Below are 41,054 nucleotides of genomic sequence, written 5' to 3' on the forward strand. Positions count from 1 at the left end.
CTCACTGTGCGCCAGTACGACGAGCACACCCGTCCGCCGCGAACGGATACGCAGACGGGTTCACACCGATGGCCCCGGGTGCCAGTCTTGGCAGCATGGATGATCTTCAGAAACTCTGGAATCTGCTGAGCGACGGTCTCCCGGACGAAGCTCTCCTCACCGACCCCGACGTCATGGCCTCGTACGCCCACGACATGGCCAGTTTCTGTACGGCCGGGGCGCCCGCCGCCGTCGTCCTGCCCCGCACCGTCGAGCAGGTCCAGCACGTCATGCGCACCGCCACCGCCTGCCGCGTCCCCGTCGTCCCGCAGGGCGCCAGGACCGGACTGTCCGGCGCGGCCAACGCCTCCGACGGCTGCATCGTGCTGTCCCTCGTCAAGATGGACCGCATCCTGGAGATCAGCCCCGTCGACCGGATCGCCGTCGTCGAACCGGGCGTCATCAACGCCGTCCTGTCCCGCGAGGTCGCCGCCCAGGGCCTCTACTACCCGCCGGATCCGTCCAGTTGGGAAATGTGCACCATCGGCGGCAACATCGGCACCGCCTCCGGTGGGCTGTGCTGCGTCAAGTACGGAGTGACGGCGGAGTACGTGCTCGGCCTCGACGTCGTCCTCGCGGACGGCCGGCTGCTCACGACCGGGCGCCGCACGGCGAAGGGTGTCGCCGGATACGACCTCACCCGGCTCTTCGTCGGCTCCGAGGGCAGCCTCGGCATCGTCGTCCGCGCCGTACTGGCCCTCAAGCCCGCGCCGCCCCAACAGCTCGCGCTGGCCGCCGAGTTCCCGTCCGCGGCCGCCGCCTGCGAGGCCGTCTGCGAGATCATGGCGCGCGGCCACGCCCCGTCGCTGCTCGAACTCATGGACCGTACGACCCTGCGCGCCGTCAACGCGATGGCCCACATGGGTCTCCCGGAGTCGACCGAAGCCCTGCTGCTGGCCGCCTTCGACACCCCCGACCCGGCCGTCGACCTCGCCGCCGTGGGGGAGATCTGCACCGCCTTCGGTGCCACCGGCGTCGTCCCCGCGGAGGACTTCGCCGAGTCCGAACTCCTGCTCCAGGCGCGCCGGTTGTCGCTCACCGCGCTCGAAGCCGTCAAGACCGCCACCATGATCGACGACGTCTGCGTACCCCGCTCGAAGCTCGGCGCGATGATCGACGGCACCGCCGCCATCGCCGAGAAGTACGACCTGACCATCGGCGTCTGCGCGCACGCGGGCGACGGCAACACCCACCCCGTGGTCTGCTTCGACGCCGCCGACGAGGACGAGTCGCGGCGGGCCCGCGAGTCCTTCGACGAGATCATGGCGCTGGGGCTCGAACTGGGCGGGACGATCACCGGGGAGCACGGCGTCGGTGTGCTCAAGAAGGAGTGGCTGGCCCGTGAAATCGGGCCGGTGGGTGTGGAGTTGCAGCGGAGCGTCAAGGCGGCCTTCGACCCGCTCGGGCTTCTTAATCCCGGAAAGTTGTTCTGAGTCCTGGGACGTAGGGCGATGGATGGTGTGGGAATGGGTCCGTTGCCCGATATGGCATGCGCCGTTCCGTCCATACCTTTGGGGTGAAGGCCGGATGAAGTGTCCGTCCCCTGCCCGAGGAGGAATTCTGTCCGCTCGACTCGATCACACCGTCGTCCACAGCCGGGACCGCTTCAGCTCAGCCCGCTTCCTCACGGAGCTCCTGGGCGCCCCGGAACCCACACCCTTCGGCCCGTTCGTCAGCGTGCCGCTGGCGAACGGCGTGACCCTGGACTACGCCGACGCCACGGGCGAGCACTACGGCGACAAGGAGGCGCCCATCGTCTCGCAGCACCTGGCGTTCCTGGTCGACGACGAGGAGTTCGACACCATCCTCGAACGCATCAAGGAGCGTGAGATCCCCTACTGGGCCGACCCGTTCAGCGAGAAGCCCCAGCAGATCAACCACGCCCACCAGGGCCGCGGCTTCTACTTCCGCGACCCGAACGACCACTTCCTCGAGTTCATGACCCACACGCACGTGGTCGACTAGCCCTCGCCGTCCTGCGAGGTGGCCAGCAGCTCGGCCAGTGCGTCGTCCAGGCCGAGCTGCCCGCCCTCGGTCCCCGGCGGGACCATCGTCAGCGTCCGCTCCAGCCACGCCGACACGATCGGTGACGACGCCTCCAGGAGGGCGTCCCCTTCAGGTGAAGTCAGCGCGACACACACGACCGAACGCCCGTCGACCTTGGTCGGCCAGATCCGGACATCTCCGTGCCCACAGGGCCGGAACACCCCGTCGACGAGGAGCTCGCGCGCGAACGTCCAGTTGACCGGGTAGTCCGATCCGACGTGGAAGGTCACGTGCACGGCGTACGGGTCGTTCGTCCGGTACATCAGCCGTGCCGGTACGGGGATGGTGCGCTCGGGGGACAGGACGAGGTTGAGCTCCAGCTCGCGTTCCACGACGGTGTGCTGCATGGGTGCACTTCCTTTCCGGTACGGGGCCCACTGGCGGGCCGTACTGGGTGAGAGCGCGCTCCCCGCCGTTCATTACGCGACTTCGCGCGAAGTTTTTCCGCAGGACCGGCATTGACCGAAAAGTGGTGCATCCGGACGGACGGGCCCGGTGGTGGGCGGCGGTCTGGTAGATGTGGACCCCGGAAATCAAGACAACGAGGCCTCTAGCAGATACGGGACACGGTGATGAGCGCCCCCACACCGGCCAACGGCGGACACGCACCCGGCCACGGCTTCTATCCCGATCCGTCCATCCCCGGCTACGTCCGCTACTGGAACGGCAGTTCCTGGGTGCCCGGGACCAGTCGGCCCGCCCCCGCGGCGGGCGAGCCGATGCCGACCCCGCCGCCCGGGGCCGCGCCCGCTCCCGTCCCCCACTCCGGCCTCCCGAACCTTGCCTCGGTCCCGGCCCCGGCCCCCGCCGTCCCCACTGCCCCCGCCGGGCCCTCGGTGGACGAGACCGGCCCCTTCTTCTTCGACGAGGACGAGGACGGGCCGGACGGCCCCGGCCGGTCGGCCGGTCACAAGGCGACCGGCCACGAGGTGGAGGTACGCCGCTCCGCCGAACCCGCCGTCGCCTGGCAGGCCGACACCGCCCGCCAGAACGGCTTCGGCGGCGAGCGCGACCGCCGCGTCTCGTGGGGCTCCCCGTCCGCTCCCGGAGACGCCGGTGCGGCTCCCGCCGGAGGCACGGCACCGGGGCACCCGGCAGCGTCGACACCGCCCGGTCTGACCCCCGCGCAGGGCCGGGCCCCGGCAGCCGACCCCCGGACCCCCGGCGCCCTCCCCGCCCGCGCCGAGCGCCCTGCCCTGGAATCCTCACCGTCCTCCCCGCAGCCGGGCCGCACGCAGCAGCCGGGCCACGCACAACAGCCGGGCCACGCACAGCAGCCGGGCCACACGCAGCCCCGCGGACGCCACGGCGCCCCCGAGCCCCGTGTCCCACAGGACCGCGCCGAGCCCCGCGCACAGCAGCCCCGCCCCGCCCCTGCTGCCGCCGCTCCGGCCCGCGCGGGCCAGGCGGCCCCGACGCCGCTCCAGGCCTCCGGTGCCCCCACCCCCGACGGCACCATGTCCATCCGTACGGTCACGCCCCGGCAGCAGCCCACGCCCCCCGCCGCAGCCCGCCGGCCCGCTCCGGCGCAGCCCCGCCCCGTACAACCCGTACCCCCACAGCCCTCCGCCGGACAGCCCGCCGCCCCGCAGGGCCGGCTTCCCGCGCAGGGGGCCCAGCCGACACCCCCCGCCGCCTCCTGGGCCCAGCAGGTCAACCAACTGGCCACCACCCCCGCCAGCACCCCTGCCCCCGCCCCCGACGCGGAGGGCCGGCCGGTGGTCCCCTGGAAGCCTCCCGTCGAGGACGTCTTCGCGAAGGCCGCCCGCGAGCAGGCCGCCGCCCGCCCGGCCGGTCTCGGCCGTCGGCTCGGGGCCCGCCTGCTGGACACGGTCGTGCTCGGTGCGGCCGTCGCCGCCGTCGCCGTACCCCTGGTGACGCAGGCCGTCGACCACATCGACGAGAAGATCCGCGCGGCCAAGCTGTCCGGCACGACCGTCACGGTCTACCTGCTGGACGCCACCACGCTCGGCATCCTCGGCGTCATCCTCGGCACGTTCCTGGTGCTGGGCGTCCTCTATGAGGCGGTGCCCACCGCGAAGTGGGGACGCACGCTCGGCAAGAAGGCGTTCGGTCTCCAGGTCCGCGACATCGAGGAGCACGAGCCGCCCCGGTTCGGCGGGGCGCTGCGCCGCTGGCTGGTGTACGGAGTGCTGGGCATCCTCGGCGTCGGCGTGCTGAACGTGCTGTGGTGCCTCGTCGACCGGCCGTGGCGCCAGTGCTGGCACGACAAGGCGGCGCGCACCTTCGTCGCGGGCAGGAGCTGAGCCCGTACCGCACCCGCCCCAGGCCCCACCCACCCCCCGCCCCCGGCCCCACCCTGACCCGGTGTCACCGGCTTGGCCCCCGCCGTCCCCCGAACGGCGTCCGAGCCCTTGCGGGCCCTGTGGGCCGGGGGTCGACTGCCGGTATGAGCACCGACCAGCCGCCGCCCGGCGTGCCGCCTGAGAACGACCCGTTCCAGAAGTACCCGCCGCCCCCGCCCCCGCAGGGCGGCGCCGGCAGCCCCTACGACCAGCCTCCGGGCAGCGCGGGAGGCTCGCTGCCCCCCTACGGCGGGGGCCCGTACGACGGAAACCACGGAAGCGGAGGCGGCGGCTACGGCTACGGCGGGGACGACCCGCTGGCCGGGATGCCGCCGCTGGCACCGCTCGGCAAGCGGTTCCTGGCCCGGCTGGTCGACCTGCTCATCGTGGCGATCCCACTCGCGATCATCGGCATCCCGTTCGGCACGTACGAGCGGATCACGAAGACCACCGACGACTTCGGCGACACCATCACCGAGGTCAGCAGCGGGAAGAGCCTGGTCTTCCAGCTGATCTCGATCGCCGTGTACCTCGCCTACGACACCTACATGACCAAGAAGAACGGCGCGACGGTCGGAAAGCGGCTGCTGGGCCTGCGGGTCGGGATGCTCAACGACGGCAGCGTCCCGCAGACGAACGCGGCCCTGACGCGCGCCGCGGTGCTGCTGCTGCCCGCGCTGATCTGCTGCCCCTGCCTGTGGTGGATCATCATCCTGGTGATGATCGCCGTCGACAAGCCGTACAAGCAGGGCCTGCACGACAAGGCGGCGAAGACCGTGGTGGTCACCGCGGCCCCGTAGCGCTAGCCGCGCAGGGAGTGCTCGCCCACCGAGGACGCTGAGGACGCTGAGGAGCGTGCGCGGGGACCGGGCACCCGGACCCCGTCGTACGCCTCGGCGGTGGCGGCGGGAACGGAGGCGGCCGTGGGACTCGTACGCGTACGGGCCCCGCGAGCCGCCTTCTTCACGAGCGGCATCGGTACGGTCATCGCCACCAGCAGCCCGAGTCCCAGCGCCGCACACGCGATCACCGCGATCCAGGCGCCGGAAGTGGTCTGCGACAGCAGCAGCATGGCGAGGGTGGAGAAGACCGCGGTCATCGCGCCGTACGTGCACTGGGCGACGGTCGGAGTCGGGAGCTGGGTCCGGATCGGAGTCTGGCGCGTCGTCCGCTGCATGGCAGTTCCGTCCTCGGAGCACGGGAGTGGGGTCGCGGGGTCTGAGCTCGACCCTACGACCATCAGGTTCCCGCGCGGAACGGCCGGTAAGCGTGACCTAACACACGGTGCCGATGCATGGGGGGCGCACAGTGTCATGAGGTCGTCCGCCCAGTGAGACGTGAGCGCCTGTACGCGGCGCGCCGACGGGCCTGTGCGAAGGTCCGTGAGGAAGTTGTGACCTGGCGGAAGTCCGGATAGCGGAGTTCGTGAACTGCCTAGCGTGCGTGTGGAGTTGATGTCAAGGTCTGTCTTTTCTCTGATAACTCCGGTCGAATGTCGTCACTTGTGACGCGCGCCGCGAACGGAACCCCTCACCCTTCGGGCCGGCCGGCCCGCGGGGGAGGACACCACCAAGTGACCAGTAACAGACGTGCCCTGAGAGGCACCGCCGTGCTCGTGGCGCTGGCCGCGACCGCTGCCACCGCCTCGGCCTTCGCCACCGCGCAGGCGGCCCCGGCGGCCCAGGCTCCGGCGGCCCAGGCCGCTCCGGCGGCCGTGGGCCACCAGGACCCGGCGCAGCCGGACGGCGGCAAGGGGGGCAAGGGCGACAAGGGCCACGTCATCGACGGCCCGTACAGCGCCCAGCAGGCCCAGCAGCGCAAGACCGCCCTGGAGGAGGTCCTCAAGGGGACCAAGAAGGCGGAGAAGCGCGGCAGTTCGAGCGTCGTGAAGCTCGCCGACAAGAAGTACGTCGAGCTCGGCCGCGAGCGCACCGACCAGATCTTCACGATCCTGGTCGAGTTCGGCGACAAGGTCGACAACACCACGATGTACGACCCGGACGGCAGCGGCCCCAAGCCGCCGATCCCGAAGTACGGCGGCAAGCCCGGCCCGCTCCACAACAAAATAGCCGAGCCCGACCGCAAGAAGGACAACTCCACCGCCTGGAAGAAGGACTACAACCAGGCGCACTTCCAGGACCTGTACTTCGGCAAGGGCAAGGGCCCCGACGGGAAGCCGGTCGAGTCCCTCAAGACGTACTACGAGAAGACCTCGTCGGGCCGCTACTCGGTCGAGGGCAAGGTCTCCGACTGGGTCAAGGTCGACTGGAACGAGGCCCGTTACGGCTCCGACTACTGCGGCAGCAACAACTGCCCCAACGTCGAGGACCTGGTCCGCGACGGCGTCAACGCCTGGGTCGCCAAGGAGAAGGCGGCCGGCCGGACCGACGCCCAGATCAAGGCCGACCTGTCCAAGTACGACGCGTGGGACCGCACCGACCACGACAACGACGGCAACTTCAACGAGCCCGACGGCTACATCGACCACTTCCAGGTCGTGCACGCCGGTGAGGACGGCTCGGCGGGCGGCGGCGAGCAGGGCACGGACGCCGTGTGGGCGCACCGCGGCTACGCGTTCGGCCGCGACGACGGCGAGACGGGCCCGGCGGGCTTCAAGGCCGGCGGCACCCCGATCGGCGACACCGGCATCTGGGTCGGCGACTACACCGCGCAGCCCGAGAACGGCGGCCTGGGCGTCTTCGCCCACGAGTACGCCCACGACCTCGGCCTCCCCGACCTCTACGACACCACGAACACCGCCGAGAACTCGGTCGGCTTCTGGTCCCTGATGTCGGCCGGCTCCTGGCTCGGCACCGGCAAGAACGAGATCGGCGACCTCCCCGGCGACATGACCGCCTGGGACAAGCTGCAGCTCGGCTGGCTCGACTACGAGAAGGCGAAGGCCGCCAAGACCTCCCTCCACAAGCTGGGCGTCGCGGAGTACAACACCAAGAACCCGCAGGCCGTCGTCGTCGAACTGCCCAAGAAGAACGTCACGACCGACGTGGTCAAGCCCGCCGGGGGCGCCAAGCAGTGGTGGTCGGACTACGGGGACGACCTCTCCAACACCCTCACGCGCGACGTCGACCTGACCGGCAAGTCGAAGGCCTCCCTCGAACTCACCGGCTGGTGGGACATCGAGGCCGACTACGACTACCTCTACACCCAGGTCTCCACGGACAACGGCGCCAGCTGGAAGTCCATCGACGGCACCGCCGACGGCGAGCCGATCACCCGTGACGGCGGCGACAAGCCCGCCATCACCGGCGTCTCCAAGACCCACAAGAAGCTCGTCTTCCCGCTCGACGCGTACGCGGGCAAGAAGATCGGCGTCCGCTTCCGCTACAAGACGGACGGCGGCGCGGGCGGCAAGGGCTTCACGTCCGACAACCTCACCGTCCAGGCCGACGGCGCGGCGATCTTCACGGACGACGCCGAGACCGAGGGCGACAACGGCTGGACCGTCCGCGGCTTCTCCCGCGTCGGAGAGTCGATCAACGGCGACTTCGAGCAGTACTACATCGCCGAGAACCGTCAGTACGTCTCGTACGACAAGACCCTCAAGTCCGGCCCGTACAACTTCGGCTTCCAGAAGACCGAGCGCCCCGACTGGGTCGAGCACTACGCCTACCGCCCCGGCCTCATGATCTGGCAGTGGGACACCTCGCAGCGCAACAACAACGTCAGCGAGCACCCGGGCCAGGGTCTCCTCCTCCCCGTCGACGCCCACTCCAAGCCCCTGAAGTGGCAGAACACCGGCAAGCTGATCTCCAACAAGATCCAGCCGTACGACGCCGCCTTCAGCTGGTACCCGAACCCCGGCTTCACCCTCCACAAGGAAGGCGTCGCCACCAAGATCCCCGCCCAGCTCGGGGTCCCGTACTTCGACGACCACAAGAACACCTACTGGTCGAAGGACAACCCCACGGGCAGCGTCAAGACAACTGACACCAACACCCGGATCTCGATCGTCAGCCAGCCGCTGGACGGCCAGACGATGTCGATCCTGGTCAGCAAGGCCGGCCGCTAAAGGTCACTTTCAGGCCATACCCCCAGGTCAGAGCATGATCGGCCGTCGCCCCTCTAGCGGGCGGCGGCCGATCGCGTTTAGATGCCTCTTACGTGCTCACTATTGACGCGACGTCTTACGGGGCGACCCGTGGCGTCCTACGGGGGAGTGATCGGTATGTCCGCAGGAGGTTTCAACAGACTCCCGAACGGGAGCGTGGTGGTCGCCCTGACCCTGCCCCGCCCAGGCCCTTCGGGCGCCAAGGTCCGCATACTCGTCCACGCGGCCAACCGCGCGAGGGCGCTGACGAGGCTCAGGAACCTGGGGTTGCGCGCGGTCTACCTCCGCGGCAACGCCGAACCCCCCACCCTCGACGAGATCACCGCCGTCCTCCACCACCCCGACGGCCTCCTCTGGCGCACGGCCCCCCAGTCCCGCGAAGAACTCTGGCACCCGATACGAGCCCTGCTGCGCCCGGCGACCTGACGAGGCCCGCTTCCTGACGAGGCCCGCGTCCTGATCTCTGGGCCTTTTCCTGGCTCGGCCCGCCTCCTGGGCCCCGTCTGCCCCCTCGCGGCACCGAGGGCCTGCCCAGTTGCCCCACCCACCCCCGCGCGCGGGCCGAGGGCATGTGCGGCCCGGCAGCCGTTTCGAGTCGGGGTGCATGCGGGACAGCCGTAAAGCATGGCTCAGAGGCCGCCACTGGCGCCCTGGGTCCACCGGACCGGCACGGGTGCGGTGGTGGCGCGCTCGCAGCCGATGCAGAGCGCGGCAAGCACCGGCGGGGGTGGCTGGGTGAGTGCGCCCGGGTCCGGTGCGGGTGGTTCCTGATCTCCACGTCGGCATCCGTGACGGCGGAGTAGTCGCCCCGGTTCCGGGCTCCCTGCCGCTGGTCGGCCAGCGCGGCGCAGACTCCGCAGCCGGGCGCGGGTTTCGGCGGGGCCAGGGGCAGGGTCAGGTGGACCGGGGCGTCCATGCCCGTCCTCAGTGTTCTCACGGGAGCCTCCGTGCGGTTGGCGACGGCTCCGATGTTCCCGGTCGCTGTCGGCCGCTGCGACGGCATGCGAGGTGTCGCGAGGGTGTCACTCGAAGGGCGTCAATTCGGTGTCATAGGGCGCCACTTGGGTCTAGCGTGGAGGCATGACGACGACAGCCGTGGTGTCGAACGACGTGCTGCGGGCCGTACGCATCGGCCTGCGGATGAGCCAGGACGACCTTGCCCGCGCGATCAGGCGGGCCGGGGACGAAGCAGGTGATCCCAACGACGCTTCCAAGCGTCTCGTCCAGCGGTGGGAGTCCGGGATCAGCAAGACCCCGCGCCCGGTGTACGCACGTGCGCTGGAGCGCGTGACCGGTCTGTCCGTGGAAGCGCTGGGCTTCAGCCTGGCGGTGCCGAAGGCCCGGGTGCGCGAGGACGGTGCGGGAGGTCACGACATGGAACCGGGTCCCGAAGGGGTGGCCTCCGCCCTGCCTGCGTCATCGCCCCGGCCCACGGCGCAGCAGGCCGGGGAGCCCCAGTACAACGGTGTGTGGCTGTCCCGGTACGAGTTCTACTCGTCGAGCCGCGACGAGACCTTCGTGGGTGCTCACTACGTTGTCCTGATCCAGCACGGCAACCGGCTGACCGGCCGCTCGCTGCCGGGCGGGTCCGCCAACCCGGACAGCCAGCTCGCCCTGGACCTCACCCTCGACCGGAACGTGGTCACCGGCTCCTGGACGGAACAGACCGCGACGGACGGCTACTACCAGGGCGCCCGCTACCACGGTGCCCTGCAGATGCTGGCGGAGCCGACGGGGCGACGGCTCGCGGGCAAGTGGGTCGGGTTCGGGAAGGACTTCGACGTGAACACGGGTCCCTGGGAGCTGGTCAAGAAGGAGACCAGCACCTCGAAGGCGACGTTGGAGCGGTACAGCCGTCCGCCGGAGTGAGCGGGGCGGGTCAGACCACCGGTTTGCCGGTCAACTCCACGCCCGCCGCGCGGAGTTCCTCCAGTGCCGCCTCCGTCGTCGGGGCCGCGACGCCCGCCGTCAGGTCCAGGAGGACCTGGGTGGTGAAGCCTTCGCGGGCCGCGTCCAGGGCGGTGGCCCGGACGCAGTGGTCGGTGGCGATGCCGACTATGTCGACCTCGGTGATGTGGCGGGTGCGGAGCCAGGCGGCGAGGGTCACGTTGTTCTCGTCCGTGCCCTCGAAGCCGCTGTACGCCGCCGAGTGGGCGCCCTTGTCGAAGACCGCGGAGATCGCGCCGGAGGCGACCGCGGGGGCGAAGTTGGGGTGGAAGCCGACGCCCTCGGTACCGGCGACGCAGTGGACGGGCCAGGAGTCGACGTAGTCGGGGGTGGGGGAGAAGTGGTCGCCGGGGTCGATGTGGTGGTCGCGGGTGGCGACGACGTGGCAGTAGCCGGCCTGGGACTCGCCGATCAGGTCGGTGATCGCGGCGGCGACGTCCGCGCCGCCCGCGACCGCGAGGCTGCCGCCCTCGCAGAAGTCGTTCTGCACGTCGACGACGATCAGGGCGCGGTGCATGGCATGTCCTTAGTGGGGGCGGTCATGTCTCTTGAGAGTAGAGACTTCGGCCCCCTGGGGGGAGTGGGCGTCCGGGGTGCCCGGCGCGGGTGGGTCACAGGTACTCGGTCGGGATCACCGGCTCGCCGCGCGAGAGCTGGACCGAGGACATCGGGAGCGCGCCGCGGGCCGCGATGTGCCGGTCGCGGGCCGTGTCCAGGGGCTCGCGGGCGACGACCTCGCCGGACTTGACGAGTTCGACCTGGAGCTGGTGGTCGATGAGGTCGGCGGGGACCGGGCCGGTGCCGATGACTTCGGCCTCGGCGATTCCGTACGAGTCGGGGCGGCGGGCCGCCCACTTGCGGCCGCCGCGCGAGGACTTGGCGCCCATGGACTTCTTGGCCACCGGGAGGAGCGGGGCCTCGGGGTCTGAGGACTCCGCGCGCGCGACGAGCTTGTAGACCATGGAGCAGGTGGGGTGGCCGCTGCCGGTGACCAGCTGGGTGCCCACGCCGTACGCGTCCACCGGGGCCGCGGCGAGGGAGGCGATGGCGTACTCGTCGAGGTCGGAGGTGACGACGATCTTGGTCTTCGTGGCGCCCAGCTCGTCGAGCTGCTGGCGGACGCGGTGGGCCACCAGGAGCAGGTCGCCGGAGTCGATGCGTACGGCGCCCAGCTCGGGGCCCGCGACCTCGACCGCCGTGCGGACGGCCTCGGTCACGTCGTACGTGTCGACGAGGAGGGTGGTGCCGCTGCCGAGCGAGTTCACCTGGGCCTGGAAGGCGTCGCGCTCGTTGTCGTGGAGGAGCGTGAAGGCGTGGGCGGAGGTGCCCACGGTGGGGATGCCGTAGCGGAAGCCCGCCGCCAGGTCGGAGGTGGAGGCGAAGCCGCCGAGGTACGCGGCGCGCGCCGAGGCGACCGCGCTCAGCTCGTGGGTGCGGCGGGCGCCCATCTCGATCAGCGGGCGGTCCCCGGCGGAGGCGGCCATGCGGGAGGCCGCGGCGGCGATCGCCGAGTCGTGGTTGAGGATCGAGAGGATGACGGTTTCGAGGAGCACGCACTCCGCGAAGCTGCCCTCGACGCGGAGGATCGGCGAGCCCGGGAAGTAGACCTCGCCCTCCGGGTAGCCCCAGATGTCGCCGCTGAAGCGGTACGAGGCGAGCCAGGAGAGGGTCGGCTCGTCGACGATCTTCTGTTCGCGGAGGAAGGCGAGGAGGTCCGCGTCGAAGCGGAAGTTCTCGACGGCGTCCAGGACGCGCCCCGTACCCGCGACGACGCCGTAGCGGCGCCCGGAGGGGAGTCTGCGGGTGAAGACCTCGAAGACGGAGCGCCGGTCGGCGGTGCCGGCGCGCAGCGCCGCCTGGAGCATCGTCAGCTCGTACTGGTCGGTGAAGAGCGCTGTCGAGGGAACATCCACCGGCAGGCCGAGATCCGCTGTGTTCATACGACGGATGCTACCCCCGATCTCGTCAGAGTGACGAAATGGGGTCGGCCGAACGGGCGGACGGGTTGGCGCGGGGGCCGGACAAAGGGCGAGCGGGGCCCGTTTGTGCGACGGCTGCCCTCCGGTGGCAGCATGGGAAGGGTGAGTGTCGCCCCCGTAGAGATCGAACGTCCCGAGTCGGCCGAGGAAACGTCCGCCGTCCCCGAGCCGGACACCCCCTGGGTGACCCTGGTCCACAACGACCCGGTCAATCTGATGAGTTATGTGTCGTACGTCTTCCAGACGTACTTCGGGTATTCCAAGGAGAAGGCGAAGAAGCTGATGCTCGACGTCCACCACAAGGGCCGGGCGGTCGTCTCCGCGGGCAGCCGCGAGGAGATGGAGCGCGACGTGCAGGCCATGCACGGGTACGGACTGTGGGCGACCCTCTCCCAGGACCGCAACTGATGCCGGGCTACTTCGAAGCGGTCCCCGGCGACGGCGCGGCCGTCGCCCTGGACGAGGTCGAGACGTCCATCCTGCGCTCCCTCGCCGTGCAGCTGCTCGAACTGATCGGGCCGGGCGACGATCCCGTCGAGGGCGAGGATCCGCTCGCCGCGCTCTTCGCCGAGGGGCCGAGCGAGGCCCCGACGGACCCGGCGCTGGCCCGGCTCTTCCCCGAGGCGTACGCCGATCCGCGGAGCGAGCCGGACAAGGAACAGCGGGCCGCCTCCGCCGAGTTCAGGCGCTTCACCGAGAACGACCTGCGTACCCGCAAGCGCGAGGACGCACTGTCCGTCGTACGGAACCTGGACGCGCTGGCCTCGGCGACCGACGAGGGCGGCAGCGGCCTCGTACTGAAGCTGACCCCCGACGAGTCCCGGCGCTGGCTCGGCACGCTCAACGACCTGCGCCTGACCATCGCGTCCCGGCTGGAGATCACCGAGGAGGACGAGAGCGACATGCTCTTCCACCTCCCGGACGAGGACCCGCGCAAGCCGATGGTGATGGCGTACCTGTGGCTGGGTGGACTGCAGGAGACCCTGGTCGAGACCCTGATGCCGTGAGCCGCGTACCAGCCCTCGAAACGTACGTACCAACCCTCGAAACGTAAGCGTTCGCTCAGCGGACGCTCAAATTCGAATAACGATCGGGTTACCTCCCCTGTGTGCTTTGCCGCCGCAGGGGAGTTTTGTCTGCTTTTTTCTGTGCAATAGGGCACAAAGTGCTAGTCGATCACTGCGCCGGGCGTGATAAATCTGCACGACCACCCACGGACGCCACCCCTGTCCCGTGGGGGCGCTGACGCCGGAGGAACCCGGCGATGCACTCCATCCACATCCGGGGGCACACGCCCCGAGCAAGGATCGTCACAGTCGGTCCGAGCCGCGCACTTTGAGCGAATACGGCCGGATCGCATGGAGAAAGGCGCACCACCATGACCTCAGTGCAGGTCGACAACAAGCCGGGCGACGGCAGTGAGGCCGAGGACGCGCAGGGCGAGTCCGGCGAGGGCTATCAGCGAGGACTCGGCGCCCGCCAGATCCAGATGATCGCCATCGGCGGCGCCATCGGCACCGGCCTCTTCCTCGGCGCGGGCAAGGGCATCTCCAAGGCGGGCCCCAGCCTGATCCTCGCGTACGCCATCGCGGGCCTGGTCATCTTCTTCATCATGCGGGCGCTCGGCGAGCTGCTGATGTACCGCCCGGTGTCCGGCTCCTTCTCGGAGTACGCACGTGAGTTCCTCGGCCCGTTCTTCGGGTTTGTGACCGGCTGGACGTACTGGCTCTTCTGGGTCGTCACCGGCATCACCGAGGTCACCGCCGCCTCCGAGTACATGCAGTACTGGACGAAGGACGCGAGCGGCTGGATCAATCAGCCGCAGTGGGTCTTCGCACTGATCTTCACGGTCGTCCTCTTCGGCGCCAACCTGATCTCGGTGAAGCTCTTCGGCGAGCTGGAGTTCTGGTTCTCGATGGTCAAGGTGACGGCCATCATCGGCATGATCCTGATCTGCGCCGGCATCCTCACCATCGGCTTCAGCGACGCCGGTGACACCGCTTCCGTGTCCCTGCTGTGGTCCGAGGGCGGGTTCTTCCCCAAGGGCATCGGCTCGACGCTGATGACGCTCCAGATGGTCATGTTCGCCTTCCTCGCCGTCGAGCTGGTCGGTGTGACCGCGGGCGAGTCCAAGGACCCCAAGACCGTGCTGCCGAAGGCGATCAACACCGTCCCGTGGCGCATCGCCGTCTTCTACGTCGGCGCGCTGATCATGATCCTGTCGGTCGTGCCGTGGACGCACTTCCAGCCGGGCATCTCCCCGTTCGTCGCGGCCTTCGAGAAGATGGGCCTCGGCGTCGGCGCCGCGATCGTGAACTTCGTGGTCCTGACGGCGGCGCTCTCCTCCTGCAACTCCGGCATGTACTCCACCGGGCGCATGCTGCGCGACCTCGCCCTCAACGGGCAGGCGCCGAAGTTCTTCACCAAGCTGACGGCGCGCGGGCTGCCGCTGGCCGGTACGTCCTTCTCCGCCGCCCTGATGCTGGTCGGCGTGTGGATCAACTACCAGTGGCCGGGCGAGGCGTTCAACTACGTCGTCTCCTTCGCGACCATCTCCGGCATGTGGGCCTGGATCATGATCCTCTGCTCGCAGATCCGCTACCGGAAGCTGTCGGACGCGGGCGTGCTCCCGAAGTCCTCGTTCCGCGCCCCGGGCGCCCCGTGGACCAGCTGGTTCGCGCTGCTCTTCATCGGCATGGTCATCGTGCTGATGGGCATCGACAAGGACGCCAGGATCTCGCTGTACTGCGCGCCGGTGTGGGCGCTGCTGCTGGGGGTCTCGTACCTGGTCATGAAGGCCAGGAGCCCGGAGAAGTTCGCCGCCAAGAAGTAGTTTCCCGGCGAGCGTCTCGGCATTCGGTCCCGTCCGTACCATCCCTCGGTACGGGCGGGACCCTTTGCATATCCTGGCCCGCATGCTGACCATTTCCCGGACCCTGCACGACCAGATCGTCGCCCATGCCCGAGCCGACCACCCCGACGAGGCCTGCGGCGTGGTCGCGGGCCCGGAGGGCACCGGCCGCCCCGAGCGGTTCGTCCCGATGCTGAACGCGGCGCGCTCGCCCACGTTCTACGAGTTCGACTCGGGCGACCTGCTGAAGCTGTACCGCGAGATGGACGACCGGGACGAGGAGCCGGTGATCGTCTACCACTCGCACACGGCGACCGAGGCCTACCCGTCCCGTACGGACGTCACGTACGCCAACGAGCCCGGCGCGCACTACGTCCTGGTCTCCACCGCCGACACCGACGGCGCGGGGCCCTTCCAGTTCCGCTCGTACCGGATCGTGGACGGGGTCATCACGGAGGAAGACGTGCAGGTCACCGACTGACGGCGAGACGCCGGGTGAGAGACTGTGCGCGACTTGGGCGGCAGGACCCAGGAAGCCGGTGCGAATCCGGCACGGTCCCGCCACTGTGACCGGACGCGGCCCCGCAGCCCCGTCCGGAAGCCAGGAACTGACCTGCCGCCTCCCACGCACCACCAGGGGACGAGGTGATCCCCGGAGGAGGCCCACCGCCATGCCCGTGCCCCGTCGCGCCCGTACCGCGCTCGTCATATCCGCCGCCCTGCTGCCGCTCACCGCCTGCGGCTCCGCCGACGGGAAGCAGGACGACACCAAGCCCGCCGCGAAGGCCGCCGGCTTCCCGTACACCGTCGAGAACTGCGGTGTGAAGACCACCTACACCAAGGCCCCCGAGCGTGCGCTGCCCATGAACCAGCACGCCACCGAGGTCCTCCTGGAGCTGGGCCTGGCGAAGTCCGTCACCGGCAGCGCCTACCTCGACGACAAGGTCCTCCCGAAGTACGCGGCCGACTACGCGAAGATCCCGGTCGTCGCCAAGGAGTACCCCTCCCAGGAGAAGCTCCTCGCCGCCAACCCCGACTTCGTGTACGGCGGTTACGCCACCGCCTTCGACCCCAAGCAGGGCCGCAGCCGCGCGGACCTGAAGAAGTCCGGCATCGAGTCCCGCCTCAACATCGAGTACTGCACCGAGGGCTCCAGCGCCGTCGACGACATCTACCGGGAGATCTCCGAGGTCGGCCGGACCTTCGGGGTCGGCGCCCGCGCCGACAAGTGGGTCGCCGCGGCGAAGAAGACCATCGACGGCACCGCCGCGCAGCTCAAGGGCGTGCAGCCGGTCAGCGTCTTCGCGTACGACAGCGGCGACAAGACCGCCCAGACCTCGGGCGGCAAGGGCATGGCCAACGAGATGATCACCCGCGCGGGCGGCAGGAACGTCATGGCGGACATCCCGAAGTCCTTCACCGACGCCTCCTGGGAGCAGGTCGTCACCCGCAAGCCCGACGTCATCATGATCATCGACTACGGGTCGACGACGGTCGAGCAGAAGAAGAAGCGGCTGCTCGAAGACCCCGCGCTGAAGGACGTCCCCGCGATCAAGAACAAGCGGTTCGCGGTGATGCCGCTGTCCGAGATCCTCGTCGGCGTCCGTGCTCCCGCCGCCATCGAACGCCTCGCCCTCCAGCTCCACCCCGAGCTCAAGAAGTAGCCGGCCGTGGGCTGCAAGACCCCGCCCGCCCGCGGGCCGCTCCGCTACACCCTCGTCCTGACGGTCCTCGCCGCCGCCCTCGCGGCGGCGATGGTCGCCGGGCTCGCACTCGGACAGGTCCGGATCCCGGCCGGCCAGGTGCTCGACATCGTCACGGGCGGCGCCGAGCCGAGCCCCTTCCGCACGATCGTCCTCGACGTACGGATGCCGCGCGTGCTGCTCGGGGCGATCGTCGGGGCCGGGCTCGCGGTGGTGGGCACCGTGCTCCAGGCGCTCGTGCGCAACCCGCTCGCCGACCCGTATCTGCTGGGCATCTCGTCGGGGGCTTCGGCGGGCGTCGTGCTCGTCATCGTCTTCGGGCTCGGCAGCGGGCTGGGCATCGCGACCACCGTCACCATGCCCGCCGGGGCCTTCGCCGGGTCGCTGCTCGCGCTCGTCCTGGTGTACTCGCTGGCCAGGCGCGGCGGGCAGATGACCGGCTCCCGGCTGGTGCTCGCCGGGGTCGCCGTCGCGTACATCCTGTCCGCGCTGACCAGCCTCATCATGGTCACCTCCGCCAAGCGCGAGCACTTCCAGGAGGCCATGTACTGGTCGCTCGGCGGGCTCGGCAGCGCCCGCTGGGACATGCTGCTGCTGCCCGCCGTCGTCCTCGCCGCCGGCACCGCACTGCTCATCACGCTCGCCAGGCCGCTGGACCTGATGCTGGTGGGGGAGGAGGGCGCGACCGTGCTCGGGCTCGACACCTCGCGCTTCCGGGCGGCGGTCTTCGTACTGACGTCGCTGGTCACGGGCGTGCTGGTGTCGGTCTCCGGGGCGATCGGCTTCATCGGACTGCTCGTCCCGCACGCGGCCCGGATGCTCGTCGGGGCTTCGCACCGGACGCTGCTGCCGGTGGTCGCGCTGGCCGGGGCGGCGTTCCTGGTGCTTGCCGATCTCGGGGCGCGGGTCATCGCCGAGCCGCAGGACATCCCCGTCGGGATCCTCACGGCTCTCATCGGCGGGCCGTTCTTCCTGTGGTTGCTGAGGCGGAGGCCGGAGGGGGCGCCGTCGTGAGGGCATGCGGGCTTCATCCCCTCCCCGCCCCTTCCCCAAAGCGCTCGCCGCGCGGCTTGGACGTTGAGTACGTGCGGGTGCGTCGTGGCTGGGCGCGCAGTTCCCCGCGCCCCTAAAGAAAGTGGAGTCCCGGTATGAGCCATCTGTGTACGGAAGGACTCTCGTACGGCGTCGACGGGCGGCATCTCGTCGACTCCGTCGACATCGAGGCCCGGCCCGGTGAGACCGTCGGGCTCGTCGGGCCCAACGGGAGTGGGAAGACCACCCTGCTGCGCTGCGTGTACGGCACCCTCACCCCCACCCACGGCCGCGCCCTCCTCGACGGCGAGGACCTGCACACCATGGGTGCCAAGCGGCGTGCGCAGCGGCTCGCCACCGTCCCGCAGGACGGCCAGGCCGTCTTCGAGCTGTCCGTGCGCGAGGTCGTCGCCATGGGCCGCTCCCCGCACAAGAAGTTCTGGGAGGCCGACACCGCCGCCGACGCCGTGCTCGTACGGGACGCACTGGAGCGGGTCGGGATCGCCGACCTGGAGGGCCGCTCCTTCCTCTCCCTCTCCGGCGGTGAACGCCAACGTGCCCTCGTCGCACGGGCCTTGGTCCAGGAACCCGCCCTCGTCGTCCTCGACGAGCCCACCAACCACCTCGACATCCGCTATCAGCTCGAAGTCCTGTCCCTGGTAAGGGACTTGGGCACCACCAACCTCCTCGCCCTGCACGACCTCAACCTCGCCGCGTACTACTGCGACCGCCTCTACGTCCTGGACACCGGCCGCATCGTCGCCGACGGCACCCCCGAAGAGGTCCTCACCCCCGACCTCCTCAAGCAGGTGTACGGGGTGAACGCCGAGGTCAGCGTGCATCCGGCAACCGGCGCACCGACGGTGGTCTACCTACCACCGTCCACCCACTGAGCAGGTATCGCTCACCATGTGAGATCACATGCCGGGAATCGGGGCGGGAATCTATACGATGACCGCATGGTTGCCCACGACGTGACAGCGAAGAGGACGCCGAGCAGCACCGTGCTGCTCGTTGCGCGCCTGCACGTCGACCTGTGCAGGCTCGACAGCGCCATCTGTACGGCCTGACGCGCGCACCGCCGCCCGCCAGCACGCACGCCCCTCGCGCGGGGGAGCACAGCCGCGCGCCCTTCCCACGCACGCTCTCCCTGACTGGAGCCCACGCCATGGCCATCGAGGTCCGCATCCCCACCATCCTCCGCACCCACACCGACGGCGCGAAGGCCGTCCAGGGCAACGGAGCCACGCTCGCCGACCTCTTCGCCGACCTGGAGACCCGTCACACGGGCATCCAGGAGCGCATCGTCGAGAAGGACAAGGGCGAGCTGCGCCGCTTCGTCAACGTCTACCTCAACGACGAGGACGTCCGCTTCCTCAACGGCATCGCCACCGAGCTGGCCGACGGCGACAGCGTGACGATCCTGCCCGCCGTCGCGGGCGGCTCCCGCTGACATGCGGTACGACTCCCCGCTCGCCGCCGTCGGCAACACCCCGCTCGTACGCCTGCCCAGGCTCTCGCCCTCGGCGGACGTCCGCATCTGGGCCAAGCTGGAGGACCGCAACCCGACCGGCTCGATCAAGGACCGCCCCGCGCTCCACATGGTCGAGCAGGCCGAGAAGGACGGCCGGCTCACCCCCGGCTGCACCATCCTGGAGCCCACCAGCGGCAACACCGGCATCTCCCTCGCGATGGCCGCCAGGCTCAAGGGCTACCGCATCGTCTGCGTCATGCCCGAGAACACCTCGCAGGAGCGCCGCGACCTGCTCGCCATGTGGGGCGCCGAGATCATCTCCTCACCGGCGGCGGGCGGCTCCAACACGGCCGTGCGCGTCGCCAAGGAGCTGGCCGCCGAGCACCCGGACTGGGTGATGCTCTACCAGTACGGCAACCCCGACAACGCGGGCGCCCACTACGCGACCACGGGCCCCGAGGTCCTCACCGACCTCCCCTCGATCACCCACTTCGTCGCGGGCCTCGGCACCACCGGCACCCTCATGGGCGTCGGCCGCTACCTCCGCGAGCACAAGCCGGACGTGAAGATCGTCGCCGCCGAGCCGCGCTACGACGACCTCGTCTACGGCCTGCGCAACCTCGACGAGGGCTTCGTACCCGAGCTGTACGACGCCTCCGTCCTCACCACCCGCTTCTCCGTGGGCTCCGCCGACGCGGTCACCCGCACCCGCGAACTCCTCCAGCAGGAGGGCATCTTCGCGGGCGTCTCCACGGGCGCCGCCCTGCACGCGGCGATCGGCGTGGGCAGGAAGGCGGTCAAAGCGGGGGAGTCCGCCGACATCGTCTTCGTCGTCGCCGACGGCGGCTGGAAGTACCTCTCGACGGGCGTCTACACGGCCCCGACGACGGAAGCCGCCATCGAGACGCTGCACGGCCAGCTCTGGGCGTGACGCCTCACCACTGATGTGCGAGGGGCCCCGGTGAACACCACCGGGGCCCCTCGCACATACCAGTGGAACTACCGCTCCAGGAAGGCGAAAAGGTCTTCCCAACGAGCCGTGATCTTGTCCGTGGAGAAGCGCTGGATGTTCGTCCGGCCCGCCTCGCCCATGCTGTCGCGCAGCTCCTTGTCGGACATCAGCGCGTCCAACTGCTCAGCGAAGACAGTGGTGTTGCCGGGCTTCACGACGAAGCCGTCCACGCCGTCGGTGATGATCTCCCGGATGCCGGGGGCCATGTCGAAGGACACGCACGGCACGGCGGTCGCCATCGCCTCCATCGGCGCCAGCGGGAACCCCTCGGCGCGCGACGTCAGCGTGAAGACCGAGCTGTCGCGCAGCGCGCCGGGAACGTCGTCGGTGCGCCCCATCCACTCCACCGACGACGTGACACCCAGCTCGGCGGCCAGCTTGTGCAGCTTCCGCTCGTCCTGCCCGGCGCCGAAGATCCGCAGCTTCCAGTCCGGGTGGCGGGGGACGACCTGCGCCCAGACGTCGAGGAGGAGGTCGATGCCCTTCTCGTGCGACAGCCGGCCGATGCTGACCACGGTCTTCGCCTCGCGCCGCGAGGGCTCGTCGGGGAAGAAGGGCAGCGGGTTGGGCATGAAGCCCACGTTGTCCATGCGCTGGCGCGATATCCACAGGTCCGAGTCCTCGCGGGTGAGGACGAGCAGACGGTCCACGTCCTTGTAGAACTGCTTGACCCGGCGGAACCGCGAGGACTTCCGCGAGGCCTCGAAGGACTCGTGACTCATGCCGATCACGGTCACCCCGGCCGTCTCCGCGAGGGCCACCCACTCCATCGCCCACACCTGAGTGACGATGACGACGCTGCCCGGCCGCGCCGACCCGAACAGCAGCGACAGCTTCGCGGCCTGCTCCACCATGCCCGCCTGGCGCGCCGCCTGCCTGCGCTGCTCCGCCACGTTGAGCCGGCCCTTGACGCCCTTGAGGGTCCGGGCGCTCGGCGGGTGGGCGTCGTACAGCGTCGTCGTCCCGTACGGAAGGGCGTCGCCCAGCTCCGCCCTGCGGTCCTCCGGCGCCGGGGTGATGCCGATGACATGCACGCCGTGACCGCGGGCGCTGAAGAGCCGCGCCATGTGGTGCGACCAGCTGGTGACGCCTCCGAGTTCGTCCACGCTGTTGTTGACGAAGAAAATGTCCCTCGGAGTGTCGGTCCGAGCGGATATTCGGTCCTTCGTGGGGGCGGGCAGGAGAGCCATGTGCAAGTCCTCAAGCATGGGGGGACCGCTCGTGGAAAGCACGGGTGCGGGGGCCGTGCAGAGCGGACATGTCAAGGTCAGGCTAGCGCGAGCAGGTGGAGATGCGCCTGTTGCCCGCGCGTGAGCCCTGCACCCCCAATCCTTTCAAGCCATTCAATCCTTGACGCCCTTTACGCCTTATGTTCTTACGCCTTATCCCCTTACGGCTCTATGTCCTCGCTTCTATGTCCTTGCTGTCCGCCACCGCTTCGGCACCCGCCGGTTCAGCCACCGCGCCGCCGGGTCCTCCACGTACCGGTAGACGACCCACGACAGCGTGAGCGAGATGACGGCCACCCCCAGCAGGTCGATCAGCACGCTGTTGTCGTCGTCGCCGCGCCCCCACCGGTCGATCAGCACCCGGTTCACCGCGTGGTGGACGAGGTAGAAGGAGTACGACCACACCCCGAGCAGCACCATCGCCCGCGACTGCAGCACCCCGCGGTGCCCCGCCGCCTCCCGCTGCGCGAACGCCACCACGATCAGCACGGCCAGCACCGCCAGCACCGGCCGCACCGCCGCGTCGAGGTACGCCACGACCTCCGGCGCGCAGCGCGCCTTGCCCTGGTAGTAGCCGTACGTCACCAGTGCCAGCGCCAGCAGGGGGACGGCCGGCCGCACCGGCACCCGCCAGCCGCGCCGCAGCGCCAGCGCGAAGGTCAGCCCCAGCACGAACTGCGGGAAGAAATAGACCGGATGCCGCTGGACCCAGCTCGCCGTCGGCCCGTCGAGGTAGGCGTCCGAGACCAGACCGGCCGCGAACATGGCCACCAGACCTAGCCCGCTCACCGTCAGCAGCGTCCCCGTCCTGGTCCGCCGCGCCCACCGGATGACCAGCGGGAACAGGGCGTAGAAGAACAGCTCGGCGCCCAGCGTCCAGGTGGGCCCGTTGCCCGGCAGGTTCGGGGTGACGCCCGGGAACCACGACTGCACCAGGAACACCGAGGCGAGCAGGCTGCTCCAGTCGATGTCCTTGCCCGGCAGGACGTAGAACGCGTACACCGCGAGCGGTACGACGGCCAGCGTGGCCGGCCAGATCCGGGCCACCCGCCGCCAGTAGAACGCCCCGATGTGCTGCCCCGGCCGGTGGCCCCAGGAGAGCAGGAACCCGGACAGCACGAAGAAGAAGGTGACCCCGTGCCCGCCGATCAGCGAGTACGGGAAGACCAGTGGCGCGGTGCCGTAACCGGTGTGGTTGCCGAGCCCCGTGAAGTGGTGCGTGAACACGGCGAACGCGGCGAAGAAGCGCAGGCTGGTGAGACAGTCCAGCCGGTCGGGCAGGGAAGGGCGCAGGGGACGCAGGACGGGGCGGGGGAGGAGGGCCGGGCGCGAACGGGGAGCGGGGATCGTGGTCGCGGAAGCGGAGACAGGCACAGGCATCTCTTCGGCTCTTCGGGAAGGGCCGGCGGCCGCAGTACGACGAACAGACCCAGGACGAGGTGCCTAACCTTCCACACCGGGGGCCGGACACGGTCTCGGTCACTGTTCGCCCACCGGACACCCGCACTCCGCTCACCAGCCGCACACGGCGCACTCCGCTCACCAGCCGCACATGGCGCACTCCGCTCACCAGCCGCACATGGCGCACTCCGCCCGCGCGCTGCACACGGCTCGCGCGACGCACGCCGCACATCCGGCCCACACCACTCACCCGCCGCACACGGCGCGCGGTGCACTCCACCTGCCGCACACGGCTTACCCGCCGCACACGGCTTACACGGCTCGCATGGTGCATTCCGCTCGTGCGCCGCACACCGCTCGCCCGCTGCACGCCTCCGTACCCGTTGCATGCCTGCACCCGTTGCATGCCTGCACCCGCTGTGCGCCTGCACCCACCGCGCACCGCTCGCCCGGCGCATACGGCTCGCGGGGTGCATTCCGGCTGCCTGCCGCACTCTGCTCGCTCGTTGCATGCCTGTACCCGCTGTGCGCCTGCGCTCGCCGCGTACCGCTTGTCTGGCGCATGTGGCTCGCGGGGTGCATTCCGGCTGCCTGCCGCACTCTGCTCGCCCGTTGCAGGCCTGTACCCGCTGTGCGCCTGCACCCACCGCGCACCGCTCGCCCGGCGCATACGGCTCGCGGGGTGCACTCGGGCTGCCTGCCGCACTCTGCTCGCCCGTTGCAGGCCCGTACCCGGTGCGCGCCTGCGCTCGCCGCGTACCGCTTGTCCGGCGCATACGGCTCGCGGGGTGCACTCCGGCTGCCTGCCGCACTTCGCTCGCCCGCTGCACGCCTGAACCCGCCGCACCCGTTGCACGCCTGCACCCGCCGTGCGCCTGCACCCGGCGTACGCCTCGCTCCGTCCGCCAGGCCCGCCCCGCCCCGTCCGTTCAGCGTGCGAGGTGGCGGACCTGGTCCCACACCGTCGGGTCCGCGACGCCTACGCGACGGCGGAACTCCCACACCGCCACGTCCCGCAGCTCGTCCGTCTCCAGGAAGCTCGGGCGCCCCTCGGCGTCCCCGACCGACCCGGGCGGCAGCGCGATCACGCCCGACCTGTCGTGGTGCCACTTGCTCGTGATCTTCGCGACGAGGGCGTTCTCGCCCTGTACGGACAGCACCAGGCACGGCCGGTCCTTCGACCCCGGCCCGTCCTCGAACGGCACCTCCGCCCACCAGATCTCCCCGGCCTGCGGCATCCGCTTGGGCAGCCTGCCGGGTTTCCGCCGGGGACCGGTGGGCCGTCCGGGCGGCCGGGTCCGCCCACCGGGCCGCTGCCGCTTGGCCCGCTGGCCGCGCCCCCACCCGTCGGTCAGCGCAGCGATCAACGCGAGCACCACCACACCGAGCAGCGCCAGCCACCACGAGGTATCCATGCGCCCGACGGTACCGGCGCCCCCACCACCCCACCATCGCTGGCCCCCTTGGGCAGCGGGGCCGCCCCCGGGGGGCGGAACAAGTGGGCAAAGGGAGCGGCCCCGCCCCTCGCCCCGGCCCGCGCTCGCTCCCGCCCTCCAACCCCCTGCCCCGCGCCCCCAGTTCATCCCGCCCGCGCCCCCACCCCCCTCTCCTCCCACGCGCCCCCACGCACTCCCCCCGAACCGGTGACAGCACAGGTGAGTTCCCCCACAACGGCACACCACCGAGGAGCGGGCGCCCCCACCGCGACTTACGCTCGATCCATCCGCGCGCTCCCCGTCCCGCGCCGCGCGCAGTCAGCCCCTCCCCGCACCCCTCCCTGCCCGAATCCCCTCCCCGCCCGAATCCCCTCCCCGCCCGAATCCCCGCACCCGGATCCCGCACTCGCACCCGCACCCGGAGGTTCCCGCTCCATGAAGCTCACCGTCGTCGGCTGCTCGGGGTCGTTCCCGTCCGTGGAATCGCCTTGTTCGAGCTACCTCGTAGAGGCCGACGGCTTCCGGCTGCTCCTCGACATGGGCAACGGCGCCCTCGGCGAGCTGCAGCGCCACACCGGTCTGTACGACCTGGACGCGATCTTCCTCAGCCATCTGCACGCCGACCACTGCATCGACATGACGGCCTACTTCGTCACCCGCTACTACCGCCACGACGGCGGCATGGCCCCCTCGATCCCCGTCTACGGCCCCGACGGCACCGAGGAGCGCCTGACCACGGCGCACGGCACCACCCCGACCTCCGACTCGATGAGCAAGGTCTTCGACTTCCACACCCTGAAGCCCGGCGCCTTCGAGATCGGCCCCTTCAGCGTCCGTACGGAGAAGATGCGCCACCCCGTCGAGACGTACGGCATCCGCCTGGAACACGGCGGGCGCACGCTCACGTACTCCGGGGACACCGGCCCCTGCGAGGCACTGCACGAGCTCGCCGAGGACGCCGATCTCTTCCTCTGTGAAGCATCGTTCCTCCATGGCAAGGAGGACATCCCGGACCTGCATCTCAACGGCCGCGAAGCGGGCGAGTACGCAGCCCGAGCGGCCGCCCGCCGGCTGGTCCTCACCCACATCCCCCCGTGGACGGACGCCGACCGCAACCTGCGCGACGCGCGCGAGGCGTACCCGGGTCCTGCGGAGGTGGCGGCCAGGGGTGCGGTCTACGAGGTGTAGCCGTAGATGTGAGAACGCGGAAGGGCCCCCGGAACCGATCGGTTCCGGGGGCCCTTCCGCAGTGCGTACCGCGTCGGTGCGTGCCGCGTACTACTTGGCCTCGGCCTTCTGCAGCTCCGCCAGCTCCTCGTCGGACTCGCGGCCCGGCGTCGGAATGTTGAACTTCGTGATCGCGAAGCGGAAGACGAAGTAGTAGACCACCGCGAAGCAGAGGCCGACCAGGATCAGCATCCACGGCTTCGTGGCGATGCCCAGGTTGAGCAGGAAGTCGATCGCGCCGGCCGAGAAGCCGAAGCCGTCCTTCATGCCGAGCGCCCAGGTCAGGGCCATCGAGACACCGGTCAGCACCGCGTGGACGCCGTACAGCACCGGCGCCAGGAACATGAAGGTGAACTCGATGGGCTCGGTCACACCGGTCACGAAGGCGGTGAGCGCCAGCGAGAACATCATGCCGCCGACGATCTTGCGACGCTCGGGGCGGGCGCAGTGGACGATCGCGAGGCAGGCCGCCGGGAGGGCGAACATCATGATCGGGAAGAAGCCGGTCATGAACTGGCCGGCGCTCGGGTCGCCCTCCAGGAAGCGGGCGATGTCGCCGTGCTTGCCGTTGAAGTCACCGGCCTGGAACCACGGGAAGGAGTTCAGCAGGTGGTGCATGCCGACCGGGATCAGCGCACGGTTGGCGACACCGAAGATGCCGGCGCCGACCGCGCCCGAACCGACCAGCCACTCACCGAAGTTGTGCAGACCCGTGCCGAGGACCGGCCAGATGTAGCCGAAGACGACGCCGATGAACAGACCCGCGAAGGCGGAGAGGATCGGGACCAGACGACGGCCGCCGAAGAAGCCCGCCCAGTCGGGCAGCTTGGTCCGGTAGAACTTCTGGTAGAGCAGCGCGACGACGATGCCCATCACGACACCGCCGAGGACGCCGGCGTTCACCGGCGCCTCGTTCATGACGATCTTGCCGTCGACGACCGCGGCGACCTTCGGGAGGTTGCCGTCGGTGAAGGTGGCGAGCACCTTCTGGAAGACCAGGTAGCCGGTGACGGCCGCGAGCGCGGTCGAGCCGTCCGACTTCTTCGCGAAGCCGATCGCGATACCGACGGCGAACAGGATCGCCATGTTGTCGATGATCGCGCTGCCGCCGGCCTGCATGAAGGTGGCGATCTTGTTGACGACCGTGCCGAGGGAGTCGCGGCCGAGCATGTCGTCCTGGCCGAGGCGGATGAGCAGGGCGCCCGCCGGCAGCACGGCGACCGGCAGCATGAGGCTGCGGCCGATGCGCTGCATGACAGACATCACGCCCGCGCCCTTCTTCTTCTTGTCGGCCGCGGGTGCGGCGGCGCTGGCCTTGGACATCAAGATCCTCCATGGGGGCAAGGCGCCGCCATGGACATCGAGAAGTTGGTGACGGCGGCGTCTCCGGGGGGTTCACGCGGACCGATCGGCCGGGCGCGTGGTCTACACCACTCAGTGGTGTAGACCAGTTGTAACACGGTGAGGGCGGGATAAGGAACCCACGATTCCGGTGGTCCGGGACACAACTGAACAGAACGGACAAAGGCCCCCGGACCGTGAGGGTCCGAGGGCCTGCGGGGGAGGGGCGTAAGCCCCCTAACCCATTGCCGCCTACAGGTACTTGCCGGCTGTTCGCCGTCCAAGCGCTACTTCACATTCGCCTGCTCGATCTCCTCCTCCAGCTCCTCGGGCTCACGCCCCGGGGTCTGCAGGTTGAACTTGATGATCGCGAACCGGAACAGCGCGTAGTACACGACCGCGAAGCACAGCCCGATCGGGATGATCATCCAGGGCTTCGTCGCCAGCCCCCAGTTGATGACGTAGTCGATCAGACCGGCCGAGAAGCTGAAGCCGTCCTTGACGCCCAGGCCCCAGGTCACCGCCATCGAGACACCCGTGAGCACCGCGTGGATCGCGTACAGCACCGGCGCGATGAACAGGAACGAGTACTCCAGCGGCTCCGTGATGCCGGTGACGAACGAGGTCAGACCCACCGAGAGCATCAGACCGCCGACCACCTTGCGGCGGTGCGGCTTGGCGCAGTGCGTGATGGCCAGCGCCGCGGCCGGCAGCGCGAACATCATGATCGGGAAGAAGCCGGTGGTGAACTGGCCCGCCGTCGGGTCGCCCGCCAGGAAGCGGTTGATGTCACCGTGCACCACCGTGCCGTCCGGCTTGGTGAAGCTGCCGAACTGGAACCAGATCGGCACGTTCAGGAACTGGTGCAGGCCGATCACGAGCAGCCCGCGGTTGGCGATGCCGAAGATGCCCGCACCCAGCGCGCCCAGACCGATCAGCCAGTCGCTGAAGCTCTCCAGCGCGCTGCCCACCGGCGGCCACACCCACAGGCACAGCGCGGCGAAGACGATCGCCACGAACGACATGATGATCGGCACCAGCCGCCGGCCGTTGAAGAAGCCGAGCCAGTCGACCAGCTTGGTCCGGTGGTACTTCTGCCAGAAGTACGCCGCGAGCAGCCCCATCACGATGCCGCCGAACACGCCGGGATTCTGGTACGAGAAGGCCGTCACGGCCCCGTCCGCCGCCTGGCACCCCGTCGCCGCGGCCTTCGCGCCGCTCGCGCAGTCCTTGGGGAACTGGTGCAGCACGTTGTAGTACACGAGGAAGCCCGCCACCGCGGCGAGCGCCGTCGAACCGTCCGCCTTCTTGGCCATGCCGATCGCGACGCCCACGCAGAACAGCAGCGGCAGCCCGATGTTCGGATCCAGCAGCGCACCGCCGGCCCCCGACATCACCTTGGCGACGTTCTCCCAGCCGAGCCCGTCCTTGCCGAACACGTCCGGCTGGCCCAGCCGGTTGAGGATGCCCGCAGCGGGGAGGACCGCGATCGGCAGCTGGAGGCTGCGCCCCATCTTCTGCAGCCCCTGGAAGAGGCCGTTCCACCATTTCGGCGACGGCGCCGCCGCGCTCTGCACACTCATGGACGTCCTCCCGGAACAAGCCATCCCACGCGGGTGTTGCACACTGGTGTAGACCAGTTGCGATACGGTCCCGGAGTACGGCTGACCAGTACGACCGACCGCGCACCACCGGTGATCGTCATCCTTTGCCACGTACGCCCCATGTGCCCGAGAAGTTGGGCCAACCGTGAGCTAACGTGACAAAGCGGCCAACGCTGGGCCGACGCAGCGTGATGCAGCGACCTTTGACCATTCAGGGAGAAACACATGGCCACCAAGGCTGAGAAGATCGTCGCCGGGCTCGGCGGGCTCGACAACATCGAAGAGGTCGAGGGCTGCATCACGCGCCTGCGCACCGAGGTCGTCAACCCCGACCTCGTCGACGAGGCCGCGCTGAAGGCCGCCGGCGCCCACGGCGTCGTCAAGATGGGCACCGCCATCCAGGTCGTCATCGGCACCGACGCCGACCCGATCGCCGGTGAGATCGAAGACATGATGTGAGCCGCTGAGCTCCCGCGAAGGCCCTGTTCCAGTCACTGGAACAGGGCCTTCGCACATTCCGGAACGGACCCCCCACACCCACCGACTACGCTCGACCCATGTCTCGAATCGACGGCCGCACCCCCGAACAGCTCCGCCCGGTCACCATCGAACGCGGATGGAGCAAGCACGCCGAGGGCTCCGTCCTCGTCTCCTTCGGCGACACGAAGGTCTTCTGCACCGCCTCCTTCACCGAAGGTGTCCCGCGCTGGCGCAAGGGCAGCGGCGAAGGCTGGGTCACCGGCGAGTACTCGATGCTCCCGCGGGCCACCAACACCCGCGGCGACCGCGAGTCGGTCCGCGGCAAGATCGGCGGCCGCACCCACGAGATCAGCCGCCTGATCGGCCGCTCGCTCCGCGCCGTCATCGACTACAAGGCCCTCGGCGAGAACACCATCGTCCTGGACTGCGACGTCCTCCAGGCCGACGGCGGCACCCGCACTGCCGCCATCACCGGTGCGTACGTCGCCCTCGCCGACGCCATCGCCTGGGGCAAGTCCAAGAAGCTCATCAAGGCCAACCGCGAACCCCTCACCGGCACCGTCTCCGCCGTCTCCGTCGGCATCGTCGACGGCGCCCCCCTCCTCGACCTCTGCTACGAGGAGGACGTCCGCGCCGACACCGACATGAACGTCGTCTGCACCGGCGACGGCCGCTTCGTCGAGGTCCAGGGCACCGCCGAGGCCGAGCCCTTCGACCGCAAGGAGCTCAACGCCCTGCTCGACCTGGCCGCCGGCGGCTGCGCGGACCTCGCCGCGCTCCAGGCCCGCGCCCTGGCAACCGTGCAGACCCCCGACGCGTCCTGACGGTTACGGGCGCACGGCTTCAACCCCGTGCGCCCGTCCCATCGTCTCGTTCCTCGGGGGAGGACCCGCTCCATGCAGTCGTACGTACGTCGCCGAACCGCCCTGGCCATAGCCGCCACGGCCCTCGCACTCGCCACCACCGTCGGGTGCGGTGCCCTGGACAAGGTCATGGACTGCGCCAACACCGCCACCACGATCGCCGCGAGCGTCGACAAGCTCACGCAGGCGATCGGCTCGGCGGCGGACAACCCCCTCCAGTCCAAGCAGGCCCTGGACGACATCGACCGGGAGCTCAAGTCCCTCGGCGACAAGACCGACAACGCCGACCTCTCCAAGGCCGTCAAGGACCTCACCGCGGGCGTCTCCAACGTCCGCAAGGCCATCGACTCGGGCGACACCAGCCCCGACCTGAAGCCGGTCACGGACGCGGCGGGCGAAATCGGCAAGGTCTGCACGCCGTAAATTTGGGCGCATGAGCACCCGCCTGATCCTCGCGACCCGCAACGCCGGCAAGATCACCGAACTCCGCACCATCCTGTCCGCTGCCGACCTGCCCTACGAGCTGGTCGGCACGGACGCGTACCCGGAGATCCCCGACGTCAAGGAAACCGGCGTCACCTTCGCCGAGAACGCCCTCCTCAAGGCCCACGCCATGGCACAGGCCACCGGCCTCCCCGCCATCGCCGACGACTCGGGCCTGGCCGTCGACGTCCTGCACGGCGCCCCCGGCATCTTCTCCGCCCGCTGGTCCGGCGCCCACGGCGACGACCACGCCAACCTGGACCTGCTCCTCGCCCAACTCGCCGACATCGGCCCCGAACACCGCGCCGCCCACTTCGCCTGCGCGGCCGCCCTGGCCCTCCCGGACGGTACGGAACGCGTGGTGGAGGGCACCATGCCCGGCACCCTCCGCCACGCCCCGGTCGGCACGAACGGCTTCGGCTACGACCCGATCCTCCAGCCGGACGGCTACGACATCACCTGCGCGGAGCTGTCCCCGGCCGAGAAGAACGCGATCAGCCACCGCGGCAAGGCATTCAGGGCACTGGTGCCGGTGCTGCGGGAGCTGGTGGGCTGAGCGTCGCGTTGCATGTACGCCGAAGGGCCGCCCGTACGAGACGGGCGGCCCTTCGTGCCAAGTGCGGCCGGGGGGACTCGAACCCCCACGGGTTTTACCCCACTGGGACCTAAACCCAGCGTGACTGCCAGTTCCACCACGGCCGCGTGCGCCCCCATCGTAAGGGGCGCGCACGGCCGGGTGGGAGGGCCGTCAGAACTTCGGTTCGCGCGCCTGGGACTCGACCAGTTCCGCCGCCTCTTCCTTGGTCTCGACCGACGGCGGTGAGCCCTCCAGCGGCTGCTGGGCCGTTTCCTTCATGCAGGCCACCGCGATGATGCCGACCAGGGCCGCCGCCATCGAGTAGTAGGCGGGCATGAGGTTGTTGCCGGTCCAGGCGATCAGGCCGGTCACGACCAGCGGCGTCGTCCCGCCGAAGATCGACGCCGAGAGGTTGTAGCCGACGGACAACGACCCGTACCGGACCGACGTCGGGAAGAGGGCGGGGAGGGCGGCGGACATGGTGCCGAGGAGGCAGACCAGGGAGAGGCCCAGCATCAGCAGGCCCGTGACGATCGCCGGGATGCTGCCCTGGCCCAGGAGGAGGAACGCCGGGAGGGAGAGGACGAAGAAGCCGACCATGCCGGTCATCAGGAGGGGCTTGCGGCCGAAGCGGTCGCTCAGGCGGCCCACCTGACTGATGATCACCATCAGGAAGGCCATGACCGCGAGGAGGATCAGGAGGCCGTGGGTCTCCGAGTAGCCCAGCTCCTTGGAGAGGTAGGTGGGCATGTAGGAGAGCAGCATGTAGTCGGTGATGTTGTAGGCGCCGACCAGGCAGATGCAGAGGATCAGAGTGGGCCAGTGGTCGCGGAAGATGCGGCCGAGGTCGCCCTTGGTGGTCTTCTCGACGGCGTCGGCGGCCTCGGACGCGCGGGCGGTCTCCGACTCCAGCTTCTGGAAGGCGGGGGTCTCGTCCAGCTTCATCCGGAGGTAGAGGCCGATCAGGCCGAGGGGGGCGGCGACGAGGAAGGGGATGCGCCAGCCCCATTCGCGCATGACGTCGTTGCCGAGGATCGCGGTGAGGGCGGTGACCAGGCCGGCCGCGCCGACGTAGCCCGCGAGCGTGCCGAACTCCAGGAAGCTGCCGAAGAAGCCGCGGCGCTTGTCGGGGGCGTACTCGGCGATGAAGGTGGACGCGCCGCCGTACTCGCCGCCGGTGGAGAAGCCCTGGACCATCCGGAAGAGGATCAGCAGGATCGGGGCCCAGATGCCGATGGAGTCCCAGGAGGGGATGAGGCCGATGGCGAGGGTGCCGATCGACATCAGGATCATCGTGAGCGCGAGGACCTTCTTGCGGCCGACCCGGTCGCCCATGGGGCCGAAGAACATGCCGCCGAGGGGTCGTACGAGGAAGGCCACGGCGAAGGTCGCGAAGGAGGAGAGGAGCTGCGCGGTGTCGTTCCCGGACGGGAAGAAGACCTGCCCGATCGTGACGGCCAGATAGCTGTAGATGCCGAAGTCGAACCACTCCATGGCATTGCCGAGGGAGGCGGCCTTCGTCGCCCGCTTGACCGCGGCCTCGTCCGTGACGGTGATGTCCGACCGGCGCAGCGGCGGATTCCTGCGGCGCGCCACGGCGCGGAAGAGGCTCCGGTGACGCTTGACCGCCTCGGGATCTTCGGCTCTCTCGGAGACGGTGGGCGCCATGGTGCAGGTTCCTTTCCTCGGACATGTATCCAAGGGTTTCTTCTGCACGATCGCGACGATCGCAAACGGAAGTCCCAGATTTCTGGGACTTCCGTCACAGCTGTCGGATCAGATCTTCAGGTCCTTGATGATCTTCGCTACGTGGCCGGTCGCCTTGACGTTGTAGAAGGCGTGCTCGACCTTGCCGGCCTCGTCGACGACGATCGTGGAGCGGATGACGCCGGTCACGGTCTTGCCGTAGAGCTTCTTCTCGCCGAAGGCGCCGTACGCCTCCAGGACGGTCTTGTCGGGGTCGCCGACCAGGGTCACCTTCAGCGACTCCTTCTCGCGGAACTTCGCGAGCTTCTCCGGCTTGTCGGGGGAGACGCCGATGACGTCGTACCCGGCGGCGGCGAGGACGTCCAGGTTGTCGGTGAAGTCGCAGGCCTGCTTGGTGCAGCCGGGGGTCAGGGCGGCCGGGTAGAAGTACACGATGACCTTGCGGCCCTGGTGGGAGGCGAGGGAGACATCGGCGCCGTCGGCGTCGGGCAGCGTGAACAGGGGGGCGGTGTCGCCGGGGGCGAGGCGCTCGCTCATGGGGACTCCCAGGGGGTAGAGGGCTGGTTCGGAAAGAGGGGACGGCTTGAGCGTAATGGGGGTGCCGATGGGTGCGAGCGGGTGGGAGCTGACAGACTGTTCACGACGGATTACCGGACCGGACCACGGAGGCGGCGCAGTGTCGGAAGCCAGGACCCCTGCGCAGATCGAGGCGGACATCGTCCGCAGGCGCGACCAGCTCGCTGTGACGCTCGACGAGATCGGTGTACGGCTGCACCCGAAGACCATCGTGGGCGACGCCAAGGCCAAGGCGCGGTCGGCGGTGGACGAGACCGCGGGGCGGGCGTTCGTCGCGGTCAACCGCAAGGTCACGGACGTACGGGCCCAGTTCGTGGACGCCGAAGGTGCGCCGCGGATCGACCGCCTGGTGCCGGTCGCCGTGGTCGCGGTCGCCGTCGTGGGACTGCTCGTCGTGTCCTCGCGCCGCCGCAAGGGCTGAACCCCGCTCTGCGGCGGGACCGGTGGGGACAGGTAGGTTGCGTGACGTGAGCGAGAAGACCACTCCCCAGAGCGACCACGACGACAAACTGCCGATCCGGATGCTGCACGACCGTGTGCTGGTCAAGTCGGACTCGCCCGAGGGCGAGCGCCGCTCGGGCGGCGGCATCCTCATTCCGGCCACGGCCGCCGTCGGCAAGCGGCTCGCCTGGGCCGAGGTGGTCGCCGTCGGGCAGAACGTACGGACCGTGGTGCCCGGCGACCGGGTGCTGTACGACCCCGAGGACCGCGCCGAGGTCGAGGTGCGGGGCACCGCCTACGTACTGATGCGGGAGCGGGATCTGCACGCGGTGGCGTCGGAGCGGGTGTCGGAGGATTCGACCGGTCTGTATCTGTAGGGGCGTGCGACCCGCAGGGGTGCGCGACCCGTAGGAGTACGTGCGTGAGGGCCTGGTGACCATCGTCACCGGGCCCTTCTGCTTGCCCTTTGCTACCTTGTAGGGACCCCGACGAGACGCGCCGTACCGGGTTTCGACAAGACGACGCACCCCGTGAGTTCTTGCGTTTCTCGTTTCGGAGGTGCCGTCATGGCATGGGTTCTGTTGATCGTCGCCGGTCTGCTCGAAGTCGGCTGGTCGATCGGGATGAAGTTCACCGAGGGTTTCACCCGGCTGTGGCCCAGTGTGTTCACCGGCGCCGGGATCGTCGTCAGCATGCTGCTGCTCTCGCAGGCCGCCAAGACGCTGCCGATCGGCACCGCGTACGGCGTGTGGGTCGGTATCGGTGCGGCCGGTGCGGCGGTGGTCGGCATGGTCGTGCTGAACGAGCCGGTCACCGCCGCACGGATCTTCTTCGTGTGTCTGCTGCTGGTCGCCGTGGTGGGGCTGAAGGCGACCTCCGGTCACTGACGCTCTGTCGCGCCCGCCGGGCGGCGGGCGCCGCCGCCCGTGTCGCCGCCGTCGTCACCGCCCCCGTTTCCGCCGCCGATCAGGCCGCCGACCGGGTTGGTGGTGCCGCCGGTGTCGTCACCGCCGCCGTCCGCGGCTCCTCCGGTGGCGGCGCCCCCGTCGGCCGCCCCGCCGGTGTCGGTGCCGCCGGTGGCCGTACCTCCGTTGTTGCCGCCGATCAGGCCGCCGTCCGTGGTGCCGCCGGTGGCCGCGCCTCCGGTGCCGGTCTGGCCGCCCTGCTGACCGCCGTCCGCCGCCGCACCGCCGGTGTCGGCGCCGGGGTCCTGGCCCGCGGTGTCGCCCGGCGGGGGCCGGACGGGCTCCTGCTGGGTGGGCGGGGGTACGACCGGGGCCTCGGCGCCCGCCTCCAGCTCCAGCTCGAAGTCCTTGGCCTCCTTGCCCTTCAGCGCGGCCGCCGTGTACTGCGCCCAGGTCTCGGCGGGGGCGCCGCCGCCGTTGACGCGCTCCTGACCCAGCGCCCCGTACAGCGGCTTCTGGACGGCGGTGTCCGGGTCCGCGCCCATCACGGCCACCACGGTCGCCAGGTCCGGGGTGTAGCCCGCGAACCAGGCCGCCTTGTCCTCCTCCGCGGTGCCGGTCTTGCCTGCGGCGGGGCGGCCCGCGGCCCTGGCCGCCGCGCCCGTGCCGCCCTCGACGACGCTCTGCAGGATCGAGGTGGTGGTGTCGGCCGCGGCGCGCGAGACGACCTGCTTGACCTCCTGCTTGGGGAGCGGGAGGTCGGTGCCGTTCTTGGAGATCTTTTCGACGAGTGAGTACGTGCCGTGCTTGCCGTGGTTGGCGAGGGTCGCGTACGCCTCGGTCATGTCGAGGACGCTCGCGGTGGCGACGCCCAGCGCGATCGAGGGGCGCGCGACGAGATCGGGCGTCTCCTCGGGGAGACCCAGCGCGACCGCCGTCTCCTTGACCTTGGCCGGGCCGACGTCGACTGCCATCTGCGCGTACACGGAGTTGACGGACCTGTCGGTGGCGGTCCGGACCGAGATCTGGCCGTAGGACCGGTCGTCCTCGTTCTCCGGGTTGTAGCCGGTGGGGCCGTTCGGGCCCTGCACCATGCGCTTGTTGGTGCCGTCGTACACCGTGTTGGGGGTGATCGGGACGCCGGACTGGGTGACCGAGCCGTTCTCGACGGCGGCGGTGAAGACGAACGGCTTGAAGGTGGAGCCGACCTGGAAGTCGCGGCGGGTCGCGTTGGAGACGTACTGCTTGGTGTAGTCGATGCCGCCGTACATGGCGACGACCTTGCCGGTCGCCGGGTCGATGGAGGCGCCGCCGACCCGGACGTTGCGGTCGGCCTTGCGCTCCTTGGCGTCGACCTTCTTCATGACGTTGTCCTCGACGGACTTCACGAAGGCGTCCTGGCGGGGCTTCTCCAGGGTGGTGGTGATGCGGTAGCCGCCGGTGTTGAGGGTCTCCTCGTCGATGACCTTGTTGTCGGTGAGGTAGTCCTCGACGGCCTGCACGATGTAGCCGCGCTGCCCGGAGAGTCCGGAGGCGGGCCTGGCCTGCTGCGGCTGCGGGAACTTGATCTTCGCCCGGTCCGCCTGCTTGAGCCAGCCCTCCTTGACCATGCCGTCCAGGACGTAGTTCCAGCGGGCGAGCGCCTTGCCGCGGTTCTCCGGGTGGGTGGCGACGTCGTACGCGTTGGGGGCGTTCAGCAGCGAGGCGAGGTAGGCGCCCTCGGGGGCGCCGAGGTCCTCGATGTCCTTGCCGTAGTAGGCCTGGGCGGCGGCCTGGATGCCGTACGCGTTGCGGCCGAAGTAGCTGGTGTTGAGGTAGCCCTCCAGGATCGAGTCCTTGGACTCCTCCCGGTTGAGCTTGATCGCGATGAAGAACTCCTTCACCTTGCGGGTGACGGTCTGCTCCTGCGCCAGGTAGTAGTTCTTCACGTACTGCTGGGTGATCGTCGAGCCCGACTGCTTGCCCTTGCCTGTGGCGGTGTTCCAGGCGGCGCGGAGCATGGCCTGCGGGTCGACGGCGGGCTCGCTGTAGAAGCCGCGGTCCTCGGCGGCGAGCACGGAGTGCTGGACGGCCTTGGGGACCTGGGCGAGCTTGACGTTCTCCCGGTTGACCTCGCCGTCGCGGGCGAGCGGGGTGCCGTCGGCGTACAGGTAGACGTTGGACTGCGCGGTCGCGGTGTCGTTCGCCTTGGGGATCTTGACCATCATGTAGCCGGCCGCGAAAGCGCCGCAGAGCAGGAGCGCGACCAGCAGGAACGTCGCGAGCAGCATGCGCCAGGTGGGGATCAGCCGGCGCCAGCCCTTGCGCTTGGGGCGCTTCGGCTTCTTGCCCTTCTTGCCCGGCTGCCCGCCCTCGCTGTTCTCGCCGCTCTCCGAGGCGGGGTCCGAGGCGGAGTCCGGGCCCGGGGCCGGGACGGAGGGGTCCCGGGGGGCCCAGCCCGGCGGCTGCTGTGGCTCGTCACTCATGCCTGTGAAGACTCCTCGGGCGCGGCCAGAGGTTCACACTCCGGCATAACAGTGTCGTATCGGGCGATTCGCTTGCGCCTCCATAAAACACCGTGCATTACCGCGATTCACATTCGTCCTCGCACTCGGCGAGTAATCGCTCGCGGACGGTGACCCCGTTGGACTAGGGTCGGGCGCTTTGGTGCCGGAAGCGGGCGGCGGGCCAAGTGGCACAACGAGTGAGGGGGTGGGGGAGGTGCGGGTGAGACGGCCGCGGGTGCGTGAGGCGCGGTTACGGAAGGTGCGGTTGCGGAAGGCGCGACTGCGGGACGTGCGGCTGCGCTGGCGGCTGTACGCACTGGTGGCGGCGGGCGGCTTCCGCCGGTACGCGACGTACCGGGCGGCCACGGTGGCGGGCGTGTTCACCAACACCGTCTTCGGATTCATCCTCGCGTACGCCTACACCGCGCTCTGGGACCAGCGTCCGGGCCTCGGCGGGTACGACCTGCCGCAGGCCCTCGCGTACGTCTGGCTGGGCCAGGGCCTCCTGGCCGCCGCCTCGTTGATGGGCGGCGGCTTCGAGGACGAGCTGATGGAACGCATCCGTACGGGCGCGATCGTCACGGACCTCTACCGCCCAGCCGACCTCCAACTCTGGTGGCTGGCAGCGGACGTGGGGCGTGGCGGCTTCCAGCTCCTGGGCCGCGGGGTGGTCCCGATGGTGGCCGGGGCGCTCGCCTTCGAGGTGGCGCTGCCGCCGTCCGCAGGCGTGTGGGTGGCGTTCTTCGGGTCGGTGGCGCTCGCGCTGGTGGTGAGCTTCGCGCTGCGGTACCTGGTGGCGCTGAGCGCGTTCTGGCTGATGGACGGGGCGGGGGCGGTGCAGATCTCCTGGCTGGCCGGAATGTTCTTCTCCGGGATGCTGCTGCCGCTCACCCTCTTCCCAGGGTCGCTCGGCGAGGTGGCGCGGGCACTGCCGTGGTCCTCGCTGCTCCAGGTGCCGGCGGACGTCTACCTGGGCAAGCGGACGGGGTGGGACCTGGTGGGCGCGTACGCCTTCCAAGTGGGCTGGGCGGGTGCGCTGTTGATGTGCGGGAGGCTGTTGCAGGGAGCGGCCACACGGCGGGTGGTGGTGCAGGGTGGCTGAGGCGGGCGAGGCGACTGAGGCGGACAAGGCGACTGAGGCGGCCGACGTGCGTGGCGCGGCCGCGGAACTGGTCGTACCGGCACGGGGCCGGGCGGCGCTCGCGCGGGACGGGCTGCGGGCGTACGGGCTGATCGCGGCGATGTGGATCCGCTCGACGATGGCGTACCGGGCGTCCTTCGTACTGACGACGGTGGGCAACTTCGCGGGGACCGGGCTCGACTTCGTCGCCGTACTGCTGATGTTCCAGCACATCGACACGCTCGGCGGGTTCTCGCTGGGCGAGGTGGCCTTCCTGTACGGGCTGGCGGGTGCGGCGCTCGGATTCGCCGACCTCGCGATGGGCACGATGGGGCGCCTGGGCCAGAAGGTGCGCGACGGCACGATGGATGTGCTCCTGGTGCGGCCCGCGCCGGTGCTCGCGCAGCTCGCGGCGGACCGGTTCGCCCTGCGCAGACTGGGGCGGACGACGCAGGGGCTGGCGGTGCTCACGTACGCGCTCGTACAGCTGAACGCCGCGAACGCCGTGGACTGGACGCCGCTCAAGGTGCTGATGGTGCCGCTGACGGTGCTGAGCGGCGGGGTGATCTTCGCGGCGGTGTTCACGATGGGGGGTGCGTTCCAGTTCTGGGCGCAGGACGCGGCGGAGGTGCAGTCGGCGTTCACCTTCGGGGGGAACGCGCTGCTCCAGTACCCGCCGACGGTGTTCGCGAAGGAGCTCGTGCGCGGTGTCACCTTCCTCGTACCGCTCGGGTTCGTGAACTGGATTCCGGCGATGTACGTGCTGGGGCGGCCGTATCCGCTCGACGTGCCGGAGTGGTTCGCGTTCCTGTCGCCGGTGGTGGCGGTGGGGTTCTGGGTGGTGGCAGGGCTGCTGTGGCGGGCGGGGCTGAGGTCGTACCGGAGTACGGGGAGTTGAGGCGGGCAATGGGTGTGGTGGGAACAGGCGATCTGATCGAGCTGGAGGGCGTTGAGAAGGTCTTCGACGTACGACGTAAGACGGGCTTTATGCGCCGGGAGAAACGCCAGGTCAGGGCGGTCGACGGGATCAGCTTCACGATCCCGCGCGGCGAGATGGTCGGCTACATCGGCCCCAACGGCGCGGGCAAGTCCACCACCATCAAGATGCTGACCGGCATCCTCACCCCGAGCGGCGGCCGGCTGCGCGTCGCGGGCATCGACCCCTCCCGCGAACGCACCCGGCTGGCCCAGCGCATCGGCGTCGTCTTCGGCCAGCGCACGACCCTGTGGTGGGACCTCCCGCTCAAGGACTCGTACCGCCTGATGCACCGCATGTACCGCATCCCCGACGAGCGGTTCGCCGCGAACATGGCCCGCTGCGTCGAACTCCTCGACCTGGCCGAGCTGTTGGACGTCCCCGTACGACAGCTCTCGCTCGGCCAGCGGATGCGCGGCGACATCGCGGCCGCCCTGCTCCACGACCCGGAGGTCCTCTACCTCGACGAGCCGACCATCGGCCTCGACGTCGTATCGAAATCCAAGGTCCGCGAATTCCTCCGCGACCTGAACGCCGAGAACGGCACCACCATCCTCCTCACCACCCACGACCTGACCGACATCGAGCAGCTCTGCAAGCGCGTGATGGTCATCGACCACGGGCGGCTGATGTACGACGGCGCGCTGGCCGGGCTGCACGAGGTGGGGGAGAGCGAACGCACCCTGGTGGTCGACCTGGAACGCGAACTCCCGCCGGTCGAGACCGACTTGGCGCGAGTGGTGAAGGTGGAGGGCCCCCGGCAGTGGCTCGCCTTCCCGGCGTCGGTGTCGGCGGCGCCACTGGTGGCCCAACTGGCAGCCAAGTACCCCCTGTTGGACCTCTCGGTGCGGGAGCCGGACATCGAGGCGGTGATCGCGAAAATGTACGCCGGTGGGGCGGGCGGGGCGACGGGCGCCCGGCTAGGGTGACATGTATGACCAGTGACCTTCCTGAACTCCGGGCATCGGACGCCGACCGCGAGCGGATCGCCGAGGTGCTGCGCGATGCGGTCGCCGAGGGGCGGCTCGACATGGAGGAGTTCGACGAGCGGCTGGGCGCGGCGTACAAGTCGCGCACCCAGGGGGAACTCCAGCTCCTCGTCAGGGACCTGCCGGTGTCGGCGGGGTCTGCGCCGGCCGTGCTTCCCGCTCACGCGGAGGGCGAGGCGGGCGGGGAGGCGGCCAGCTGGGCGGGCCGGGTGGGAGTTCCCGCCACTTCCAAGGGCGCGTTCGCCTTCTGGGGCGGGTTCAAGCGGTGGGGCCAGTGGAGCGTGGCACGCAGCTTCACCGCGTTCGCGATGTGGGGTGGCGGTGAGATCGACCTGCGCGAGGCGAACTTCGAGGACCGCGACGTGACGATCCGCTGCATCGCGATCATGGGCGGAATGGTGGTCAAGGTCCCGCCGGAGCTGACCGTCCAGGTCTCGGGCTTCGGCATCATGGGCGGCTTCGACGACAAGGCCACGGGCCAGGGCACCCCGGGCTCCCCCCGGGTCAAGGTCACGGGCTTCGCACTGATGGGCGGCGTGGGAGTGGAACGCAAACTCCGCAGGTCGGAGAAGCAACGCCTGAGGGCGGAACGCCGCAAGGAACTGGACTGACGGGCGGGGCGGGGGGGGGCGGGGGGAACCAAACCCCCCCCCCCCCCCCCCCCCCCCCCCCCCCCCCCCCCCCCCACCCCACCCGGGCCCCCCCGCGCCCCCCCCCCCCGCGGGGGGGGGCCCCCCCCCCCCCCCCCCCGCCCG

At 70.0% G+C, this 41,054-nt stretch carries 41 protein-coding genes, 1 tRNA gene and 2 riboswitches; of the genes, 29 read left to right on the forward strand and 13 right to left on the reverse strand.

Features of this window, described 5'->3' with window-relative positions; all coding sequences use genetic code 11:
- Positions 1-95 precede the first annotated feature (95 nt).
- Positions 96-1,472, forward strand: coding sequence for an FAD-binding oxidoreductase (locus tag ACH4SP_RS41885; RefSeq protein WP_398423655.1), 1,377 nt, complete (start codon positions 96-98; stop codon positions 1,470-1,472).
- Between the two features lie 94 nt (positions 1,473-1,566).
- Complete coding sequence (locus ACH4SP_RS41890; RefSeq protein ID WP_398423657.1) at positions 1,567-2,004, forward strand: VOC family protein; 438 nt, start codon at positions 1,567-1,569, stop codon at positions 2,002-2,004.
- Here ACH4SP_RS41890 and ACH4SP_RS41895 read toward each other — a convergent pair.
- Positions 2,001-2,432, reverse strand: coding sequence for an SsgA family sporulation/cell division regulator (locus ACH4SP_RS41895; protein ID WP_398423659.1), 432 nt, complete (start codon positions 2,430-2,432; stop codon positions 2,001-2,003). The two genes, ACH4SP_RS41890 and ACH4SP_RS41895, sit on opposite strands and share 4 nt — an antisense overlap.
- 225 nt (positions 2,433-2,657) lie before the next feature.
- On the opposite strand from ACH4SP_RS41895, the gene ACH4SP_RS41900 reads away from it, so the two are divergent.
- Positions 2,658-4,352 (forward strand): RDD family protein, encoded by a 1,695-nt coding sequence (locus ACH4SP_RS41900; protein WP_398423660.1) that lies wholly within the window; start codon positions 2,658-2,660, stop codon positions 4,350-4,352.
- Positions 4,353-4,495: 143 nt separating this feature from the next.
- Complete coding sequence (locus ACH4SP_RS41905) at positions 4,496-5,191, forward strand: RDD family protein (protein ID WP_398423662.1); 696 nt, start codon at positions 4,496-4,498, stop codon at positions 5,189-5,191.
- Between the two features lie 2 nt (positions 5,192-5,193).
- On the opposite strand, the gene ACH4SP_RS41910 is transcribed toward ACH4SP_RS41905, so the two are convergent.
- Positions 5,194-5,568 carry a hypothetical protein gene (locus ACH4SP_RS41910; RefSeq protein ID WP_398423664.1) on the reverse strand — a complete coding sequence of 125 codons (375 nt, stop codon included), beginning with the start codon at positions 5,566-5,568 and terminating at the stop codon, positions 5,194-5,196.
- A gap of 438 nt (positions 5,569-6,006) precedes the next feature.
- Here ACH4SP_RS41910 and ACH4SP_RS41915 point away from each other — a divergent pair, with 438 nt between their 5' ends.
- The 3 genes from ACH4SP_RS41915 (at position 6,007) to ACH4SP_RS41925 (ending at position 10,329) form a co-directional block, all read left to right on the forward strand.
- Positions 6,007-8,421, forward strand: a complete 2,415-nt coding sequence (locus ACH4SP_RS41915) for an immune inhibitor A domain-containing protein (RefSeq protein ID WP_398423734.1) — start codon at positions 6,007-6,009, stop codon at positions 8,419-8,421.
- Positions 8,422-8,577: 156 nt separating this feature from the next.
- Complete coding sequence (locus ACH4SP_RS41920; RefSeq protein WP_398423665.1) at positions 8,578-8,886, forward strand: hypothetical protein; 309 nt, start codon at positions 8,578-8,580, stop codon at positions 8,884-8,886.
- 654 nt (positions 8,887-9,540) lie between these two features.
- The gene (locus tag ACH4SP_RS41925; protein ID WP_398423667.1) at positions 9,541-10,329 is read left to right on the forward strand and encodes an XRE family transcriptional regulator; all 789 of its coding nucleotides are present in this window, start codon (positions 9,541-9,543) and stop codon (positions 10,327-10,329) included.
- A 10-nt stretch (positions 10,330-10,339) separates the two neighbouring features.
- Here the strand turns inward: ACH4SP_RS41925 and ACH4SP_RS41930 are convergent, their stop codons facing one another.
- Positions 10,340-10,924, reverse strand: a complete 585-nt coding sequence (locus ACH4SP_RS41930; protein WP_398423669.1) for an isochorismatase family protein — start codon at positions 10,922-10,924, stop codon at positions 10,340-10,342.
- A 94-nt stretch (positions 10,925-11,018) separates the two neighbouring features.
- Positions 11,019-12,347, reverse strand: coding sequence for a nicotinate phosphoribosyltransferase (locus tag ACH4SP_RS41935; protein WP_398423671.1), 1,329 nt, complete (start codon positions 12,345-12,347; stop codon positions 11,019-11,021).
- Between the two features lie 132 nt (positions 12,348-12,479).
- Between ACH4SP_RS41935 and clpS the strand changes: the two genes are divergently transcribed.
- From clpS to ACH4SP_RS41985, 10 genes are all read left to right on the forward strand, one after another.
- A complete protein-coding gene (gene clpS, locus ACH4SP_RS41940; RefSeq protein WP_398423673.1) occupies positions 12,480-12,794 on the forward strand; it encodes an ATP-dependent Clp protease adapter ClpS in 315 nt (104 codons plus the stop codon).
- Complete coding sequence (locus ACH4SP_RS41945) at positions 12,794-13,393, forward strand: DUF2017 domain-containing protein (protein ID WP_398423675.1); 600 nt, start codon at positions 12,794-12,796, stop codon at positions 13,391-13,393. Before clpS ends, ACH4SP_RS41945 begins: the two co-directional genes overlap by 1 nt.
- A gap of 371 nt (positions 13,394-13,764) precedes the next feature.
- Positions 13,765-15,219, forward strand: coding sequence for an amino acid permease (locus ACH4SP_RS41950; protein ID WP_398423677.1), 1,455 nt, complete (start codon positions 13,765-13,767; stop codon positions 15,217-15,219).
- Between the two features lie 82 nt (positions 15,220-15,301).
- Entirely contained in the window at positions 15,302-15,718 is a 417-nt protein-coding gene (locus tag ACH4SP_RS41955) for a Mov34/MPN/PAD-1 family protein (RefSeq protein ID WP_398423679.1), read from the forward strand.
- Between the two features lie 48 nt (positions 15,719-15,766).
- Positions 15,767-15,848: riboswitch (cobalamin riboswitch) on the forward strand.
- A 60-nt stretch (positions 15,849-15,908) separates the two neighbouring features.
- Positions 15,909-16,901: an ABC transporter substrate-binding protein gene (locus ACH4SP_RS41960; protein ID WP_398423681.1), complete on the forward strand. Its 993-nt coding sequence runs from the start codon at positions 15,909-15,911 to the stop codon at positions 16,899-16,901.
- Between the two features lie 6 nt (positions 16,902-16,907).
- The gene (locus tag ACH4SP_RS41965) at positions 16,908-17,954 is read left to right on the forward strand and encodes a FecCD family ABC transporter permease (RefSeq protein WP_398423683.1); all 1,047 of its coding nucleotides are present in this window, start codon (positions 16,908-16,910) and stop codon (positions 17,952-17,954) included.
- A 134-nt stretch (positions 17,955-18,088) separates the two neighbouring features.
- Positions 18,089-18,865 (forward strand): ABC transporter ATP-binding protein, encoded by a 777-nt coding sequence (locus tag ACH4SP_RS41970; protein WP_398423685.1) that lies wholly within the window; start codon positions 18,089-18,091, stop codon positions 18,863-18,865.
- 66 nt (positions 18,866-18,931) lie between these two features.
- Positions 18,932-19,042 carry a putative leader peptide gene (locus ACH4SP_RS41975; protein WP_398423687.1) on the forward strand — a complete coding sequence of 37 codons (111 nt, stop codon included), beginning with the start codon at positions 18,932-18,934 and terminating at the stop codon, positions 19,040-19,042.
- Between the two features lie 98 nt (positions 19,043-19,140).
- Positions 19,141-19,425, forward strand: a complete 285-nt coding sequence (locus ACH4SP_RS41980) for a MoaD/ThiS family protein (protein ID WP_398423689.1) — start codon at positions 19,141-19,143, stop codon at positions 19,423-19,425.
- Between the two features lies 1 nt (position 19,426).
- Positions 19,427-20,377, forward strand: coding sequence for a PLP-dependent cysteine synthase family protein (locus ACH4SP_RS41985; RefSeq protein ID WP_398423691.1), 951 nt, complete (start codon positions 19,427-19,429; stop codon positions 20,375-20,377).
- A gap of 68 nt (positions 20,378-20,445) precedes the next feature.
- Here the strand turns inward: ACH4SP_RS41985 and ACH4SP_RS41990 are convergent, their stop codons facing one another.
- From ACH4SP_RS41990 to ACH4SP_RS42000, 3 genes are all read right to left on the reverse strand, one after another.
- Positions 20,446-21,648, reverse strand: a complete 1,203-nt coding sequence (locus ACH4SP_RS41990; RefSeq protein WP_398423693.1) for a glycosyltransferase — start codon at positions 21,646-21,648, stop codon at positions 20,446-20,448.
- A gap of 222 nt (positions 21,649-21,870) precedes the next feature.
- The gene (locus tag ACH4SP_RS41995) at positions 21,871-23,067 is read right to left on the reverse strand and encodes an acyltransferase family protein (protein WP_398423695.1); all 1,197 of its coding nucleotides are present in this window, start codon (positions 23,065-23,067) and stop codon (positions 21,871-21,873) included.
- 950 nt (positions 23,068-24,017) lie between these two features.
- On the reverse strand, positions 24,018-24,503 hold the full coding sequence (locus ACH4SP_RS42000) for a type II toxin-antitoxin system PemK/MazF family toxin (RefSeq protein WP_398423697.1): 486 nt from the start codon (positions 24,501-24,503) through the stop codon (positions 24,018-24,020).
- 456 nt (positions 24,504-24,959) lie between these two features.
- Here ACH4SP_RS42000 and ACH4SP_RS42005 point away from each other — a divergent pair, with 456 nt between their 5' ends.
- Positions 24,960-25,712, forward strand: a complete 753-nt coding sequence (locus ACH4SP_RS42005) for an MBL fold metallo-hydrolase (RefSeq protein ID WP_398423699.1) — start codon at positions 24,960-24,962, stop codon at positions 25,710-25,712.
- A 90-nt stretch (positions 25,713-25,802) separates the two neighbouring features.
- On the opposite strand, the gene ACH4SP_RS42010 is transcribed toward ACH4SP_RS42005, so the two are convergent.
- Positions 25,803-27,074: a PTS transporter subunit EIIC gene (locus ACH4SP_RS42010; RefSeq protein WP_398423701.1), complete on the reverse strand. Its 1,272-nt coding sequence runs from the start codon at positions 27,072-27,074 to the stop codon at positions 25,803-25,805.
- Between the two features lie 305 nt (positions 27,075-27,379).
- The gene (locus tag ACH4SP_RS42015; RefSeq protein WP_398423703.1) at positions 27,380-28,675 is read right to left on the reverse strand and encodes a PTS transporter subunit EIIC; all 1,296 of its coding nucleotides are present in this window, start codon (positions 28,673-28,675) and stop codon (positions 27,380-27,382) included.
- Between the two features lie 246 nt (positions 28,676-28,921).
- Here ACH4SP_RS42015 and ACH4SP_RS42020 point away from each other — a divergent pair, with 246 nt between their 5' ends.
- The 4 genes from ACH4SP_RS42020 (at position 28,922) to rdgB (ending at position 31,078) form a co-directional block, all read left to right on the forward strand.
- Complete coding sequence (locus ACH4SP_RS42020) at positions 28,922-29,155, forward strand: glucose PTS transporter subunit EIIB (RefSeq protein ID WP_185031809.1); 234 nt, start codon at positions 28,922-28,924, stop codon at positions 29,153-29,155.
- 98 nt (positions 29,156-29,253) lie between these two features.
- On the forward strand, positions 29,254-30,000 hold the full coding sequence (gene rph / locus ACH4SP_RS42025; protein ID WP_398423706.1) for a ribonuclease PH: 747 nt from the start codon (positions 29,254-29,256) through the stop codon (positions 29,998-30,000).
- Positions 30,001-30,072: 72 nt separating this feature from the next.
- A complete protein-coding gene (locus tag ACH4SP_RS42030) occupies positions 30,073-30,462 on the forward strand; it encodes a hypothetical protein (protein ID WP_398423708.1) in 390 nt (129 codons plus the stop codon).
- Between the two features lie 10 nt (positions 30,463-30,472).
- Positions 30,473-31,078 (forward strand): RdgB/HAM1 family non-canonical purine NTP pyrophosphatase, encoded by a 606-nt coding sequence (gene rdgB / locus ACH4SP_RS42035; protein WP_398423710.1) that lies wholly within the window; start codon positions 30,473-30,475, stop codon positions 31,076-31,078.
- A gap of 62 nt (positions 31,079-31,140) precedes the next feature.
- Here rdgB and ACH4SP_RS42040 read toward each other — a convergent pair.
- The 3 genes from ACH4SP_RS42040 to bcp form a co-directional block, all read right to left on the reverse strand.
- Positions 31,141-31,224: transfer RNA gene (locus ACH4SP_RS42040), tRNA-Leu, on the reverse strand.
- Positions 31,225-31,270: 46 nt separating this feature from the next.
- Positions 31,271-32,767 (reverse strand): glycine betaine/L-proline transporter ProP, encoded by a 1,497-nt coding sequence (gene proP / locus ACH4SP_RS42045; protein WP_398423712.1) that lies wholly within the window; start codon positions 32,765-32,767, stop codon positions 31,271-31,273.
- A 108-nt stretch (positions 32,768-32,875) separates the two neighbouring features.
- A complete protein-coding gene (gene bcp, locus ACH4SP_RS42050) occupies positions 32,876-33,343 on the reverse strand; it encodes a thioredoxin-dependent thiol peroxidase (protein ID WP_398423714.1) in 468 nt (155 codons plus the stop codon).
- Positions 33,344-33,482: 139 nt separating this feature from the next.
- On the opposite strand from bcp, the gene ACH4SP_RS42055 reads away from it, so the two are divergent.
- The 3 genes from ACH4SP_RS42055 (at position 33,483) to ACH4SP_RS42065 (ending at position 34,710) form a co-directional block, all read left to right on the forward strand.
- Entirely contained in the window at positions 33,483-33,803 is a 321-nt protein-coding gene (locus ACH4SP_RS42055; RefSeq protein ID WP_398423715.1) for a DUF3618 domain-containing protein, read from the forward strand.
- 100 nt (positions 33,804-33,903) lie between these two features.
- Positions 33,904-34,200 (forward strand): co-chaperone GroES, encoded by a 297-nt coding sequence (locus ACH4SP_RS42060; protein ID WP_362412162.1) that lies wholly within the window; start codon positions 33,904-33,906, stop codon positions 34,198-34,200.
- Positions 34,201-34,280: 80 nt separating this feature from the next.
- Positions 34,281-34,351: riboswitch (guanidine-III (ykkC-III) riboswitch) on the forward strand.
- A gap of 38 nt (positions 34,352-34,389) precedes the next feature.
- Positions 34,390-34,710 (forward strand): DMT family transporter, encoded by a 321-nt coding sequence (locus ACH4SP_RS42065; RefSeq protein WP_398423717.1) that lies wholly within the window; start codon positions 34,390-34,392, stop codon positions 34,708-34,710.
- Here the strand turns inward: ACH4SP_RS42065 and ACH4SP_RS42070 are convergent.
- Positions 34,704-37,193, reverse strand: a complete 2,490-nt coding sequence (locus tag ACH4SP_RS42070; RefSeq protein WP_398423719.1) for a transglycosylase domain-containing protein — start codon at positions 37,191-37,193, stop codon at positions 34,704-34,706. The genes ACH4SP_RS42065 and ACH4SP_RS42070 overlap by 7 nt on opposite strands.
- 286 nt (positions 37,194-37,479) lie before the next feature.
- Between ACH4SP_RS42070 and ACH4SP_RS42075 the strand changes: the two genes are divergently transcribed.
- From ACH4SP_RS42075 to ACH4SP_RS42090, 4 genes are read left to right on the forward strand one after another with little or no spacing between them, the layout of a single operon-like run.
- Positions 37,480-38,316 carry an ABC transporter permease gene (locus ACH4SP_RS42075; protein ID WP_398423721.1) on the forward strand — a complete coding sequence of 279 codons (837 nt, stop codon included), beginning with the start codon at positions 37,480-37,482 and terminating at the stop codon, positions 38,314-38,316.
- A gap of 46 nt (positions 38,317-38,362) precedes the next feature.
- The gene (locus ACH4SP_RS42080) at positions 38,363-39,232 is read left to right on the forward strand and encodes an ABC transporter permease (RefSeq protein ID WP_398423736.1); all 870 of its coding nucleotides are present in this window, start codon (positions 38,363-38,365) and stop codon (positions 39,230-39,232) included.
- An 8-nt stretch (positions 39,233-39,240) separates the two neighbouring features.
- Positions 39,241-40,239 carry an ATP-binding cassette domain-containing protein gene (locus ACH4SP_RS42085; protein ID WP_398423722.1) on the forward strand — a complete coding sequence of 333 codons (999 nt, stop codon included), beginning with the start codon at positions 39,241-39,243 and terminating at the stop codon, positions 40,237-40,239.
- 5 nt (positions 40,240-40,244) lie between these two features.
- Positions 40,245-40,910 (forward strand): DUF1707 domain-containing protein, encoded by a 666-nt coding sequence (locus ACH4SP_RS42090; RefSeq protein WP_398423724.1) that lies wholly within the window; start codon positions 40,245-40,247, stop codon positions 40,908-40,910.
- Positions 40,911-41,054 lie beyond the last annotated feature (144 nt).

The organism is Streptomyces sp. NPDC021093 (assembly GCF_044333135.1).
In the GTDB taxonomy this organism is placed as follows: domain Bacteria; phylum Actinomycetota; class Actinomycetes; order Streptomycetales; family Streptomycetaceae; genus Streptomyces.

Excerpts from the sequence above, each read along its gene's own strand:
- ACH4SP_RS41955 (WP_398423679.1), top strand. The coding sequence starts at position 15,302 with ATGCTGACCATTTCCCGGACCCTGCACGACCAGATCGTCGCCCATGCC.
- ACH4SP_RS41935 (WP_398423671.1), bottom strand. The coding sequence starts at position 12,347 with ATGAACACAGCGGATCTCGGCCTGCCGGTGGATGTTCCCTCGACAGCG.
- ACH4SP_RS41975 (WP_398423687.1), top strand. The coding sequence starts at position 18,932 with ATGGTTGCCCACGACGTGACAGCGAAGAGGACGCCGAGCAGCACCGTG.
- ACH4SP_RS41980 (WP_398423689.1), top strand. The coding sequence starts at position 19,141 with ATGGCCATCGAGGTCCGCATCCCCACCATCCTCCGCACCCACACCGAC.
- ACH4SP_RS42085 (WP_398423722.1), top strand. The coding sequence starts at position 39,241 with ATGGGTGTGGTGGGAACAGGCGATCTGATCGAGCTGGAGGGCGTTGAG.
- ACH4SP_RS42060 (WP_362412162.1), top strand. The coding sequence starts at position 33,904 with ATGCTGCACGACCGTGTGCTGGTCAAGTCGGACTCGCCCGAGGGCGAG.
- ACH4SP_RS41985 (WP_398423691.1), top strand. The coding sequence starts at position 19,427 with ATGCGGTACGACTCCCCGCTCGCCGCCGTCGGCAACACCCCGCTCGTA.
- clpS (WP_398423673.1), top strand. The coding sequence starts at position 12,480 with ATGGGAAGGGTGAGTGTCGCCCCCGTAGAGATCGAACGTCCCGAGTCG.
- ACH4SP_RS41945 (WP_398423675.1), top strand. The coding sequence starts at position 12,794 with ATGCCGGGCTACTTCGAAGCGGTCCCCGGCGACGGCGCGGCCGTCGCC.
- rdgB (WP_398423710.1), top strand. The coding sequence starts at position 30,473 with ATGAGCACCCGCCTGATCCTCGCGACCCGCAACGCCGGCAAGATCACC.
- ACH4SP_RS41950 (WP_398423677.1), top strand. The coding sequence starts at position 13,765 with ATGACCTCAGTGCAGGTCGACAACAAGCCGGGCGACGGCAGTGAGGCC.
- ACH4SP_RS42090 (WP_398423724.1), top strand. The coding sequence starts at position 40,245 with ATGACCAGTGACCTTCCTGAACTCCGGGCATCGGACGCCGACCGCGAG.
- rph (WP_398423706.1), top strand. The coding sequence starts at position 29,254 with ATGTCTCGAATCGACGGCCGCACCCCCGAACAGCTCCGCCCGGTCACC.
- ACH4SP_RS42000 (WP_398423697.1), bottom strand. The coding sequence starts at position 24,503 with ATGGATACCTCGTGGTGGCTGGCGCTGCTCGGTGTGGTGGTGCTCGCG.
- ACH4SP_RS42015 (WP_398423703.1), bottom strand. The coding sequence starts at position 28,675 with ATGAGTGTGCAGAGCGCGGCGGCGCCGTCGCCGAAATGGTGGAACGGC.
- ACH4SP_RS41920 (WP_398423665.1), top strand. The coding sequence starts at position 8,578 with ATGTCCGCAGGAGGTTTCAACAGACTCCCGAACGGGAGCGTGGTGGTC.
- ACH4SP_RS41960 (WP_398423681.1), top strand. The coding sequence starts at position 15,909 with ATGCCCGTGCCCCGTCGCGCCCGTACCGCGCTCGTCATATCCGCCGCC.
- ACH4SP_RS41930 (WP_398423669.1), bottom strand. The coding sequence starts at position 10,924 with ATGCACCGCGCCCTGATCGTCGTCGACGTGCAGAACGACTTCTGCGAG.
- ACH4SP_RS42010 (WP_398423701.1), bottom strand. The coding sequence starts at position 27,074 with ATGTCCAAGGCCAGCGCCGCCGCACCCGCGGCCGACAAGAAGAAGAAG.
- ACH4SP_RS42070 (WP_398423719.1), bottom strand. The coding sequence starts at position 37,193 with ATGAGTGACGAGCCACAGCAGCCGCCGGGCTGGGCCCCCCGGGACCCC.
- ACH4SP_RS41905 (WP_398423662.1), top strand. The coding sequence starts at position 4,496 with ATGAGCACCGACCAGCCGCCGCCCGGCGTGCCGCCTGAGAACGACCCG.
- ACH4SP_RS41895 (WP_398423659.1), bottom strand. The coding sequence starts at position 2,432 with ATGCAGCACACCGTCGTGGAACGCGAGCTGGAGCTCAACCTCGTCCTG.
- ACH4SP_RS41925 (WP_398423667.1), top strand. The coding sequence starts at position 9,541 with ATGACGACGACAGCCGTGGTGTCGAACGACGTGCTGCGGGCCGTACGC.
- ACH4SP_RS41970 (WP_398423685.1), top strand. The coding sequence starts at position 18,089 with ATGAGCCATCTGTGTACGGAAGGACTCTCGTACGGCGTCGACGGGCGG.
- ACH4SP_RS42020 (WP_185031809.1), top strand. The coding sequence starts at position 28,922 with ATGGCCACCAAGGCTGAGAAGATCGTCGCCGGGCTCGGCGGGCTCGAC.
- ACH4SP_RS42065 (WP_398423717.1), top strand. The coding sequence starts at position 34,390 with ATGGCATGGGTTCTGTTGATCGTCGCCGGTCTGCTCGAAGTCGGCTGG.
- ACH4SP_RS42005 (WP_398423699.1), top strand. The coding sequence starts at position 24,960 with ATGAAGCTCACCGTCGTCGGCTGCTCGGGGTCGTTCCCGTCCGTGGAA.
- ACH4SP_RS41890 (WP_398423657.1), top strand. The coding sequence starts at position 1,567 with ATGAAGTGTCCGTCCCCTGCCCGAGGAGGAATTCTGTCCGCTCGACTC.
- ACH4SP_RS41885 (WP_398423655.1), top strand. The coding sequence starts at position 96 with ATGGATGATCTTCAGAAACTCTGGAATCTGCTGAGCGACGGTCTCCCG.
- proP (WP_398423712.1), bottom strand. The coding sequence starts at position 32,767 with ATGGCGCCCACCGTCTCCGAGAGAGCCGAAGATCCCGAGGCGGTCAAG.
- ACH4SP_RS41900 (WP_398423660.1), top strand. The coding sequence starts at position 2,658 with ATGAGCGCCCCCACACCGGCCAACGGCGGACACGCACCCGGCCACGGC.
- ACH4SP_RS41910 (WP_398423664.1), bottom strand. The coding sequence starts at position 5,568 with ATGCAGCGGACGACGCGCCAGACTCCGATCCGGACCCAGCTCCCGACT.
- ACH4SP_RS41990 (WP_398423693.1), bottom strand. The coding sequence starts at position 21,648 with ATGGCTCTCCTGCCCGCCCCCACGAAGGACCGAATATCCGCTCGGACC.
- bcp (WP_398423714.1), bottom strand. The coding sequence starts at position 33,343 with ATGAGCGAGCGCCTCGCCCCCGGCGACACCGCCCCCCTGTTCACGCTG.
- ACH4SP_RS41995 (WP_398423695.1), bottom strand. The coding sequence starts at position 23,067 with ATGCCTGTGCCTGTCTCCGCTTCCGCGACCACGATCCCCGCTCCCCGT.
- ACH4SP_RS42030 (WP_398423708.1), top strand. The coding sequence starts at position 30,073 with ATGCAGTCGTACGTACGTCGCCGAACCGCCCTGGCCATAGCCGCCACG.